This window comes from Clostridium formicaceticum (genome assembly GCF_001854185.1).
GTDB classification, from domain to species: domain Bacteria; phylum Bacillota; class Clostridia; order Peptostreptococcales; family Natronincolaceae; genus Andreesenella; species Andreesenella formicacetica.
On sequence record NZ_CP017603.1, the window covers coordinates 4,091,275 to 4,148,945 of the forward strand.

A 57,671-nucleotide genomic window follows, 5' to 3' on the forward strand; every position below is an offset into this window, starting at 1 on the left:
TGCAGAGGCTAAAGACAAACAGATAACAGCACAGGCCATAAATATCAATAGCTCCAAAGGCATCCCCTGCTCTAAAAGGTTGCCGAAAAAAACATAGATTTCATCCATATCTGTTACAATATTTCTATAAAACATAATACCGATGATTGCTATAACTAAGGGCATCTTTAGTCCTTTATACATAGTCTTTAAGGGGTTTTCTCCCATATCATATTTAGTATCGTACCTTTTGTCATAGGTGTTGATAGCCATACTAATCCCAATACCCAATAGAAGGGAAATATAAAACGGCATAGAAAAAATAAGAGCGCCTAATAAGCTAATGAGGATAGGTAAAGCATATAATAAAAACTGCATAATAGCTTTTAGATATTCCTGTGTATTTACTTTTTTTATCTCTGGATCCTTATAATTTCTAATAAAAAGTATGTAGCCTAATATATACATAAATACGCTTATAGGAAATTGAATTTTTATAAGATCCCAAGCAGCGATTTCCCCCAATTCTATCGCCAAAATCATCGCTGGAGATAAGGGAAAAATAAGAAAAAGAGTATGTCGAAAAAGTAAGTTGATGGTGGCTTTTTCATCTTTAGAAATGGACAATCTATCTCCTAGCCTTCCTACCACAGGACAAGACATTAGTGCACCACCATAGACCAAAAGCGTGCCCATAATCGAAGGAGCTAGTAGTATCGTGAGTTTCGCACTTCTTAAAATAGTTTCTAAGGAAACTACCATCCTATCTAAAATAAGGTATTGGTCCATCAAATAAGCTAAAACAGTAATCAGACCTACAGTTAAAGCCAGTGTAATCGTAGATTGGCTCACGATAGTATGAAGAAATGTATTCACAATGTATGGTATACTTCTACCATTTAATAAAGCTAATAAAGCAGCTGCTACGATCATAGAATAGCCCATATTAATTTTCCTATTTACCAAAAATAAGATAACCCCCAAAGAAACCCCTAATGAAAATACTAGCATGTCATCATTCCTTTTTTAAAAAATATACCTATATTATAATTTATCTCTCAGTAAAATAGCAACTTAATATTTATTAAAATATTCATGGAAATTTTAAGTCTAGGTTAAAGAATTTTATTGCTGCATTGTAATGCTCTCTATGCTGCAATGAAGGAGATTACTTAAGTCCTTAGGATCTATCTCAATCTGATGGCCTAGTTTTCCTGCACTTACAATGAAGGTGTCTAGAACTTTGCAGGAGCTATCTAATACAGTTTTGTACTCTTTTTTCATCCCTATAGGTGAGCACCCTCCACGAATATAACCTGTTACCTTATTCATATCAGTAACCTTAATCATCTCAACTGCCTTTTCACCAACTGCCTTTGCTGCAGCTTTTAAATCAAGTTCTTTAGCAACAGGAATGACAAAAACATAGTATTCTCTGCTGGTTCCTCGAGTCACTAAAGTTTTATAAACCTTTTCAATAGGCTGCCCTAGTTTTGTAGCAACCGAAATACCATCGATCAAACCGTTACTACAATCATAATTATATGTTTTGTATGGGATCCCAGCTTTTTCAAGAATCCGCATAGCATTTGTTTTTACATTTGCCATTGTTTCTCCCTCCCTTAATTGATTTTTACGCTTTATTTATATATCTGCTGGATATAAATCCGCTCTCTTCATACTACCTCCTATATATTCAAAGCTCCTTAAAACTTAATAGGATATCTATAATATAAGCCCTAATGAAATTCCTAAAGAAAATACTAGCATGTCAATCATTCCTTTTTGAAAAATTTGCATATACTATATATTTATATCATAATTACATAGCAATTTAAATATCTATTTTTAATGCCTCTACATTCTACCTAAAATAACACAGAAATACACTTAAGGAGAAATCTGAACAGCCTCATAGTGCTTCAATGATTGTGTATACTGCTGAAGAAAATGCAAATTATTTCTTAGGTGTTTTAAATCAACTTAAAAAAAAAGAAAAAAACTTCTCAAATAAGTATTAAAGATATCATCTACATCAGCTAGTTTTTTCTAAAAGTAAAAAGCAGGGTTTAAAAGTCCCTGCTTTTCAGTATTATGTTCAACAACTTGGTGAATGTTTTCTACATAGAATATTTTCGTGTCAACCCTAGATGGTATTTAAAATTCGATTTGAAGTTCTGTTGTTTCAGAGGATAGGATCGTTACATCTTTTACTTCGTGCTGATACTCAGCCTCAAATGGACTATAGTAAGAAAGCACTACTTTGTATTCTCCTGGCTTAAGGTAATGGAAGATATGACCTCCATTTTCCCCTGTGGTGCCATAGCTCATTAGATTTTCATCTTTATCAAATACACTAAGAACTCCGTGACCCACACCAGTAACCGATTCTGTTTCCTTAATATTGGTCTTTACCTTTAAAGTACCATCTTCAACCGACTGAATTTCCCCCAACATAGCCTCCATATCAATAACGCCATATCCCAGTTCTTCTGTAAAACCGTCACCTTGAGCGGTTTTTTCCAGCTGATTTTTCACCTGGGCAGGGGTCAATTCAGGATATTCTGATAACAGCAAGGCTGCTGCCCCTGCTACATATGGGGATGCCATAGAAGTACCCTCCTGGAACTGATAAGTGTGTCCATAGTATGTTGAGTAAATCATCATTCCCGGTGCTGCTACAGAAATCCATGGACCTGTGGAGGAAAAATCTGCCCGTGTATCCTTAGGTGTGGAGGCTGCCACAGCAATAACTCCGTTATAGGCGGCGGGATAACCAGGAACTCTTTTAGAAAAGTTTCCAGCAGAAGTTACAAACACCACGCCATTTTCTAAAGCCTGATCAATAGCATCTTTAAGAGCAAAGTTATAGCCTCTACCGGTGATGCTCATATTAATTACTACGCGTTTGTCAGGATTTTTTTCCACATACTCGGCAACATAGGAGATTGCTTCAACCACATAAGAGACCCAAATAGCACCAGCTTGATCCATTGTTTTTATCGGCATAATGGGAGAATCCCATGCCACCCCAGCAAGTTCTCCGTTTCTGCCATTATCTCCAGCAATACCTGCCACGTGGGTACCATGACCATTAAGATCGGTATAGGGCGTTTCTTCTCCTGTGGCATCATAGGGGTCAACAAAAACCTTATCGGCAAATTCAGGATGGTCCATTTGTACCCCAGTGTCTATGATAGCAAGGATTACATTTTCCGACCCAGTGGTTTTCTGCCAAGCTTCTTCTGCACGAATATTCTTTAATCCCCACAACCTATCTACATCAACTTCTGGTCCCATCACAGTATTGACAGAGCCGGATTCAGCTTGGGTCAATAGTTTTATACCACCATCTACTGTGACAGGCTGAGGACTATCCATCAGATAGTCCGGCTGAGCAATAACAACACTCGGGTCCTTAAGTAGCTGGTGAATAAAGTTTTTAACGTCCGTATCCTGAGGCACCTTCACCATACTCCAACCCGTTTCATCCCAGGTCTTAAGGCTCCCACTGCCTAAAAACTCAAGGTTTTTTACCAAGTCTGCCATGTCATTGGTTTTCACCAATACATGCCCTTTATTAAACTGACTGTTTTCAAAGTTCAAAAAATCTATTTGAGGTATATTGTCCTGTCCTTGACTATTAATGGAGGTAGTAAACATGTTTTCTCCGTTTGCAGAACCATCCTGTCCATTTCCAACATAAGAAATTGAAACAGAATTTCCGCTTTCCGTTTCTTCATGGTCTGCATAATAATAAGCACTACTGATATCCCACGAATAAATTCCCCCCGGCTCTAGATCAAAGGGTAATTGGTATTTGAATTGATTTTCATCTTTAGATAAATTATCTCTTTCATCTAAATAAGCTTCCCATATTAAGTAATCTGTTGCATCAAACAGCCGAAGTGTATAATTTTGATATAAGTCTATATTATTATATTTTAACTGGTAATCCTTAAAGCTGCCACCTATTGTTTGAACAGCCCATGAGAAAGTTGGCGAAAGCTCAACGCCGGTTTCTCCATGTTTAGGACTATCAAGTATTACATTAAATCCTGGCAGAGGAGCAGCATAACGAATCAAGGCATCCTCGCCGCTATCCCCTTGACTATTATAGGGTACAACTTTATAATAAGTTAATTTTCCAATGGTCAACTCGTAACTGACATCATGATAGTGATCACCTTTTACTGTACCAATCTGTTTATAATTCACTCCGTCAAAACTACGATACACCTTATAACCGTCAGCACCAGTTACAGGATCCCAACTTAGAGCATTACTAATGGTAACATTGTTTGTGATAAAGGCAGCATTTAGCATATCCTTCTGACTATCATTATCTGGAGTCTTATTCTGAGCTGCTGGTAAGGAATGTAAGCCCAAATTTGTACCATAGGTATCGCTCACTAAAGATAACCTTTTAATTTGTTCTGGGGGGTTCAGCTGCTCTAGATTAACATCATTTTGTACAATTACCGGTAAAACATATACAACCGAGTTTCCATTGTAATCATAGGCCAGTATTTTTATATAGGTTGGTCCGTTTGGATAACTACTGGAATCAATTGATACTTTTGCTGAATTTTCACCCCATCCTCCTAAGCCAAAATCTTCTACGGGGTATATCTGTTCTCCACCGAGATATATGAAATAAACTAATATACCTGATTCAGCTTGGAAGGATAAATCAAACTCAACCGTTCCCGATATCATATCTCCAGAAGTAATTCCTTCTAATTGTATACTTGGAGGTGTCTTGCCCCAAGAGGGGTTGAACAAATCTCTGACAGGAACTTCATAAATATAGTCCAGTTTGTTCCATCCGTAGACATAATCGGTAACACTGTTGCCGCCATATATCTTGCTGACAACACTTTCCCCTCCCTGGGCATAATCAGTGACGTTCTTCCAATATACATTCTGAATTCTCGCTGCTGCCAATTCACCAATAGAAACCAGTATATCTCCTGATGTTTCGAAAATATTATCTGGGTAGCTTACAATAGCTCCAGGAATTCCCGCACCTCCGCGGTTATGGGTAACATAACCCTCTATTAATTTGGTTTTATCTTGATTCTCTATCTTAAAATATCCATGGGCATCTGTAATAACTTCTGGTTCCTTGGTTGTAAATTTCCATAAAGGTCCCGCCGTCTGTCCACCTTTATTGTCTTTCGCTACGATTCTCCAATAATAGGTAGTTAGACTGTTTAGCTCCCCTGGTAGGTATGTGGTGCTATTATATCCTGTTTTCTTTTTAACTGATGGATCTAGACTTTCTACTAAAGTTTCATCCCTTCCTAAATAAACATCATAGGTTAATTCATCTCCGTCTGAATCACTACAAATCCAACTTAATATCGGCAGTAATTTTACTTTTTCCGCCCCATTAATCGGTGTGGGTTCTTCAGGTTGGTTTGGATCCTTATTGGTAATAATGGTAGTAAATTGCCATACATCACCAGTATATTCGGCACCTTTACTATCTCTAGCCACAATTCTCCAATAATAGGTAGTTATTTCTTGAAGTGTACCTGGAGAGTAGCTTGTACTACTCTGTCCAGCAGCTTTTTTCACTGATTGATCCTTGCTTTCTACCAGCATTTGATCGGTTCCTAGGTAAACATCATAGATTAATGCATCCCCATCAGGATCGCTACAGGTCCAGCTTAAGGTTGGAGATAAACTCACATCTATTGTCTGATTTGACGGATTAGGTTCCTTAGGAGCATTAGGTGCATTATTGAAGGAACCACCGCCACCGCCGCCACTAGTTGACTTAATGAAAGCTTCAATTTTATTTTGGATGATACCTGTACCTTTGACATCTACTTTCGAATATAATATTAAATCTTTAACGTTCGCACCTTGATTTATATTCAATAAGATACCAGAAATATCTTTAGCCACTGTCATGGTACCAATGTGGGTATCCCCCTGTGTGCTGATAATCACATTACTTCCTTCAATCTCTACGCTATTGAATTTACCCTTCAATATTACTTCATTTCCTGCAGCATCTTCTACAATAATTAGATCTACTGCTTTTCCGTCTAGGCCTTTAACTCCTTTTGCTACAACACGTACTTTTCCATTTGCATTTTGAATGATGATGTTTCTATACTGACCTTCATTGATAATAATGCTGTCGGGACCACCGCCTCTTATATAAGTATTTCCTTCTACAATGATATTGTTTAGGATAACAGTGCCTTTCCCCACTTCTTCCCCGATTACTAAATCACCGTAAATCTTTTGGTTTTGTAGTATTACCCCATCAGCTTTAATCAGGACATCTGTTTTTATCTCTTCTATCGTTGTTTCAGATCCGTAGGTACCAGCCTTATCAAATATCAAATGGCTAGTTCTTGCTTCTGTGGCTTCTGTGGCTTCTGTAACTTTGATAGTGGATGCAGCCTTATCCAGTGCCACTATAGCTTCTGCACGAGTAACATTATTTTGAGGTTTAAAGTAGCCGTTAGGATATCCCCTCATATAACCAGCTTTCACTACTGCACCAATGATACCTCTAGACCAATCGGGAATATCAGATGCATCAGCAAAAACAGAGCTGCCTGCTGGATCATTTTCTAATTTCTTAATTTTTACTATAACCGCTGCCATTTCCTGTCGAGTTATAGATGCTTCTGGTTTGATGGTACCATCAGGATAGCCTGAAATATACCCTGCCGTTAAAGCTTTTGTCACAACTTCTTCATACCAGACACCTTTAGGCACGTCTATGTAATTCATATCTTTGGTTTCTTTATACCCAAATACATTGTTTACCATAGTCATAAATTCTGCCCGTGATACTAGTTTATCAGGTTTAAAAGTACCATCGGGATAACCTCTGACTAAACCTTGATCAGTCCATTTTGAAATAACACTTTTAGCCCAATGACTATCAATATCTGAATGTGTTATCGAATAGCCAGTTAAAGGCATTGACGTTATGATAAGTATCACACAAAGCGTCATTAATAAGATATTTATACCTTTCCTTTGAAAAATCATCTTTGTCCTCCTTTAAGTAAGTTAAATTTTATAAGATCTTTATTTAAAGTATGTTTACAGCTCCTTCCTGTTTAATTTATTTGTTTATAGTAAATAGAGACTTTCTCTTTATTATATTAATTATTGACAATATTCCATAGATTGTCAATATATATATATTTATACATTTATGTTAATTACTGAAAATAATTATCTAAAGGTTTGCTAATACTTACTTGTTTTAAAGGCTTATTCAATTGATTTTATATCATAATACGCAAAAAAACCGCATAAACTGCGGCTTTCATTCATTGGTGAATTTTACTGGCGAACATACCATCTAGCAATCTTGAAGTATCCATCTAAGGGCATCTGAAAACCTTATTTAAACCTAATCTTTCGAATAATTCCTCTTTCTACAAAGACTCTACTATCTAGTGTAAATATTTGAGGTTCATACATCACCACACTCCTGCTATCGCCACTCCATGAAATGATAGGCATTCCAGGATACTCTGCAACATCCTCAGATATTAATATTCTATTCTCCAATGCATCTTCAACAATCTTTGCTGCATATATCTTCCAAAACCTTCTGCTATTTTCATTCCTAAAGTAAGTTGCATAGATGATTTTTTTATTATCTGGTGAAATTGAAAATGGTATTGAAGCGCCTCCTCCTTCAGCAATTTTCGTAAAAGATTTACGATCATCGTGATAAATGTATAGTCCATTTTTCCCTCTTATATTTCCTAAAAATACGATTCTATTTCCTCCATCTATGATCCTATAGGGATAGTTTCTTACAAAATTTTCTTCACCTTCATCTGGTAAAGCCATCGCAAGTTCCACATTACCACTATCCACGCCTAGCTTATATATACCTGGTGTTTCATTTTCCCATCCTACAAAAAATATCTCTTTCCCATCCTCAGAAAAAATATGCCCTAATGGATTGATTCTAAATACATCGCTATCCATTTTGAACTTCTGAAATTGATTGTTTTCTACTTCAAATGTGATGATGCTCTGTTCTTCATCCTCTATCCCAAATCCAACGATATATTTACTATCTTTGGACCAACCTCTATAGAATACATCTTCAGGTGCCATATCTGAATCAATATTTGCATCAATATTTGTGACAGATTGGTTACGCAAATCATAGACAATAGCTGGTTTAATGACCTCCACAGATTCATCCCACACATAAGGAATATGCATTAATTTTCTACCGTCGGGGGATAGAATAGGGGACATTTCTATAGGATCAAAGGCAACCTCATCCGTTTTTAGAGGTGTTTTTTCTAGTGTGGTAAGATTAATTTTAAACAATGGTCCCTTAGCTCTATTAATAAAATCAACCTCTTCCTTCTTTTCAAAAGGCTTCGAATATTGATTGTATAATTCTTCAATCCCAGCTCTACCTAAACCAATTCTCGCAATCACTTCATTGTTTCCCATTGCTCCCATAAACTCGCTGATTCCTTCTATCCCATCAATTTCTTCTTTTGCTACAATTTGTAATGGCTTATCCTCCTCATCATTCTCCAAGCTACGCATATCTGTAGATACAATGACAGGTTCTTTCGTTTCGATAACCTCTTTTGTAAAGGACTGATATGCAATGATTGCTACAAGTCCTAATAAACCTATCATCGCCACCTTTGTTAACCACTTCTCCGTTCTTATTCCCATTAAAACTCCTCCCAGCCTTCTATTTTACGTCTATTATATCTAAAGAAAGTTGCCATATTTTAAACAAATGTTTCCGTTTTGTAAACATTTTGAGGAATTTTAACCCAAACAGTGGTTCCAATTTGTTCTTTACTTACAATCTGAATCTCACCATGATGCTTGTCAATGATTTCTTTAACAATACCTAGACCCAAACCACAACCTTCCGTTTCAGCAAAATCAGGCTGCTCAATGCGATAAAATCGTTTAAAAATCCTATCTAGTTTGTCTGTAGGTATACCTTTACCCTTATCTTCAACAATAAGATGGCAGTCCTTTTCTTCTGCAAACAGTTTTACTGTAATATTAGCGTGCACATCTCCATATTTTATTGAATTGTCTAAAAGATTGATAACTACCCTTCTTAATTCATCTGAATTACCCATAATAACAATATCTTCTTCTATCTTCCTTTCAATAGCGATTTTATATTTATCTGCCTTTATCTTCATATCTCTACAAGCGCTATCAACAACTTGAGACAAATAAACTTCCTCAGTATTTTTAACGCTTTTACTGGATTTTTCTTTTGATACTTCAAGTAACTGCAGCACCATTTTGTTCATATTTTCACTTTCTTTTTTGATTTTTTTTATGCTTTTATGTAATAACTGAGAATCTTGAAAATTTTGATCAATCAATATTTGGCAATATCCTGAAATAATTGTTAAAGGTGTTTTCATCTCGTGAGTAACGTTATCAAAAAAAGCCTTTCTAAACCCCTCAAGTTTTTTTAAATTATCTCTATCAAAGGCTATCATATCTATTTGTTGTTTTATCTGCTTACTCATTTTGACGAAACTCTCTGCAAGCTCCCCTACTTCATCATGAGAATTCACATCAATTTTTACATCAAATTTCCCTTCAGCTATCTCTTTTGTTGCCTCTGTTAATTTTTCAATAGGTTCTGATACCCTTTTAGAAAGCAATAGCATAAATAAAAATATGGTTCCAAAGATGATAAGTATCAAAGTATTAATCATTTTTAGCAAATCTTTGCTGGAACTAAATACCTCTGAATAGTCCAAAACACATCTTATCATACCAATCCTTTCTCCAACCCCTAGTACTGGAGAAGAATAGACAACTAAGTATTTATTCTGCACAGGAACTACCACAAATGAAGATGTATTTTCAGCAGCCATTTTAAAATCATCATATCCTATATCGTTATTTTTATTGTCTAAGTCCTCGTAATTTAAAATGATTCCATTGGCATTGGCAGAATCAGCTAAAAAATCTTCCTCATTAGAATAAACAATGATTCTTGCTTCAATTTTTGAAGATATCTTCTCAGCGAAATTATTGGCATGATTCTCAAGGCTAATAGCATCCATGCTTATATCTTCCAACTCAAAATACTGATCTATATGTAACAACAATTCTTTTTGAAAGGACAATAGACTACGCTTAATCATATTATTATTGGTATTCACCACTGCCTTATTTAAATAAAAGCTCATTGCAGCATAACCAATACAAAAGATAAATAAAAATCCAATAATCAATTTATATCTCATGGATATTTTCATAAATACAAACCTTTCCTATTGAATTTTATAGCCAAACCCAAATACAGTCTGAATAAAAGAAGTACCCTTATCGCAGCCTAATTTCTTTCTTAATCTTTGAATATGTACATCCACGGTTCTGCTTCCGCCTTGAAAATCATAGCCCCATACAGCCTCCAAAAGTTTATCTCTTGAAAAGACTTTTCCTTTATTTTCTGCCAGCATAATCAATAATTCATATTCTTTGGGCTTCAAATGTGCCACTTTGTCTCCAATAAATACTTCATGTCTATCTTTGAAAATCATCACGTTATCTTTGAGCTTTATCCTATTGTGGTTTTCTTCACCTGCGCTTTTCAGTTTTTCAATCCTTCTTAAACAAACTTTAATTCTAGTGATGACTTCTCGAACATCAAAAGGCTTTGTAATATAATCATCCGCTCCAATCTCCAAGCCCAACAGTTTATCCAACATGTCATCCTTTGCTGTTAACATGATGATTGGCGTTTTATACTCTGTAGATATTTTCCTGCAAATATCAAATCCACTTATGTCTGGCAGCATAAGGTCTAGTAATATCAAGTCAATAGGATTGTTTTTTATGGTTTCATAGCCTTCCTGTCCTGTTGAAGCTTCATAGACGATGAAGCTTTCTTTCCTTAATGCAAAAGCTAATATTTCTCTTATTGACTCGTCATCCTCGATGATTAATATATTATTCATGCTGTCCCTCCTTGCATTACATATTTATATAAAGCTACCTGTAAATCCATAAATCATCCTAATTAAGCAAAATTATCCGTCAGTACACCCAATACTTCCTTTACCTGTTGATCAAATTTTTTAGTCAATCTAGACTTACCTAGATTAGACTTGATTATTTTCCTTATATCTGCATCCTTTTCCTGCGCCCACTTCTTCATAAATTCAAAGCCTTCATCAGGTAGTTTAGCAACGAATACACTTACAGCATACTCAAGTCCTTTTCTTAAAATACGAAACTCTTCGGTCTTACGAAATTTCTTGTCTATCTTAATGAGGTCTTTTAAAATTTTTTCTGTAATTTCAAAGCAGAATTCTGCATTATCCTTGTGATTTAAGACAGGAGGATGTGCTAAAGCCGCTATGATTGCCCTTCTTTCCAAAAGAGAAGCATCATCAATCCATTTGTTAAAAATGAATTCTGCTTGCCTAAAATCTTCTTCTTCAATCCATTGAAGACCTATAGCTACAGCTTCTCTAACCCGCCACCTTGAATCATTCGCTGCAACCCGAAATAGCTTAATAATTTTTTCTTTCTTTTCAGAATCAACAAATGTAAATATAGCCCCTAAGGCTTGCACAGCACAAAAAGGAATGAATTCTTTAGGACCATCCGATGGAGTTTCTTCGGCTGTTACTGTTGCCCACTGGTTTAAGATTTGCCATAAATCGTCATGAACACACGCCACAGCTTTTAGGCAATTGCCAAAAGCGTATGCTAGCTCCAAGTTGCCCCTCGGTCCTGGTAAGTTAGAATTAGAGATTAACATGTCCTCCAGTTCTTCAAAAGCATTTTTACTCACTAGCTGTTTCAAATGCATTTCATATTCATCACGCTTGCCCATGTTTATTCCCCCTATTATCTTAGAAATTTCATTTGGGTAGCTTTACTTAATTTCTATTCTCTACTTTTTTCCATCTCCTGCTAATTAAGTAAAAATGGTAGCATTTAGACCTTTTCTACCTTTTTTTCCAACCTTCTTCCAAAAACATGGACCACCAAACCTGTCATCACCATCATCGCTCCTACCATCTGCCACAAGGAGAATGTTTCCCCAAGAAACAAAGCAGCACTGCTGATACCTACTACAGGAACCAACAGAGCAAATGGAGAAACCATAGCGGCAGGATAACGAGAAAGTAATCTTCCCCATAGACCATACCCCCCTAGGGAAGAAAAATAGCCTAGGTAGATTACTGAAATTACAGTAACCCAGTTAACAGAGTGCCATGCAGTCTGCCATGCTGCGAAGCCTTCTATATATAAAGATAAAAGAGCTAAAGGTAGTATAGCTACTGCACCAGCCCAGACCACTAGAGATAACATAGAAAAAGAAGGAACCCCTTGAGTAGCTCGACGCATGATTACATTTCCCACGCCCCAGCTGGCAGCTGCAGCCAGGGTGAAGCAGAAACCAGCTGCTGTCATGCTGCTACCTTGCTGTAATCCTACTATAACCATACCACCAATAGCGATTATAAGCCCAACCAAATGATTCCAATGCCAGTCCTCCCCTATCAGTAGAATAGCAATCACCAATGTGAAAAAAGCCTGAGACTGATGCACAAGGGAAGATAATCCTGCAGGCATCCCTAGCTTCATTCCCATAAAGAGAAAAGCAAATTGTCCAACGTTGATGGTTAATCCCAGAGCAAGCAGCCAACGCCAGGCTACTGGAGGCGGCGGCAAGAAAAAAACCGCCGGCAGACACACAACAACAAAGCGAATCGTCGCCAGCAATAAAGGTGGCATATTCTCTAACCCCAGCTTAATGGCAATAAAATTAAGACCCCATAAAATCGCTATAATTACCCCTATACCTATATCACGTCTGTTCAAGAATATACCCTCCTAAATGTGTACTAGATTTCAAAATGAGCTGCTAACAAATCTCCCTCTCCTGTAAATAGGGAGATAAAATGAGACTTATTTCATAAGTAGATGGTCATAAGTAGATGACCAAAATCTATGATTTTGTGTTAGTCACTTATACAGAATGCAAGTTTGCACTTTAACTTTTGTGGCAGTCACTTAGTTTGTTCACTTAGAAGTGAGCATCTTAGCAATGCACCGAAGGATAAACGTGCAAAGTCTTGACTCTATGTTACACTTATGAAGACCGAAGATTGAAATTACATTTCATTTTTAATCACTTCTGCTAACCTTCTTATGCCTATTTGAATCTTATCTTCCTCCAATCCAGAAAAGTTTAACCTTAAGGTATTCTTTACTTCACTACTGGCATAAAAAGCCTCTCCCGGCACAAAGGCTACGCCTTGTGTAATTGCCTTTTCCAGTAGTTTTTTAGCCTCCATATCCTCTGGCAAAGTAACCCACACAAACATACCACCCATAGGTCTAGTGAATTCTACTTCCTTTGGAAATTCTTTTTCAATAGTCTCTATCATTACATCTCTTTTCTTTTTATAGATTTCTCGCACTTTATTTATACGCTGCTTTATATCATAGGTTTTAAAAAAGTACAGGATCTGAAGCTGAGAAAATATATTGGTGTGTAAATCTGTCCCCTGTTTTAACAAACCATATTTATTGATAATCTCCTTCTCTCCACAAACCCATCCAATTCTAAATCCCGGACATACAATTTTTGAAAAGGTACTAAGGTAAATTACTCTACCCTCTGTGTCGAAACTCTTAATAGGAGGTGAGGTTTCTCCACTAAACCTCAGTTCACTATAAGGATTATCTTCAATAATAAGTATATCGTATTTGTTCGCTATGTGTACAAGTTTTTTCCTTTTTCCTAAACTCATGCTTCGCCCCGTAGGATTTTGAAAATCAGGTATTGTATAGATAAACTTTGCATCGGGATTTTGTTGAAGCAATGCCTCAAGATCCTCCAAGGTGATACCGTCCTCCTCCATTTCTACCTCTAAAAATTGAGGAGAAAAAGGTTTAAATGCATTGATAGCTGCCATATAGGTAGGTTTCTCACAGATCACCTTATCCCCTTCTTCTATAAAGACCTTTGCAGTTAAATCCAGCCCCTGCTGTGAACCAGATGTCACCAGTATATTCTCTATTTCTGCAGTAATCCCTTTTTCCTTCATGATTTCTTGCATTAGCCCTCTAATCTCATTATTTCCTTCAGTAGTAGCATATTGCATAGCTTTTGTTCCATGGGCAACAAGTATATCTTTACATACTTCTATCATTTCTTCAACGGGAAAGGCTTCCTGTGCAGGTAATCCCCCACCAAAAGCAATGATATCATTATTGTCTGTTAGTTTAAGTAGTTCCCTCACTTCTGAAGCCTTTGCCTCTCTCGCTCTTTTTGAAAACATCCTCTTCATCTTCATCCCTCCATATCTTATTACCATCAAAATATAGGATTTCTATTACTATAGCTTACCTCTCCTTGCGGACACTTTCTTATCTGGGCTTTCCTAATAGCCTCCATCAAACGCTTTACCCCTTCTTTGATTTCCTCCTTTGATGGGTAAGTATAGTTCAGTCTAATGTAAGCATCCCCTATAGAACCGTTGCTATAAAATGGATCTGGAGGCATGAACATTACACCTTCCTTGATGGCGTGATCCATTAACACTGACAGTCTAATATTTTCTGGCAGCTTACACCAAAGAAAATAGCCGCCCTCTGGTATGCTTAATTCCAACCCATTTATTTTATATTTTGTTATCTCATTACACATCAAATCTCTTTTGCTCTTATATTCTCCAACCACCTTAGTTAGATGTTTGGCATAATATCCTTGTATTAAAAACTCGCTTAGTAAATACTGCGCCATGGTGTTGGAGTGTAAATCTGTTATCTGCTTAAGACTCCCGAACCTGCCAACGATGTATTCATTGGCAATAGCCCATCCAATCCTCATCCCCAGAAATAATGACTTTGAAAAACTTCCCAAGTGAACAACATAATCTTTTTTATCAAGAGCTTTTAGTGAAGGAAACCGCTTCCCACTAAAGTTGATTTCACTATAGCTGTCATCCTCTAATATGGGGACCTGATAAAAATACGCCAACTTTAATAATTCTTTTCTTCTCCTGATGCTTAAGGTAGCTCCTGAAGGATTTTGAAAACTAGGTTGCGTATAAATAAACTTAGGTCTATATCGAAGCAATAGGTTTTCTAAAACATCGGTTTTCATTCCTTCTTCATCCACCGGTACGCCGACGACTTTTCCCCTAGCTGACTTAAATATTTCTATAGCTCCCAGATAAGTGGGTTCTTCCACTAATATCATATCTCCCGCTTCAACAAACAGTTTTGCAAAATAATAGATTCCCTGCTGTGTTCCTGAAGTAATCATGATTTCCTTTACTGAGGCGTTTATCCCTCTACTTTCTGCATGTTTTTTTATAGCCTTTCTTAGCTCCATACATCCATAAATGCTTGTGGGCATAAAAAGCTTCTCTCGATATTTATCCATGCAGTAATTTTGAAGCGTTTTTATGATTTCTATAGGATAGGTATCAGAAGAAGGTATCCCCCCAGCAAAGGATATGACCTTTTCGTGTTGATGGGCCTCCATTATTTGAGCAATAAGGTTTTGACTGTTCATAAAAAAATCTTGGCTCACAAACTGACTCCAATTAATTTTAGGCACAGTTAACTTATCAAAAGTCATATTTTTAGAAATCTGAGGGAGCACAATAGTTCCCCTCCCAACAAAGGATTCTACGAGTCCTTCTGCCTTCAGTTCCATATAAGCCTTCACCACCGTACTCCTATCCACCTTTACCTGTTTAGCAAGACTTCTTTCAGAAGGTAAAACATAATCATCCGTTAGCTCACCAGATATGATTTTATGTTGAATTTGGTTTTTAATTTGTAAATACACTGGCGTATTACAGTTTCTATTAATCACTATTTCCATATTAACCATCCTTTTTTATAAATGGTGCCCTCCAATTTAACTATAGCATAGAAAATATTGGTATAAAACCTCCATTGCAATTATTTTCAAGCCATCCATTTTGAATTTTAAATTTTATATTTATTAGTAAACATCCAAAAACTAAGTAAAAATGAAAAACCGTATCAAGTTAATTAACTCAATACGGTGGTGAACTTATCTGGAAATGATGCATCATAATTATACCGTCAAAACAGAACAAGGAACTCGTCTCCTCACCCCAATTTTTTGTGCAATAAAATCTACTAGCTTGTCGGTCTCATGAAATCCAAAGGTAGGAATAGCTTTTTCATGTTCATCATCAGTAACAATTGCAAACATTTCATCATTAGCGCATAAAAATCCCTTAGTAATTTCTTTTCTGTAGACCTCAAGCTTTGGCTTATCAGAGTGTTTGTATCCTTCTATAATAATAATATCTACATTTTTAATACCCGTCAATATTTCGTCTAAAGTATATTCTCTTCCTACCTTTTCAATCTTTGCGAACTTTGTAGGAGAAGAAATTATCACAACATCCGAGCCTGCCTGAGCATGCTTCCATGTATCTTTTCCGGGATGGTCTATATCAAAACCATGAATATCATGTTTTATAGTAGCTACCCTATAACCTCTAGCTTTTAGCTCTTTAATCATATTGCATAAAACTGTGGTTTTACCGATATTAGAATATTTTCCTACGATAGAAAAAACTGGTATCATTTCAACACCTCCGGATGATTTAATAGTTGGACGGTTATCTCATCTCCCTTTTTATAGGGACCTGTTAATGCCTTAATATAAAAAAGAGAATTGGTTCCCATAAGACTTGTAAGAACACCAGAGCTATGTTTTTCTGGAAGCCTTGTATAATACTTACCGTCTCTATAATAAGTATTTCCCCTTACAAACCTGTTTTGATTACTTGCTTTTGTAAAATCACTTTCTAAAATAGATTTTACCTCCATCAACTTATAATTCCCTCTCCCCATTTTCTTCAAAATGATGGGCCTAACAAACTGTTCAAAGGTAATATAAGCAGCAGCTGGATTTCCAGAGAGGCCAAAAATTAACTTCTCCTCTTTCTTTGCAACAGCTATCGGTGTGCCAGGCTTCATCCTTACACGCCAAAACAATACTTCTGCCCCCACCTCCCGAAAAGCTTCCTTAGCTAAATCATGATCCCCCACCGAAACACCGCCAGTAGTAATAACAATGTCAGCCCAGTTTAAGGCGGAGTTTAGCTTTGCTTTAATGATTTCAATAGCATCACTGCATATTCCTAACATCAAAGGTTTTGCCCCTAGCTTTTTGATTTGAGCGGCAATGGTGTAGGAGTTGCTGTTTCGTATTTTTCCTTCAACTAGAGGCTGTTGCATATCTACCAATTCGTCTCCAGTGGATAAAATCGCTACCCGCGGTTTTCTAAAAACCTCTACATAAGCTTTTCCTAAAGTAGCTAATATACCTATTTCAGGAGCATCAATTACCTCACCTTTTTGTAAAACAAGATCTCCTTTTTCCATATCCTCACCAGCTTTTACGATATTTGTACCGACAGGATACTTTTTGTAGACTGTTACTGTTTCTTCTGTATACTTCGTATCTTCGAACTTTACTACAGCATCTGCCCCTTCGGGAATCTTTGCCCCTGTCATAATCCGCATTGCCTCTTTTTTACCTAGCCTCTTGTTGGATACATAGCCAGCAGGCACAAAATCCATCACCTTTAGGATAATAGGCGTGTCCTTAGATGCCCCTTCAGTATCTTCCCCTCTGACAGCATAGCCATCCAGCGGAGATTTCTTAAAAGGAGGCATATCCATATCTGACACAATATTTTCAGCCAATACACTTCCCAATGCATCTAATAGAGGAACATGAACAGCTTCTATTGTGCCACTTTCCTTTAACAACATTGCTAATGCTTCTTCTAAAGTAACATTGGTTCTCATAGCTTTCCTCCTTGACATTTGCTAAAGTGGCAGTTACAGCTATTTTGGTAGCAATCTCATTTTTTGTGCAATACCATGTTTTAGTTCTCCTTGATTAGGAAATTTATTCAGCATCATTGTGTCAATTCAGGCATAATGATGCCGAATAAATAGGATTCTCATTAAGCCCACTTCATTAGCTTGGTTATGTAAATAAAGGCATAATGAGATGACAACAATATTCATTCTATTTATCTAAACTTATTGATAAACCCATCAAAATATTTAGCGAATAATTTATTAACTGCTTCTTCGGATTCTTCTTTGAATTTTCCATAGGATTCAAGCAATTCTACTGCCTCAGGAGTTAATTCTGCACCACTTTTATGACCACCGGTATTTTTCTCCAATAATTTCATACCTAGCCGCTCCTCAGTGGCCTTGATTTTACCCCAGGCAGCCCGATAAGACATATTTAATTTTGTGGCAGCTTGTCTGATGGAACCTGTTTCACTTATTGCTTCAAATAAAAGTAATCTTCCACGACCAAATACCACCTCTCCTTGAGATTCGATCCAGATTTTCGAACGTGGTGATAGCTTTACTTGAAGATCAGAGATTTTATTATCTTTCAAATTTTATTCACCTCTATACGGTCAAATTATTGTAAATATAAAGTTATGTAGACTAGTACCATTATAACAATAATTAACCGCTTATGCTAGTTAAACTCAGTAGAGTAGATGAATGAAATTTTCCTTTACATCACCAGCCTAAGCCTGCAGCAAGTCTGTGATCAATGATCCATAAAAATCTGCATAAGATCTTTTACGCAAAGTGTCAATATTTCACTTAGTCTCCAATTAATCTTCTTTTTCTTTTTTAACTATTATATCGCTCAATTTTCACTGCAGAAACCTTATATTCAGCAGTCTTAGTAACAGGATCAAAAGCCGAATTCGTCAATTCATTTACCGGACTTTCTTTGTAGTGGAAGGTCATAAACAATAATCCTGGGGAAACCCGTTCGGTAACCTTTACTCTGGTAATGATTGAACCTCTACGGGAACTAACCCTTATTTGATCACCATCTATTATACCTATCTCTTTTGCATCAACAGGGTTGATTTCTGCCAGCTCAAAGGGTCGTAAAGTATCAAGGTTCTTAGAGTGTCTTGTCATAATATTATAGTGGTATAACATCCGCCCAGTGGTCAATAGCTTAGGAAAAGCTTTATTCGTTAACTCAGCAGGAGCTTCATATTCAACACCTATGAAGAGTCCTTTTCCCCTAGGGAAACGACCTTCATGTAAGAATTTAGTACCCTTATGTTCTTCATCAGGACAAGGCCACTGTAATCCAACCTTATCAATTCTTTGATAGGTGATGCCAGCGTAACTGGGAACTAATTTCCTTATTTCCTCAAAAATTTCTTCCGAAGAACTGTATTTCATCTTATAACCTATTCGGCGGGCTAAATCACAAATAATTTCCCAATCTAAACGGCATTGACCTGGGGCCTCCACGGCTTTACGAACCCTTTGTATCCTTCTTTCTGTATTGGTAAAAGTTCCGTCTTTTTCAGCATAGCAAGCTGCTGGAAGAAAAACATCAGCATAAGTAGCCGTCTCGGTCATAAATAAATCTTGAACAACTAAAAACTCAAGCGCTTCAAAAGCCTTCCGAACATGATTAGCATCAGGATCAGTCAAAACAGGATCTTCACCCATGACATACATTCCCTTCACGTTGCCAAGCAAAGCCTCATCTAGCATTTCCGGGATACGCAGACCTTTTTTATCAGATACATTTACACCCCAAGCCTGACTAAAGATAGCTACATTATTAGGATCTGTAACATCCTTATAACCTGGAAATACGTTAGGTAACGCCGCCAAGTCACAAGCACCCTGAACATTATTTTGTCCCCGCAGAGGATTTACTCCGGCATTCTCAACCCCAACATGTCCAGTTACCATTGCTAAGTTGGCTAAGCACATAACATTAGCCGTCCCTGTTGTATGTTCAGTAATCCCTAAAGTATAAAAAATACCTGCCTTTGGCGTAAGAGCATATAACTCAGCCGTTTTATAAAGGGTTTCCACCGGAATACCTGTAATTTCACTCACTCGTTCTGGTGTATAGGTTTGTGCTATCTTCCACATAGCATCAAAGCCTTCGCAGCGTTCTTCAATATATTGTCGATTTTCCCATCCCTTATTTACGATAATGTTGATTAAACCATTAATCAAGGCGGCATCTGTTCCAGGGATTAGTGGTAACCACAAGGTAGCATATTCCGCCAATTCAGTACGGCGAGGATCTACTACAATGAGTTTAGCACCTCGTTTAGCTGCTCGTTTCATCTTGTTGCCGATGATTGGATGCGCCTCAGTAGCATTAGAACCAATAATAAAGAGAACATCATTATACTCTACTTCACTAATAGAGTTTGTCATTGCTCCACTTCCAAATGTGATGGCCAGACCGGCCACAGTAGGAGCATGTCATGTTCTAGCACAGTGATCGACATTATTGGTGCCTATCACTGCCCGCATAAATTTTTGCATGACCCAGTTATCCTCATTGGTACAACGAGCAGAACTTAAAGCCGCAAGAGCATCACTACCATCTCTAGCTTTTATCTCTTTAAATTTAGTTGCTACTAAATTTAAAGCTTCATCCCATGTAGCTTTAACAAATTCCCCCTTCCTCTTAATTAGTGGGGTAGTTATCCGATTAGGGCTATATATTAAATCAGTATGATATCTCCCCTTAACACATAAAGAACGACCATTAACAACGGCATCAGGAGTAGAAGTAACGCCGATAACTTTTCCCTCTTTTACATTTAAATCGAAATTACATCCTGTACCACAGAAAGGACATGTTGTTCTGACCTTCTCAACCTCCCATGGCCGAGTTCCCGCTATTTGCTTATTGCTTAAAGCACCTGTTGGACAAATGTCAACGCACTGACCACAAAAACGGCACTGTTCAATGCTTAGCGGTGCGTTAAAAGCTGTTGTGACTGTTGTATCAAACCCTCTACCCGTAAAGTCCACGGCTGACGTTACCTGAATTTCTTTACATACCCTAACACACTTGCCACATAAAATGCATTTGTTTTGATCACGTTGAATCAGATGGTTTTCATCATCGATAGGTAGATTTTTTCGAGCTCCCTCAAAAGTAGTTTTTCTTACATCATAACGATAACAATAATCTTGAAGCTTACAAGAACCAGCTTTTTCACAAGTCAAACAGTCTTGTGGATGGTTAGCTAGCAAAAGGTCTAAAATCATTTTTCTAGTCTCTATTACCTTTTCAGATTCAGTGTACACTACCATTCCTTCACTAACTGGTGTAGTACAAGATGCTGGTAGGTTGCGAAAACCTTCGACTTCTACTACGCAAATCCGGCAAGCACCGTCAGCTGTAAGATCCTTGTCATAGCAGAATGTTGGTATATCAATACCTACGCTCTGAGCAGCCTCTAAAATGGATGTTCCAACTTTTACAGAAATGCTCACACCATTAATCTTTAGATTAACCATATTCTCCCTCCCTTTTAAATTTACAAAATTTTAAAATTTCTTCCAATTTAAGTTTATCTTCAAAATATCATTATGTCAATACTGGCATAATGATATTTATCTATAATTATTTTTGTTGAGATATCTCATATTGCCTCTTACTTGTAACTTATTCATCATTAAAATATAATAATAATTGAAAGACGTGTTTTAATTTTCTGTAAATATAGTACATAGAAATAATAGTATCAAGATTATCATGATTTTTTAGGGGGGTAAAGTAATGATTGTTGTTGATGAAACATGCTGCATTTGTGGTAATTTAAGTACTTTTGAGATTATGGAGGGGGCTGCTTGTTTTAGAGAGGCTAAGTGCAGTTCCTGTGGAGCGCGTCTAAGAAATTCTGACTTGGCAAGGGTGCTTATTGATGAAATTGCATATCCTTCTTCATCACTTAAGGATTGCTTTCATACTTTCAAAGAGATGCGTATTTTAGAGGCTCAGGCTTCAGGACCGATTCACGAAGCTTTCAAGCAATTACCCGGTTATGTTTGTTTTGAGTATTTTGATGGGGTTAAGCCTGGAGAATTTGTAGATGGTATTTTATGTAATGATCTTGAACACTTGACCTTTGATGATAATAGTTTTGATATGATTATCACACAAGATGTCATGGAGCATGTGATAAACCCTGACAAAGCCTTTGCTGAAATAAGTCGGGTGCTGAAGAAAAATGGTCGTCATATCTTTACAATCCCCTTCCACGAAGGGCGATCTACCATTTTCCGTTCCGAACTACCTCAAATCCACCATGGAGATCCCCTCCGTAGTAGCGGTGCACTGGTGAATATTGATTGGGGAGATGATATTGGAGCATTCATTGATAAGCACGGAATGAAAACAACTTCAGTAATAGCTCACCGATTTTATAGACCTGAGGAGATTACTAATGTGGATCAGAGCTATGAGGAATATTTAACGACAGAACGTATAAAATATTTTCGCTATAATTCTATCGTGTTTGTCTCTGAAAAAGTGGAACCTGAATAATAATAAGTTGGATGAAGCTATAGTCCTTTAAAATCAGTGCATGGATTTAAATAAAATTTAACATAGAAGAATCAGGTGGAGACGCTACTTCACCTGATTCAAAATCCATTTGCATCATGAAATTAGTTGTTTTATCTACAATAGCCTTAATCCAATAAAATAGTTTTATAAAGAATCTATTACCCTATTTATGATGAGACTTCGTCTTTACATAGCTTGACCATTGTGGATCCTTCCAGAAAAAATTGGTGTTGATTTCCTTCCTGAATTAAATTCCATACCTTATTTTTGTCAATCACTGTTGTTCCCGCCAGCATGTCAATTCCATGTTCAATGGATTAACGGAACACAAGTCTTAACAGTGTTTCCTTTTGTATCCAGCATACTTGTTATTTTGACATCTATTCCATAAGCCGACTTTAAATTTTCTTCCGTCACAACTTCATCAACGCTTCCCACCATAAAAACATGATTCTGCTGCATCAAAGCTACCTTGTTGGAACACAGAAACACATGATTAGGAAAGTGAGAAGTCATAATGACCCCCAACCCTTTTTGGGAAAGTCTGTTAATCTGCTGCAATACACGTATCTGATTGCCAAAGTCCAAATTAGAAGTAGGTTCATCCATAATCAAGATCTCTGGCTGTTGTGTCAAAGCACGGGCAATCAATACCATTTGTCTTTCTCCACCGCTGATTTCCGTATAAATTCGGTCTTTTAGAAAAGAAATTCCCAGTGTTTCCAATGCGTGTTCTGCAATTTCTTTGTCTGTTCTGGAAGGGGATGCAAACATCCCCAAATGAGCAGTCCTACCCATAATAACAACATCCAGAACAGTAAAGGGGAAAGGTGGCGTATGTGCTTGAGGGACATAGCCCACAGCCTTTGCCAGTTGTAGTTTTGAAGCGTTTTGAATATTTTTCCCATTTAATAATATCTCTCCTCCTAATAGTTTCAAAAAACCTAAAATACTTTTAAATAAAGTGGTCTTCCCCACACCATTAGGTCCTAATAAGCATAATATCTCTCCTGACTGGATACTGAGAGAAATATTTTTTACTACTTTTTTTGTTCCATAGCCACAAACAGCACCTCTGACTTCTAATCTCATATCCATCCCCTCTTTCCCTTCAACAAAAGATAAATAAAAAACGGTGCGCCTATTAACGAAGTAAGAATACCAAGTGGAATCTCCAAAGGAAATGCAGTCCTTGCCACATTATCCACGATTAGAAGAAATATACTCCCCACCAAAAATGAAGCCGGTAATAATACTTTATAATTGGGACCCACAAGCATCCTTACAAAATGAGGTATAACCAGACCAATCCATCCAATCATGCCACACACAGAAACAGAAGCAGCCGTCAAGAGTGTAGAACAAATAACAATCACCAGTCTGAGCTTAGATGTATCAATGCCTAAGGCTTTTGCTTCTTCTTCTCCAAAGGATAAAACATTTAATTTCCATCGGAGAAGCAAAAGAGGTACAGCCCCTAATACAACAGGAATAATCATCATCCTAACATCCTTCATCGTAATACTTGACAATCCTCCCATCAACCAAAAGGTAATTTCAGGAAGTTTACTGTAAGGATCCGCTAAATATTTTGTCATAGAAATGAAGGAGGAAAACAAAGTTGATACCACCATACCCGTCAGTACCAATACCAATACAGCATTATTTCCCCTTCCAATGATGCTGCTGACAACAAATGTCAGTGCTACCGCCCCCAGTCCCATCAGAAATGAAGACGCTTGTATTCCTACGATTCCCAAAGACATCAAAATGCCTAACGCTGCTCCAAAACCCGCTCCCGCTGAAGCCCCCAAAATATCAGGAGATACCATAGGGTTTTTGAATAACCCTTGGTAGGAAGCTCCTGACACAGATAGTGCAGCGCCAACAAGCATGGCAGCAAATATTCTCGGAATTCTTACTTTAAATATTACTGTCTCAACAGTATCCGGCCATGTGGCTTCTAGTCGGAATATTTTAGAAAAGAAAATATTCAATATCTCGGAGATAGAAATCGCGTATCGCCCCAAGGTAAAGGATATGAAAAAGACTGCAATAAGCAAGAAAACCAGAATAATCATCATGTAGTTTATACCACAAGTTAGTTGTTCATATTTACGAATACCATGGGTTTTTATACTCTCTTCTAATTCATTTACCTTTTGCACGAAAACACCTCCCTATCTATTCGCCTCCTGCATTTTGAAGTAATTGCTTCACTTCATCATCCGTCAGTTTTTTATTATAGAATTTTTCATAATATTCTTTAACCTCTGCCACTATGTCTATATCTACAAACTCAGGATATAAAAGATTTGCCAGCCATTTTACACCGATAATGCGATTTACGGAAGGTGGACGGTCAAACCAGTCAAAAGGATAAGAAGGAATTTGATAAACCCTTTTGTCTTTGACAGCCTTAAGTCCCTGCCAGTCGCTATTTTTAAACACATCAGCAAAGAATCCTTCTCCTCCTAAATCTTTATCATAACCTGTAATAATTATATCAGGGTCCCATTTGAGCACTTGTTCCAAAGATACTGCGGAACGCCCGTATCCTTGTTGCATAGGTACATCTGCAACATTGATACCACCTACAAAGTCAAGAACCTCCGTGTGAGAAGAACCCTTCGGATCTGTTTCAAGTCCTTTTGGTCCCTCTGCATAATACACGCTGACTCGGCTTTCCTCCGGCACGCTTTCTACTTGCATTTTTATAGTTGAAATGGTCTTAAAACAATAATCTGCCAAGTCTTTACATCGATCTTGTTCTCCCATTATGTCTCCTACAAATTCGTATGCTTTGTCCAGTTTATCAAGTGGTGCTTCTACCATCACTACCGGTATTCCGATTTGTTCCTGTAGATTATCCGCCAGTTCTTTCTGGGAATCCCCCAGCTCTCCAATGGCAAAAATAACATCAGGATGTACACGGATAATTTCTTCTATATTCCCTTTATTATTCTTTCCTGACCATGACCCGAGAACTGGCAAATCCCAATACTTTTCCGGAATATATTTTTTCTCCCCCTGTGCCAAAGGAAACCCCCATCCTGCAAGCTTGTCCGGATTAATGGTATAAAGCAGGACAATACCGATCTGACCCGTAGTATAAACCTTTTTAATTTCCGTAGGAACCTCCACAGTACGCCCTGCCATGTCTACAACCTTTCTAGTCTCATTGCCCTGAACATTACTTTTTTGTTCATCCATTCGCTGGGATTGTTCTGTAGAAACCTGTTCATTTTGTTTTTCAACAGCTTTACCACAGCCACCAAGCACTAGTGATACTATTAATAAAACTACTATCATCTTCATATACGCCTTAGCCTTCATAACCGTATCTTCCTTTCTTTTAAACCTCTCTTAAATTTCAAAAAAATCTCTTGCATCAAATTCAATTTTTTTTCCTCTTCGAAGCATGTTTCGAAGTTCTACCAGCCTAGCATCCAATCGCTGCAATAGTTTAAGATTTCCACGCTCTACTTGACTGGTTTCTATGATTTTACTAATTCCACCATTTTTAATCACAATTCTTTTATCCCCCAACAAAGCCAAAATAGGGTCATGGGTAGACATTAATACAATTTTTTCTTTCTTAACTAAAAGCTCTAGGGCTTTCTTGCGATCAACTCCAGCATTTTCAATCTCATCAATTAATACAATAGGAGATGTGCTGAGAAGAGCTGTATCCGCAATCATCAAAGCTCTGGATTGTCCGCCACTTAAAGCGGTAACTGGTGTATCCATGGTAAACTTTTCTCCTGCCAGTTCATTCGCACACTGAGCAATCATCTGTACTGCTTGGTCAATATGAGAGACCATGCGACTTTCAGCATGCATTGTCACAAATTCCTCCACCGTCAGGTCCATAATGAAGTTCATATTTTGAGATAATTGAGCCACCAGCTTATGTTCTATGGAAAAACGCTTATCTAGAGGTGGAATCTCTCCATTAAGTAGCACTCGTCTTCCTGTAGGGGTATCTTTTTGGGCTAGACATTCTATATCCGCCAGCAATCTGCTTTTCCCAGAACCCGTTGCTCCAACAATACATATAATTTCACCAGGTTTCATTGTCAAAGTAACATTTTCATGATTTCCTGATTTATCCTGTCCCCCTATCACTGTAATTTCCTCTATAGTCAAGCTTGATTGCCTCTTAAGTTCACTTATTTTTTCCATAAATCCAATAAAGTGATTGAGTATTTGTTCCCGTTCCATGCCACAATCTTCAAGAAAGTCATCGGCAAGATTATATAAAAGTTCCTCAATTGTCAGACTGGTATGAAAATTTCTTATTCCTATGGAGATGAAAAAATCCTCTACATAAGGATGCTCCTTTACGATTTGATCTAGTGTTGTTGATAATATGTATTCCTTCATTTAAATCACATTCTCCAAATCCATCTTTTTTATGTTGCCTGTCTGATAGTCCCCTCCGATTTTTGTTTCTCCCAAGCAATAGGAGCACAATGCAGCCGGCATGGAAAACCTTAAACGCTTTCCTTCAAGATCCAAAACATCCATGGCACTTTTAAGCTTTATACTGAGGTCAAAGGCTCCCTGTCCAGTAATGCCATTTACAAATGTTATAAATGCCCTGGGATTTGCCTGCTTTATTCTAAAGGAAAAAACTTCTCTTTCAGCCTGAGAAACAACATCACCCTTTGTGACAACTACGATATCTGCCAGCTTCAGCATAGGTCCTATCTTTTTTGGGGTATTCACGCCAGAAAGACAGTCAATAACGCATACAGCCAAAACCTCCTTGATATGAGGGGAACAGCGGTTGCATAATCCAGCACTTTCGCTGATTAAAAAATCATACTGCTGTGTAACTCCCCAAGCTACACAATCTTCTATATTACTAATAAAAAAGTGATCTGGGCAAAGATTTCCCGAAAGCCCTACCTTCACCGTTATACCTGCCTTTTCATACAGTTGGTCATCATAGGTGGACAGGCAGTCAAATTTCACAATACCAATTTTAAAATTCTCCCTCTTAAGGTATTCCATTGTCTTTAATATGACAGAGGTCTTTCCCGATGAAGGGGGTCCAGATACTGTAATTAGTCGCATTTATGCCATCTCCTTCATTTCAGTCTTTTTTTCCCAGTGTTGCTGAAAAATCCCTACAACATACTCCTTAAGCTCCTCCATTGAATGAGATTTAATATAATCCCAGCCCAGCCACTTAAAGCTCGCTTCCACTGGAAGCTTATTATCAACTTCAGCATTACTTACAGGGAAGTAATTATCTGCAGATCTTTGTCCGTAATCAAAACCAATTAAGAAATCAATAAAAGGCTTGTACTTCTCCATTGCAGATTCCTTTACCAGTGTATAAATAGGCGTTGTCAAAGCACCATCTATAGGCCAAATGATTTCAGTAGTCTCTGTTCTTGGACAAGATTTTGCAAACATCCAGGGTATGACATAAACTGCTGCTCCCTCACTGCTATTTGTACCAGCAGTCTTTGCCATCTGAGAAGCATGCCAGCCAGCCTTTATATTGGCTGCAAGCTTCACCAGACCCTCTTCACCATGATCCTTGTAAATATAAAGAAGAAGGTCTTCATGAATATCACCATGAGAAGCCCCTATAATGATATTATCAGCATAAATAGGATGCAACAGATCACTCCATTGTTTTGGCACTGGCAGCTTCCCAAGTTTTTTTTTGTCAATCAACATCACCAATGGAAATACAGAATATACAGTATACCATCCGTCGCGATCAATCAATCCAGCTGATACAAGTGCTTTGTGGACTTTAGGCTGCGGCACTGCTTTAAAATATCCCTTATTCACGAACTTCTCCACAAATTCCTTCCGAAAAAAGTCTCTAAAACCTACCGAAGCAATAACTTCTGGCAACTGGTTGATATGATCAGCCTTCCATAAATTCTCATAAGGATCTTCACTACTACAACCGGAAGGTACATAGTACTTAAAATCCTTATCTCCGGTATCTGATACATATTTCTTCAATACCTCTTCAAAGCACTCACGAAAGGTAAGTTTTAAAGGACAATAGGTATAGCCAACAAAATTTAACTTTTGCGCTACATCCTCATCTTGTTCCTGCGTTATGTTAGCTTTTTCTGCTATCTGCTCTTCCAGCATTTTTATAAAAAGCTCCTGATTTACCCCTTTTACCTTAAGGGCAGTTACTAACATCATGGACTCTCCCAGCATTTCAAGCAAACTCTCTTTTGTACTTGCATTGAATCCATTAGCCGCAAATACAGAAAGGGTTTCTGGATATTGCTCTATAATGTCTTTGATTTTACTATTGAGTCTTATATCATTGATCTTCATGCTAAAATCACCTCATTTCTAATTTTTTATTTTTTTAAATACAATCCATATACCTTTTTCGTCATCGGTTATTTCAAAGTTTGAGATGCCTATTTTCTCCAATATTTTTGTAAAGTGCTCAACAGTATTACCTGCAACAAATTTTTCTCTGCCTTTAGGCCATTCACTATCACGCTCTTTCATTTTTTTATCCACTTGTTCTTGCAATTCTTTGTTGCCAAAACCTCCACCGATATAAGCTATGCCTCCATTTGTAAGAACTCTGTAGATTTCCTCAAAGCCTTTTTTCTGATCCTCCCAGAACCATACCGATCCCCTGCTGATACATAGGTCAACCGTTTCATTCTCCATAGGTATTTGATGTACATCAGCAAGCAATGTACAAGTTCTTTTCTCTATACCCCAATCAACTGCCCGTTTTTTGGCTATCACTAAAGCATCTGCCAATTTATCAAGAAGAATAACCTCCATATCAGTAATCTGTGCCAAAGAAAGCCCTAAATGTCCTCCACCACTACCTATATCAAGACACCTGCCAAAATTTATTCCTGTCTTTTCCTTGATCTGTTGTGCGATTACAGGATAAATTGGAAAAAAAGGCCCATTTGCAATTTCATCAAATTCGTAAGCTTTACTGTGCATTCCTCCACCCCCGCCACAATTTTTATTATGCATTCACCAACACACTCCCATATGTAATGAATCACTGTTAAAATAAGCAACAGAACTTTTTTAGTTTTTCCTCACAATCCCCCCATCATTTTAGATTTATTAAAGTAAAAATAATAAAACTATCACAGTTACTACAAAGAAAGTGATCATCTCCTTTTTAAGGTTTTGTATGTATATTGTCTAAGTATAAATTTTCATAAATAGACATAACTTAATTAAAACTAGAAAATTTAATATTTTTGTCTATTTATGTAATGTTTTATTATGTTATATTATACATAGCTACTGATAAAAAAGCAATAAAAAATAAATAAAAATAGTGAATATTATGATAATATTGCTAAGTAATCGTTTGAAAATTATTTGCTATTTTATCTGAAAATCAGTGTTGCAGCTGTTTTGATAGCCTATTTTATAAACATTACGAAAATCTTTATTTAATTGTTACTTTTAAAAACATCACCTATGCATCTATATTTTACGCTAATTCACTTCGTTTTGTATTGTAATGATATTTTATGTATTGTTTCGTCATGTAACATTGTGTTGTTTTCATGGAAAATAAAATTCGAGGATGTAGTGCTTGACCTCCCACTTACATAAGTAGATAACCCGAATCTTTGATTTGGTGTTAGTCACTTAGTTTGTTCCCATAGAAGTGAGGGTCTTAGCAATACATCGAAGGATAAATAAAGCAAAAAACATCTAATTTTATCTACCCATAACATAAGTAGATAAAATTAAATGTTTTTTACTATAAAAAGTTAGTTTATGATGAATTATTAAGATTTCACTCAAGAGCTTTTTTACTACTGTATAGACATAACAGTAAAAAGCACTACTCAAACAAAAGTTGCAAAATTTCCCTTTTTGTTTTTGAAAACCCATTGGTACCTATGATGGAAATAGATCTTGGTCTTTTAAAAGGAACTTCTACTTGTCGAATAATCCGCCCCGGCAGTTTACTCATCACATATACCTTATCAGCCAAAATTAATGCTTCTTCCACATCGTGTGTAACGAACAATATCGTCGGTTTGATCTGTGCTGAAATTGATAACAAAAGCTGCTGCATTTTTATACGCGTCTGAGCATCTAATGCAGCAAATGGTTCATCCATCAGAAGCATCCTTGGTTCCAAAACCAACACTCTTGCAAGTGCTACCCGTTGTTGCATGCCACCAGAAAGTTGAGCGGGATAGTAATTTTCAAACCCTTGTAAACCCACTAACTCTATGTATTTCTTGCATTTTTCCTTGATCACTTCCTGTTTTTGTTTATGCAACTTAAGTCCATAGGCAATATTTTGTTTAGCGGTAAGCCAAGGAAAAAGTGTAGCCGATTGAAAAACTACAGCCCTTTCAGGAGACGGTGCTATAACGGTTTTGCCCATGAATACTACTTGTCCTTTATCCGGTTTTTCAAAGCCAGCAACAATATTTAAAAGCGTGGACTTACCGCAACCACTTGGTCCTAAAAGCGCAATGATTTCTCCTACCTCCATATACAGCGAAACATCTTCTAAAACCTTCAAGTTCCCTTGTTTTAAAGGATATGAAAAATTTTTTTCAATTTTGTCTATAATTAATTCTTTTTGATTATTCATTTTATAACACCTTCGTTATATGGATAAATCAAGTTACACACCTTCATCAGTAATCTATCCGTGAGTCTTCCTAAAATCCCTATGCAAATCATTGCAGCAGGGATCATTTCCATTTGTCCCAGCATCCGAGAGTCCATCATCACAGCGCCAAGGCCTCTTGATACCCCGGTTAGTTCTCCCAACACCAGATACGCCCATGAAACACCTAAACCAAGTCTTAACCCTACAACAACCGAAGGAAAGGCATAGGGCAGTATAACCGTTGTGAACAAAGTAAACTTGTTTGCCCCTAGCATCCTGCCTGTCCTCAAAAACACTAAAGGAACTTCAGAAGCCCCATGAGCCACATTTATATATATAGGAAAAAAAGAAGCCAAAGCGATAAGAAAGATGGTAGTCTTTTCTCCTATACCAAACCAAAGCATAGCCAATGGCAACCATCCAATTCCTGGTATAGTTCTGATTATATGCACCGTAGGATCAATCATTCGTTTTATCAGCTGAATTCTCCCTGTCAAAAAGCCTAATAAAAGTCCCCAAAAAACCGCCAGTCCAAAACCATGAATAACACGAATACTACTTGCAATTAGATTCTCCATCATCTTTCCAGAATAGGGAGTAAGCTTTGCTGTACCAAACACAAAGTCTACAATAACCTGAAAAAATCTTCTTGGACTTGGCAGTAAATAGTGTGGTATGCTGCCACTTGCAGTGACAAAATACCATGCGGCAAGAAGAAGCAAAGGCAAAACAAATCCAACAAGATCAAGCTTTTCCCAAAGATGTTTCATTATTGATTTCATTATTTTAGTTCCTTTTCAGCCTGTTTAATGAAACTTAAATCGAACATCCCATCTATATCAGGCATTTCACTAATCAGTCCCTGTTCCTTCATACGCTGTGCTAAATCCTTAACACGATCTATGTAGTTCTCATCAATATGCCAAAATAATTCTATATTATTTGCAGCAACATCCAATACTTTTCTATCTGTTCCAAATGTCACAGCCTGATCAAGCCAAACACTTTTATTGGTATTTAAGTATTCTGTTGCTTTTACGTGAGCTGTTACAAATTTTTGAACCATTTCTGGCTGATTTTTAATCTTATCTTTTGTTGTCATCATACCACTATTGATAACCCCAATACCCTCATTATGGTTGGGATATGCCAATACTCTTCCATAACCTTCAGCAACGGCTATAGAAGGATAGGGCTCACCGCTATAAAATGCATCTACAGTTCCTTGTGCTAAAGCTTGACCCATATCAAAAAAATCTATTCTTATAAGTTCCACATCCTTTTGTGGGTCTATTCCATTTCTTTCAAGCACTTCAAGCAAAAGCAAATGGTGCATCGTTCCCGGCACATAAGCAATTTTCTTTCCTATCAATTCTGCTTCTGTTTTGATATTTGAATCCTTTCCTACCACCAAAGCAGAGCATTTATTGGACAAACCAGAAATAACTACTACAGGTTCTCCTTTAGATGCAGCTGTGATAGCAGTAACCATAGTAGTACCACATAGATCAAGACTTCCAGCTAATAATGCAGTCTTCATATCCCCTGGATTTGTGAAGTCCATAATCTCTACTTGTTGCCCCGCTTCCAAATAATCTTGATAAAAAAAAGGTTGAATCGTTTGAGCAGTTTTCCATGTGCCCACCTTTGCATCAACAGAGACTTTGGCAGTTTTGCTACTGCAACCTGTAAAACTAAGCATAGATGTTATACATAAAGCCAATGCTATTAGTTTTCTCAATTTTATTCCCCCTTTGCAAATACTTGATAACCACTGGAACGAAACCACTGTTTTGCAGTATCAGGATCGAAGCCCCTCCATGCTTCCTTTGAGCTGCAACACATATCCCTCGGTATTGCACCAGTTTCAACAACCGCCACATTAGCGCCCCACTGAATTGCCAGCTCCGAAGCTTGATGTACACATATATCAGGTGCACTGAATCCAGCAGCCAATCGGGTTACAGCAACGATTTGAGCCAGCCTCTCTTTAGAAAGAGCAGGAAATTCACCTAGAGGCGTACCCTTTACAGGTACTCTTGCCATTCCTCCAGTAACAGCAGCTTTATATCTCATAGCAATCAGGAAAGCATCTGCAATTTCTTCATTGGTATGCTCTACACCTATAGGTTCTACAAGAGAAACCAATTTCAAAGACGAATTTTTAACGGTTTCCAGAGTCGCAAGCCTATCACTTGGATTAAACTTCGTATCTATGCCCTCTCTCAGTCTCAAAGTATGGTAGATAAATTCCAACCCACTATTCGCCATTTTCGCCGCTACTTTTTCATCAAATTCTCCGACATTTGCACCAAGTTCATATTCTCCAGGCACAACTTCTTTGATTTTTCCAGCTAAGTGAATGAGTTTGTCCAGATTATAAAATTGTGTTGTACGAAGTACGATCCATCTTACACCCTCATGAACATATTTTTTAACCATACGAATCGTTTCATCTTCACTAAATTCACTTTCTTCTTTCACAATCCCCCACTTTTCACCTAATGAGCAGTAATTACAGTTCATTGGACATGCTCTATAATCAAGTCCTATTGCTGCCCAAAGATACGCTTTGTTTTTACATACCACAGAGGCTACCTCTCTTGCCGCCTCACCTAGTTTTTCAGCTTCTTCAGAGTTTGGATGAATTTTAAGTAAAGAAGTTATACTTTCTCTATCTAATATTTTTCCTGATAACGCAGTTTTCTTTGCTCTCCTAATCAATTCCAGATTATTCAACATGAAACACCCCCTTCTCATATGCATATCTATACATCGGTATATTTTTTTCTTAACTCTATCAGATAAAAAGGCAGCTGCCTGGTTCAACACATCATTGCAATAAAAACACTTAACTATCACGCTGTAAATCATAGAGAACTATTTTGATTTAAAACCTCCTTTGCATCTTCAATAATTGCTTCAATCGTCTTCTTATAGTCTTCCAATGTTTGAATCCAGGTTTTTAGACATTCTTTTCCTGAAGCAGTTATTTTATATACCTTCTTTGCTGCTCCCACATCTTCAATATTCCATTCAGAAGACACCAGTCCTTGTGCCTCTAAGTTCTTCAGGGTACGATAAATACCTGCTTTATCAATTTTTTCACCCTTAAACACATTTTTCGCTTCAAGCTCTTGAATAAGAACATAACCATGTAAGTTTTTATTCACAAGAAGGGAAAGAATATTAGGTTGCAGCAATTTATCAAGATTGTTTCCTTTACAGGAACACTTGATATTGACATCCATTAGACTTCGTCTACTATTTGACATAATCAATCACCTCTTTTTTAGTTTATCATCGATGGAAGGTATTGGCAACGATTATTTGTATTCTTGTATAAGACAACCGCTTACTTCGATGGAACATGCCAATCTTGAAAATATGATTATTTTGGAGATCTTAGCCTGAACTAAAGAAAGGGCTACGTTAAAATATAACAATAGAAAAGGTATATTCTAATTTTCTGTAAATGTGCTAAATAGAAATACTATGCCGGAAATTATAATGATTTTTTTGACGAGATAAAGTAATGATTGTTATTAAAAAATTAAATGGAAACGCTACTTTATTTAACTGATTTATAGCATACAAGTTTTAATAGCGTTTCCTTTTCTTGCTATGATGGTCCCATCCCTTGAGATTTGTTTTAATTTTGCAACATCGATGGCACCAAGTTATTAATCGCAAATAAGCTATGCGTTGTTTCAATACTTATCTATCGTTACTTTAATATCTGCAGGCTTCCCAAAATAGACTGATGAAGTGGCAATAGCATCAACATCTGTGGAGGCATATCCCTCTATATTGCTCTCATTAATTCCACCGGCAGCAATCAATGTAAGTTGAGGATTTATATGGCGTACTTTTTCAACCAAGCTTCTTAAATCAGAAATCGGTACTTTGTCAAACTGGAGACCATCTATATCTGTACCTGCTATCAACATAGCCTCAGTCTCATTTTCAACTTCAACAATAATTTTCTTCTCACACGCATTGATTTTTATCTGTCCTATTATCTGAGAAAGCCCTTCAAAATCCCCAAGAAAATTCACATGCTGTTTGAAAATTAATATCGTTTCAGATAATCCAAGTCTGTGTGGAAAAGCACCCCCTGCAATGATGGATTTTATAACCAGCTCCTTTGTCCCCGGAAAAGATTTTCTTGTTGAAACAATGGATATTTTAGGATTTACTGATCTGGCTTTATCAACCAACCTTTTTGTCCTAGTTGCAATACCACAACAGTACTCCAAAATATTTAAAGAAACCTTCCACGCCATATGAAGGTTTGATGCCAAACCTTCCGCTATTATGAATGTTTCGCCACTTTTAATTATAGTACCCGAAGGCAAAGATTGAATTGTTTTTATTCCCAACTTCCCGAAAATTCTCAATACCTCTTCTACCCCTGACAAAACCATATCCTCTCTTGTTGTAAAACAAATTTGTCCCTTTTCATTTCCAATTCCCATAACAAGGGTTGTTAAATCAATATAAGATACATCCTCCTTAAGAAATCGTTCAATTGTTTCATCATTAATATACATTATAAAATTCACCTCTTATCAAAATTTTTTATTAGTCTTCTTTATTTACTTCAACCCTCTTAAAGCCGTTTTTTTCAAAAATATTCATAGCCTCTTCACTTTGAAGATAGTTTAAAAATTCATCAGCAGCACTAAGATTTTTCGACGAAGATATAACAGCAGCAGGAAGAAAAACAGGATTATGAGAATTTTCAGGGGCTATCGCTGCAATTCTTACCTTATTAGAAGTTTTTGCTATCGTATCCCAGACAAAACCGGCCTCAGCATTTTCTGTTTCAACATAAGACATTACTTGAAAAAGATCTTTTCCCATCACCAATTTAGTCTGAAGTTCATCCCACATTGCTAGGGTTTCCAAAGTTTCTTGAGCAGTTTTGGCTGCAGGTACCGAATTCGGAACACCGATACCGATTTTCTTAACTTCAGGTTTTAAAAGATCTTCAAAACAATTAATAGACATATTGTTTTTTCCTGTAATCAATACAAGCTCGTCGCTGACTAGATTTACCCTTGTTTCCTTTAATATCAAGTTTTGCATTTCAAGTTCATCCATCTGATTTTCACCCTGTGAAATAAAAATATCTGTCGCAGATCCCTGTTCAATTTGATTCTGCAACCAGCCCGAAGGCCCATAATTGAAGGTTATCTGTATATTTTTCTTATCATCACAATAAATATTTTTAATTTCCTCAAGTGAATCTTTAAGGCTCGGCGCAGAAGAAACAATCAATTCTACATTCTCTACCGCAGAGGTAGAACGATCTCTTGAACATCCAATCATCCCTACCAACAATAAAATGACTAATACAGTATACCTATGCAACGTAACTTAATAATAGTTTTTATTTTCAACCCAGAAACCATTTTGCACTTTCTCCCTTTTTCAATATTTCATATTCTTAATTTTAATCATTACTTACTGTTTCTAAATCTACTCATTGCTTCGTCTCTTTTCTCAATACTTTTCAAAACTCTGTAATATACACCTCCATTACAATTTTATTGTGTACTTAGCAACACACTTCCCTTATGTAATGAATCATCATTATAATAAGCAACAAATTTTTTGAAATTTTTCCCCTCACCCCCATCAATTTAAATTTATAAAGCAAAACAACATAGTTATTACAACTGCTACAGAGAAGGTTATCATCTCCTTATTAAGATTTTTATGCACATTGTCTAGGTGTGAATTATTATAAATAGACATAACATAACTCAACTTAAACAAGTAAAGGTTTTAATCTATTTATATAATGTTTTGTTATGTTATATTATATATATCCTCTAATGAAAAATCAATAAAATAAATAAAAAATAATGAATATTTAAACAATATTATTGGGTGACAACCTAAGATCTATTTAGCACTCTATTTAAAAACCATTCATGTTCTGGATTTCGATAGACTTAACTATAAAATTCGGCTACAATTCAGGGGGAGTTTTTACTCCCACTAAATTGTAGCCGAATTTATCCTTTACATCTTTATTTCATCTTTTCTTTTTGTTATCCTAAAAAAGATACAATCTATATATCTGCATCCTACAGTACTTCATTCTGTAATTGTTTACTATCCTGCTGAAAATCCAATATAGTTGATCATATTAGTAGACTATATGCAAAATTTAAAATATAATGTATTTATATGTCATATTCTGCATTACTTACTTCAAATAGCAAGACTACTTAACGTACTAAATTAAGAAAAGATCTAAAACTACTTTATTATTTTATTTATTCGAAATAATACTTACCGTTTTTATCTGCAAAATATAAACCTTAACATGCTAGGATAGTAGATCATTTCGTGCCCTTAAGTACAACAGTAGATATGATTTTGTACAGTATTAAAAAAATATTGCGTGTGGAGGGTGATAAAATATGCAAAATTTATACAAAGCATTGCTATCAAAAGTGAATGAAGGTAATTCATGTGTCATGTTAACTTATCTAGATGTACATAATGATCAAAAAGGTTCTATTGAAAAAAAGATTCTTTTAACCAGTGAAAATATTAAAAACAAATCTTTTCCTTTTTGTGATGATGTTTATGAAATAATATCTCTTTCTTTAGAGACTGGAAAGCTTGAAATGGTCAATGTCGAGGAAAATAAAGCTATTTTAATCGAACCATTTCTTCCAAACCCCCGTTTGATTGTCTTTGGTGGCGGACATATAGCCAAGCCTTTATCAGAATTTGCTTCAAGAATAGGCTTCTCTGTTACTGTTGTAGATGATAGACCCTCCTTCGCCAATGCAGATCGTTTTCCTGAAGCTGAAAACGTGATTTGCGAAAACTTTGAAAAGTCCTTTTCCTCTATAAATCTAAGACAATCTGATTATGTGGTCATTGTAACAAGGGGACATAGACATGATGGTGTGGTTTTACGAGAGGTTTTAAACTATGACCTTAGTTATATGGGAATGATCGGATCAAAGCGCAGAGTAGATGCTATGATGAAAGAATTACTGAGGGAAGGATTTGCTAAAGATAAACTGGATTTGGTTCATTCTCCTATAGGATTGGATATAGCTGCTATTACCCCCGATGAAATAGCGATTTCCATCGTATCTCAACTTATCAGTTGTAAAAACAAAGGTATTTTAAGGAAGTTCGGCAAAAACTTTGTCCTTCCCGAATTTGATGGAGAAGTGATGGAAAAGATATCTGAAAAATCATCCATCCCCAAAGCACTTATAACAATATTATCCTCTAAAGGATCTGTTCCAAGAAAAGCTGGTGCTAAAATGGTGGCGTACTTTGATGGAAGAACTATTGGAAGCATTGGTGGAGGCTGCAGCGAGGCAGGTGTCTTAGCTAAAGCAAGAGAAATAATGATGGACAGGGGATTTTTCATTGAACATGTTGATATGACCGGTGATGTGGCAGAATCTGAAGGCATGGTATGTGGTGGGGTGATGGAGGTACTTGTAGAAGTCTTTTAGAATATTATAAGGATATCCGTACTGTAGTTTTGATGCAGTACAGATTATCCTTCCTCTGCAACCACTTCTACATGGAGTGGTTGCTTTGCTACCAATTAAAAACTTCCGGAACTTTTCTTTCAGGCGAAGTCAGTTTTGATTTCATATAGCCTATTGTCATAGGACAGACAAGCTCGTACTCTGATGGTACACGGTATTTTTCCTTAAACTCTTTAGTATTAAGGGTATGTTCAGCAAAACCAATCCAGCAAGTCCCAATGCCCATACTATGTGCAGCCAGCATAATATTCCCTGCCGCCAAAGAACAGTCATAGAGATACCAATGGGATTTTGTATTTCCGTAAATTGCAATAAGTGTAGAAGCATGATTAAATACGCTATAGGTTGGATTAAGTAACCAGCTTTCGTATTGCTTTAAATAGGGGTAAGCATCAAGGTTTCTTAATAAATAAGTCTTGGTATCCTCTGAAAGCTTTTGAATCTCCTCTTTTCCTTGAATAACCACAAAACCCCATGGCTGCTCATTTGAACCTGTAGAGGCTTTCGTACCTAATGTCAGCAATTGATGAATTGTTTCGTTAGACACTTGTTGGTCGGTGTAGGCACGAACGCTGCGTTTTTCATTGATACAATCTAAAATATTCATAATTTCACTCCTTTAATTTTGAATTTTTTACCAATGTTTTCCTACCTTAGAATAACATATTCTATGCCAATAAGCAAAATAATACATCCCTCTTCCCTACTTACACGCATCATTACCGCCCCCAAAAAGGTAGTTTTGATTTCAAAAGTAAAAAAAGAATTCAAGCTAATTCTTGAATTCTTTTTCACTGATACTATAAGTTTTATTACTTAGCTTCTCTTAAACCAAGTGCTGCTTCAACAGCTTCTATCGTTCCTTTACTTGATCCAGTTGCTCCCGAGACTACGTCCACCTCTGTAGACTGAAGTTCAATAATCTTTTCAATCACTTCCTCTACAGCTACATCTCCAATACTACCTGTTTCATTCATTTCTACTATTTTAATCTCTGTAATCTTACCATCTTCTACTTTTACACTTAGTTTAATATCCTCCTTAAATCCTTTGCCAGTGCCTTCATATACACCATCCCTATATATTCCAACGGCGGATTCTTCATTAGCAGCTACGCCTTTTTCCCCACATCCTGATACTAGTACACTTATCAACATTGGAATTACTAATAAAACTAATTTCTTTTTCATCTCTAATCCCTCCTGATTCTTTTACCATGAAATATTTATAAGATTATTTATCTTCTAAGGAATAGCAATAAAGCTGTGGAATATCTCAGCCTTATTGCTATTCCTGAAGTTTTTTGATGATCTTTTCTGCTTTAAGTGCTTACAATGTTTCATTTAACATTTCAATCGTTTTCTTAACAATTCCTGCTGCAACACCGGCACAGCGCTCTTTACGTTCTGTATCGCCAAATCCACAGCCTTGAGCATCCATAAATTTCCCCACTGAATCAGCACATAATACCGACTCAGCAACAGTAGTAGCTAAACCTAACTCAGCTGGCTGTATTTGTGGGAATGGATATTCCTTGTACCAATTCCATAGATCTCCTACTAACTTTTTTTGAGTATCTGCATCGCATACTGTACCTATACATGCTGCAGCTACACCTAATGAACCACAAAGGCTTGCCTGCCCCGCATAACCTGCAGCTGCATTAATAAATGCTTCAGGTGGTATTTGGTTAAATGGATAGCCTACCTCGTCTGCCAATGAACCGAAGAACCCTTCGGATACACCAATACCTCAGCCACCTTTTGACAAGTAGGCATGGTACGCTCTTTCAGCCGCCTTATCAGCATCGAGTTTTGCATAAGGAAAAGGCCATTCGGGTTTTCCCTTTGCCTCTACAGTTGTTTGTACTTCAGCTGTCGTTTGATCTGAACAGGCAGTCAAAATACCTCCAACACCACCAAGAAGCGTTACGCCAGCAATGGATGCTCCTACACCCTTTAAAAAATCCTTCCTTGATATTTCTTTTTCCTTCTTTTCAATGGTCATTGATTCCTTCTCCTCCTTTATACCTTAAAATGATAATAAGTTAACACTACACCACCTGCGAATAATTACTTTCCTTATATAATAATTATAATATAGTTTAACTTATATCAATAATAAGAGTTGTTTATGATATATAATAATGATTTATATTCGTTTAATAATTAACAACAATTCACCTTCAAAACCAATTCGATTTACCACAAAAGATATTTCATGATATAATGATTATTAGAATTAATAACAAGTTTTATCATTGAACCTACTATTAAGTACTCATTAGTGATGTTTCCAATAAACATACAATTTCTCTGGGGGAGAAAAACTTATGAACCTTCAATATTTAAAGGCTTTCTATGTTACAGTACAGCTAAATAGCATTTCCAAGGCAGCAAAGGAACTCCACTTAACCCAGCCAGGTCTTAGTATGCAAATTCAATCTCTTGAAAAAGATCTTGGCGTTACTCTTCTTACTAGAAGTAACAAGGGGGTAGAACTTACAGAGGCAGGGACGGTGGTTTTCGACTATGCTAATACGATTCTTTCTATGCAAGACAATATTGAACGAGATTTAGCCAGTCTTAAAACCAATAGGAAGGATTTATTGGTCGGTTCCTGTAAAGCTGTGGGCGAGTATGCACTTCCCTGTAGTATTTATATCTATAAGCAAGATCACAGGGATATAAATATAAACTATAATATTATGAATTCAGAGGAAGTTATGAACAATCTTTCTGATAGAACAATCAATATAGGCATCCTTCACAGCTATATGGAAAGAAAAAATATAAAAACCGAAAAGATAACCACTGACAGGCTGATTCTTGTTACTTCTTTGCCTTTTTTAAAAAATAGAATTACAGCAAATGAACTCAAAATGCTTCCACTAATATTTAGGGAAGAAGGTTCTGGAACAAGGGCAACCGTACAACAACATTTAAAACCTCATCATATAAAAATTTCTGATTTAAATATTATTTATGAATTAAATTCTATGGAAGCTATAAAAACCTCTGTTCTATCAGGTAAAGGCATTTCCTTTATTCCTGAATTAACCATCAAAAGAGAGCTGAGGGATGGAATTTTGCGGGAAATAGAAATTGAAAATATTCCTATGAAAAGTGATTTTTATATAGCCTATCGACAAGATCACCAATTTGCCAGCTTCGAAAGTGAGTTTATTGATTTTATTAAGTCCTCTAAACGTGGATTTTGCTAAAAAAAGCAGCTTCTAAGATTATCTTAGAAGCTGCTTTTTTTAAAAGGACTTAAATAATATTTTACTGCCTAACCAAGCCCCAACAAACATGAAAACAGCAAAAACCCAGCCATGTAATGAGAAGGATGGAATTGCACTAAAGTAGGCGCCAATATTGCAACCAAAGCTTAGTCTTGTGCCATAACCCATCAGGATTCCTCCAGTTAGGGCGAAAAAAAATTGTTTCAGATTTTTAATTTTCTTCCACTTAAACTGATTTGCCCATAAAACTGCTAAAAAAGCACCTAGCACAACTGCAGTGTTTAGCACTGTATGAGGATTGACTAGAAAACTATACCTTTCCTTTAATCCATGATGATAAACATTAAAATAATACCAATTAGCAGGATCAAATCTCAGTTTCTCCAGTGTGAATCCTCCCCAGTATAATAATCCTCTAGTAACACCCCAAGCGGAGCCAGTGATAAACAACAGACAAGTATTTAACACTGCTAATAAAATCCCGCCTACCCAATAGGGCCAAGGTTCTTTTAATATTTTGTCATACAGCCTCATATTCTTCTCCTTCTCTTTCAGGATTATCTAGCTTTTTCAATATAAATCTCCCACTCACCTTCTGCAATCTCAATATAGTCAATATAATGTCCTTGTTTTTTCGTCCATTCAACGACATTAGCAATAGAGCAGTTATGGTCTGTATGCATAATTAAAATATCACCAATCTCCATTTTCCCTAACTGCTTTAACGCTTTTAGCAAGGGGATTGGACACGCTTCATATAAACAATCCAATTTGTACTCTGCCATGATCCTCCTCCTACCTATTTCTCATCATATTGTTCTTTTTGTCATACCAATCGGCAATATAATATAAAACACAAAGTAATATTAATTGTAAAATCAGTGAAGGGAATAATCCCAAATATTTAGGAAGGTATACGGTTGAAGCCTTAGCTATCAATACTTTATCCCAGAAAGAAAAATGGCTTGCACCAAGGATACTACCAATAATAAAGCCTATCAAAGCAACCAACTGCATCATATAGCCTTCTCCTAACCTCATAAGTGATCCTGAGACACAACCTCCCGCCATCACCATACCTACCCCAAACAAAATTGCTCCAATAGCAGTATGAATTCCCACAGGACTCAACTGTCCTGGAACTGCTGTAAGCAGATAATTAGGATTCGAACCCACCGTCTTATATTGTATAATGAAGAATCCCACAGTTGATACCATAAAAGCTAAAAGCACAGCCTTCAAAAGAGAAGTACTTCCCATCATAATAGGATCTCTAAAACTAGCAGCAAAACAAAATCTAGAACGCTGCATGGTCATTCCTAATAAAATACCAATCATCCAAAAACTGCTTAAAGAAAATTGATATCGGATAAGCATAAAATACATCATGATCGCCATAATCGTCCCCAAAACAGCAAAGGGTATTTGATTGTTCTTTTTCCTAGTCTCCATTTGCCTTTGTTTTTTTAAGGCCTCAATTCTACTAGATGTCATGCAATCCCCCTCCCTGAGTTAAGCTTCTGATAACACGAACAATAAAATCATTTAATATAATTAATATTAATTAATTATATCACACAAAAGCACCCATTTATGAAGGTGCTTTATGTATAAAACAAATCTATGCTTTCTTTTTTTTGTAGATAAGTGACGAAACAGTAATACTTAGCTCCAATAATACTAGCATGGGTGCTGCTAGTAAAACCTGTGAAACTATATCCGGTGGCGTAAGTATAGCCGCTATAATAAATATTAATAGTATAAAAACTTTTCTAGATTTTTTCAAAAATGTTGGTGTGATTAAATTGAATTGCGTTAAAAGCATAACTAATATAGGCAGTTGAAAGGTGACCCCAAAGGATAATAATATTGAACTCATAAAACCAACATAACTTGCAAAAGAAAACAGAGGTTTAATTTCTTGTCGAGACATTTTTGTAAAAAACTGAATCGTGAGAGGAAGGATTAAACAATAAGCAAAAGCAGCACCACCAATAAAGAAAATCATGGACATAAAATTTGCCAGTACAACATAAATCTTTTGCTTTAAAGTCACCCCAGGCAGTACGAATCGCCATATATGATAGAGTATTATTGGCAAGGTAAGGATTATTCCTGAAACCAGTGCTATTTTAACATAGGCTAAAAATAAATCTGCTGGACTCAAGTAAATAAAGTTTAAATCTTCAACCGGCTGTATGATAAAGTCAACAAGGATATCAATATAAAAATAGCTAGCAACTGCCCCTATAATTACAACCAGTAAAATAATGATTGTTCTTCTTCTTAACTCTTCTAAATGTCCTACTAGCGTAAGTCTCTTTTCATCCATCTCATCATCACCAGCTTAACTTATGCTTCATCTTGATTTTTTTTATCAGCTTCACTAGTAATCTCTGAAGTTATATTGCTGGTATGGACTTTAAATTCCTTGATACTTTTTCCTAAAGCTTTTCCTATTTCAGGAAGTTTATTCGGTCCAAAAACCACAAGCGCTATAGCTAATATCAATATTAATTCTGGTGCACCTAATTTACCAAACACTATACATTCCTCCTTAAATATTTCTTATAGGTTTGATAAAATTATATCATTTTTCTTAGAATTCGTCAGTAGATACTAGTCTGAATATTCTAACTATTTGTTAATTTTCGATCATGTGTTCTCTCTACTTTCTTCATAAATCTTCATGACATCCTCTATTTTTCGTGGTTTACAAGTTTCAGAACTTTTTTTCTTTTATCCTCGTATAAATGAACCTTTATAGAATATAAACAATATTTATAGCAAGGATAAAGATTTTCTCTTCCATTGAAGAAGAAGTATATACCTCATCATCTGTATTTCTAATAATTATCACTAACATCCATGATTACGAAGGTAATATCATCATCAATAAACTTTGTTTTAGCTATTGAGCGAATTTCCCGATTAATGTCTTTTCTCAACTCCACAGCACTGTTGCTATTATTTCTATGTAATATTTCCTCCAAGGTTTCCTCTCGAAAAAAGGTATTGCTACTAAAATTTCCGATGAGACCGTCTGTGTAAAAAATGATGCGATCTCCTGCTTTTAATTGAATTTGAGCTTCTAGATACTCTGGTACAAATACTCCTCCTAATTTACATATAGGAAAACCTTGACTTTTATCCAACATCTCCATCTTACCTGAGCTGCGAATCAAAATTGGCGCAGTATTCATTCCAGCAGAGCAGTAAGAGAAAACACCCGTGGTTTTATTATATATCCCATTTAAAATAGCTATGTGCATTTCAACAGGAAAGTTTGATTTATTAAATTCATTATAAAGATGTAATAGAGTCTTCTGACAACTTAGCATTTCATTTTTAACAAAATTATTGTTTTTGTGGGCAACTACCCGTTCTGTGAAGATGGTCATCATAGCGGCGGAAGGCCCATGTCCAGCGACATCTGCAATATAAATGCCTATATTTTCATCATCAATCTCATATATATCATAAAAATCCCCACTCACATTTTGGCAAGGAATAAATTCAGAGGCAAAAGTCACATTGCCTAAGTTTAATGTTTTGGGAGGGAGTAATGATTGTTGAATTCGTCTGGCATATTGTAAATCCTTTATAATCTTTTCATTAGCATCTTCAAGGGCTTTTGTCCTTTCCTGCACCAATTTTTCTAGATTCTCTGCATATTTTTTAATTTTCTCTGTAGCACAACTTAATTTTATATAAGGAGAATCCAAATTTTTAATAAATATAGCTCTAAAAACAAAATAAGAGCTAATCACCTTATAGATATGTCCCACCATATTGTAACTATCATGTACATTAGAGTATAAAGTAAAGGAAGCTTCAGAAAAAAACCCAAAAGACAAGCCAACTGCCATTTGTATAAAGATAACATTCTTAGTATTTCTATAGTCCTTTAAAAATACCAATATGGCTATCCCTAAAAGAGCCATAACAACATATTCCAATGCTATTTTTAATGCAGTTAATCCTTGCCCTTCGATAAACATCGCAGGGAAAATATTTATATGGTATGAAACAAGATAAAAGATAAAAAAGATTATCCCTATACTTCCTAATACATAATAAAGTCTATTATGAATGACCTCTTTATGAACAGGAACCAGAGCCGCGCCTAACAGTCCCATAGCAAAGATCAATCGGCCTATCATCCAATAGGTAGTTGCTATAGGAATAGAAGCTTCTGTAAAAAAACCAGGCATACCACTATAGGTCATGGTATGAAAAAAGTCTATAAAACCAACGATGAAAAAGGTGCAAAACATTATAATCAATCTAGCCCTTCTATTTTTAGAATAAGTATAATAGGTAATAATAAAAATGGCAAAATAAATCACAATGGTGAAAAATTCTAAAAAAGTATGATAGTATAAAAAAGATTGCGTTTCAAAAATAACGTACCATTTTTCTCCATATATTCCTACTAATTGAAATAAAATCAGCAATCCTAACCAAACTAAGGATAAGATTACATAGTTTTTATCTATATGGATCTTCCTGTCTTTTTTTAATGTTAGCATTTATTTTTCACCTTCATTTTTTATATTTTCTTATTCTATATATTTCGCCATAAATATTGTTAATCCTCTTTAGATTTCCATTTTCTTCTATACATCTTTGTTATGCAAATGAAACAAAGATCCTCTCTAGGATCTTTGTTTCATTGATGAGATATATCAAGAAAGTCCTCCATCATTGTTTTAATTCTCTCTATTTCTCCTTGAGGAATTTTTTCATACCAAGCTCCATTATGATAATAACCTTCCCCCTGTAAAGAAGTGGTTTGTAAATTTTCCGGGTCAAATGAAGCGAATATTTTAATGAGTGCTTCTAATTCCTTTGCTGTAAGGGAGGTTGTTACATTGTCCCCTAGTATATTCATCATATCGTTTAGTTTCGTTAATACCCTAAGTGGTGTTATTTTTCCCGCCAAAGACTGAAGCGCCTGTTGCTGTCGTTCCATGCGATCATAGTCACTTGCATGTCTTCCATCATTACTTTGGCGAAAACGCACAAAGTCTAAAGCGTTTTTTCCATCGAGAATCTGTTGTCCCGGCGTTAATCGAATATTTGTGCCATCAATTGGATCATCATATTCCATTCTTCTTTTTACTTCAACTTCTATGCCACCCATTAAATCTACCAATTCAATGAACCCTTCAAAGTCTAGTAAGCATAATTGGAAATTCATCATTGTACTTATCTCCATTTTTCTCTAATATATTTATAGTATTTAAAGCAACTTCATCTATTTTTTCATCAACAATTTCATTTTTCATCATTTGAACAGTAAAGCTTGGGCGATTGCCCGCCAGTAGTTTTCCATATCTATCCCGAATTTCTCCTCTAGGAGCAGGCAAATGTATAATCCCTTGGCCTATTGAATTAAAAAATAGCTTTTATAAATTTATCGTAAAGATTTTCTTGTCTTCTAATATTTTAAATGTTATATTCCTAGCACTGTAGCCATTGGCCTCATCCTCTCCTTCAATTCTTGTTGCAAAAATGTATACATCACTGCCTCTTTCCACATACCCTATAAACCATCCAAGAATGCTTTTATTATTTATCATTGAGGTGCCAGTTTTCCCATATAAAATACTACCTTCATTACTACCTAGCTGTATTGCCTTTTTTACACTATCAATATTTTCAGAAGAAAAAGGCATTGCATAGGTGTAAAAGTTCTTAAGAAACTCCACCTGCTGAAAAGCAGAAATTTCTAAACTTCCTCCAAACCAAAAGGTATTCACATCCCCCTCTACCTTTTTGTTGCCATAATTCAATGTATTTATATATTCCCGCATTTCCCTCAGTGTCACTTGTTGATTAGCCTTCTGAAAATACCAGTTTGTAGAGTGCTGGAAGGCTGATGCCAAGGTATGATCCCTATTCCAATCTTCGAAGGGATAATTTATTCCATCCCATTTTATAACTGTATTTTCATCCTCTATTTCCCCAGTTTCAAGACCTATTAAAGCACTAACAATTTTAAATGTTGAGAAGGGAGATGCTTTCTTATTGCTCATTTCTTCATTAAAAATATAATACTGCCCTTTCTTGATATCTAACATAACAAAGGTTCCTTCATATCCTTTAAAATATTTACTCAGATCCTCTTGTACTATTTCTTGTGTTAAATCCACCTCTTGTGAAAAAACAGTCATGTTAGAAGTGGTTTTGGGACTTGTTAGCAAAGCACATCCTATAAAGAAAGATACTACTAATTCTTTTAACTTTATCTTTCTATTATCTTTTTTAAAATCCACAATAGAGTAAATTCTTCTTCTGATACAGTCACCAGTACTACCAATACCCTTAATAAAAGAGGCAACAGCAGGAGAAGGAAATGTTTCCAGAACCCTTATAATTGTCCTACCATAATCACTATACTCATGGGCTTCTAAATAGGAAAGTACAGAATGATCACAAGCTATTTCACAATCCTGTTGCATATGATAAAACCCATACCATATAATAGGGTTAAACCAATGTAGTATTTTAAAAAAACATGTAATCCAATTAATATACACATCCCTGTTTTTATAGTGGGTTAACTCATGTAATAAAACATATTCTATTTCTTCTTCGCTAAGTTTTTCCATAATATTTGCAGGCAATAAAATATAAGGACGTATCATACAAACAAAAGCTGGAGAATAAATTTCATTGGTTTGTATAAGCTTTATATCTTTTTTTATACCAAAAAAAACTTTACACCTTTCAAACAGCTGTAATAAGCGGGGATTCTCTACATCGGTGTACTTTTTTAAACTTGCTGAAAATTTTATATTTCGTCTCATTATATAAACAAACGCAATGATTACACCAACTATCCAAATTACAAACAATATCCTATGCATAAAAAACGAAACCTGAAGGCTTCATAGTATCTACCCCTTTTTAACATGCTTTTTTTTATCTAAAATTTCTTTTAACTCTTGAATTTCTTCTTTTGTTAAATCATGGTTTTCTAAAAAATTAGCCAACATAACTTGAAGCCCACCGCCATATACCCTTTGGAGAAAAGATTGAGTTTCTGCCTTTATACATTCTTTCTCCATCACTAAAGGAAAATAAATATAGGTTCTGCCTTCTTTGTAAAAGGAAATAACTTTTTTCTTAACCAACCTGCCCAGAAGAGTTTTAACCGTCTTAGGCTTCCATGTTACAACGCCTTCTAGCTTTTCTATAACGTCATTTGCAGTAATAGGGGAATGTGCCCAAATTATTTTCATCACTTCCCATTCCGCTTCTGGTATTCGTGGTACTGTCTTCATAATAGCCTCCTCCTTAGATCATTATTGTATATTCTTTCTTTTCTAATGCTGCTATCAATATTTTACTTATAATTTGGTTAAAGGTTATAATAGATTACAATTGTAATCTAATTTTGTCAATATATTTTTTGTTTTTTCAAATTAATTTCATCCATCCTCCCATTTCTACTACGTAAAGCATCCTAAAAAATCAGGCTCTTTTTGATGATGAAGAACCTGACTTTTTTAGTCCTAATATTTTACTGAAAAATCATTAAACCCTCTTCTCTAAACGCTTCAAAGGGTATATAGAATTGCCACACATTTTGAACATCAGGGTTCAGTCCACCTGACCTTAAAAGGATATGCATATTATATTCATCAAAGAAAAAATCCGCATTGTCAATTGCGCTATCTAGATCTTGCAACTCTGAATCAAGCAGCTTTATATCGTCTATCTGGGTTAAAATACTTTCTTTTATTATTTTCTTGTAGTCAACTTCTTTCTTAAATAAATCTTTTAGACCCAGTTCCTGCCCCGTCTCTATGTCAAAGCAATAATATTTCCTTTCTTCTGATGTTCTACGGCCGTCAAAAAAAGTCACATCATAGCTTACAACACATAATAGACCCCCTACATTGGCAGCAATATTCAAATACCTGCTTCTTTCTGCTGACACTTGTTTCTTAGGAGAATCTTGATAGCGTTTCATGGCTTTTTCTTTGAAATCCGCCACATCCAATTCTCCAAATAAAGCATTTAATTTCTTTTCCACCATCTCGTTTGATAGACCTTCCAGCACCATTGTCTGAATCATAATTCTGTACTGAGGCTTTTCTTCCTGAATAAAACTGTTTTTTATTTCAATTGGATTGGGAAGCAACTTCTTACGCAGTTTTTCTTTTTCATAAACGCCACCTGCACCAACAAAATATTTATCATAAACAGCAATGGCACCATTAAAGTCTTTGAAAGGAATGGTAATATACTGTCTAGTATCAACAAATTCACTGTTTCTTTCGTCAAATACAATCATCAGCATACTGTCAGATATGTAGAAGGGTTGATTTTCATCAATGCCTTGGAAAGGTCTACTAAGAATTTCTTCCTCAAGATGATTCCTTAATATATACTGAACCACCCTTTCATTAATCATTTCAATTCCGTCGGCACCATCTACAAACAGATCTTTTATACCAAGCTTATTACCTGTTCTTAAATCATACAAATAAGTGAGGATTTTATCTTCATATTCCTCATCACTAAGGATTTCACTATAATGAATATTCATTGCCAAAACATTGTTATAGTTGGCAATTACAGAAAAACCCCACCATTTTTCAATTTTTTGTGTTGGTGTATTTAACTCTGAAGATTCTCTGTTTGTTATAGGAAGAGGTTTATCAATAAATTTTTGAGCCTCTCCCCATAACTCCTTATTGATTTTATCCTGAACACTTTTATCCAAGAGCCCTTTTATCTCAGGACAGCTCACCCATATATTGTAGCTTGGAAACTCTTTTGTATACTCCCTTGACGCAATTTCAATACCATTTACATAAAGGTATTTCCTTGGAAGAACAGGTTGAAAGGAGGAAGTTCTTTCCTCCTCCACAGCAACAGCTGTATTTTCACCTGCAGGATTCTCTGTCTTCACCATAGATCCTCGATGACATGACGTAAAGATAAAAGATAAAACCATCAGGATTACAAGCAGTTTAGTTTTAATCATATAAGCCACCTTATTTCACTGGAATATATCCGCTTTCTTGCGCTACTTCTTGTCCTTCATCGCTTAAAAGCCATTCAAGGAGAAGCCTTGCAGAAGAATCCGATGTTTCATCTTTTCTTAAAACTGCATAATAGGCACTGCTAAGGGGATAACTATTGTTTTTTATGGTTTCCTTATCGGGTTTTACCCCATCTACTCCAATTAGCTTTATAGTATCTTTGGTGTACATTGTACTAGCGTAGTAATATACTGAATAACCTAGTGCTTTTTCAGAATTGTCATAGCCTGCCACCCTTTCAATCAGTTCCCCCATGTCTTCTGGCTTAAACTCTGTGGGAGCATCCATTATCTCTAAATCCTTCATTACTACATTTTCCATAATGGTCTGACTACCGGAATTTTTGGGGCGTTGGTAAGGTATGATCTCTATATCCTCTCCCCCGACCTCTTTCCAATTGGTTATCTTGCCTTGATAAATTTCTTTGATTTCCTGCAGTTTAAGGGAATTTACAGGATTTTGTGTATTAACCAAGAATACAAAGGCATCCTTTACTACAGGGACAACTTCAAGCTCAATTCCTTTGTCCTCCGCCAGTTGAAGCTCTTCACTGGAAGGTTCAGTAACAAAAATAATATCTACATTGCCTTCTATTAAATTTACATAAGCAGAATGGGTTTTATTATGAACTATAAAACTTTTTGTTTCTTCTTCCGTCGTTTTAAGCAGACGCATTACAATTCCTTCTGACAAGGGTATGGTAGCCGTTGAACCATCGATTCGAGGAAAAATTTCCCGTGAGAAGCTAATTTTATCAGAATTACTTAAAGAACCTGTTTTTCCAGTGGAATCTTCAACAGGCTGTGTAAAACTACAGGCAGATAATACGAGCATCCCTATCAATAATAGTACAAATAACTTAGCTTTTCTTTTCAAATAAGATCGCTCCTTTTCCATATTATAATATTTTTTACTTTTTTTACTAATTTTATCATGTAAAAGTTCTATATTTCAATAGGCAGTTTGTTTGAACAAAAAAATGGCAAAAGCCGCATACTGTGCGGCTTACAAAAACTAAACATTCAATTGATAACAACAAAATACATAATAGACAAAGAAGCTGTCTGCCTAAAGATTAAAATACTTAAGTAAAAATCTCCTAAAAGTACATAGAATTAGCGACTATAAACGATTTTCCCATCAATCATAGTTAAGAAAACTTTTGTATTGATATCAAAAGGCCTTCCATCAAAAACCACTAAATCAGCATCATACCCTTCCTCCATCTTTCCTATTCTTTGGTGGCATTCCAATATTTCAGCAGGATAAGCTGTAATACATTTCATAGCATCTGCCTCACTTAATCCTTCAGAGATAGCTAATGCTGCAACAATCCTCAACTGGTCTATGAGATTATAAGGATGATCTGTTATCAGCGCTACCTTGACGCCTGCTTCAATTAAATCCAGTGCGCAGGTATAATCTCTTTTCTTTAGTTCAATCTTCAGTCTCGGTGTCAACATAGGACCAAAAGCTACAGGAACCTTTCTTTCTTTTAGATATTCCTTCACCAAGTTAGCCTCCGTACCGTGTTCAATTACCAGTTTGCTAATACCAAACTCCTCTGCAATTCGGCAAGCTGTCACAATATCATCTGCTCTGTGGGCATGTGCCCTGAGGGAAATCTCTCCTTTTAATAAAGGCATCACTGACTCTAGTTGAATATTTCGTTCTTTAAGCTTATTGTTTTCCTTCTGTACCATATAATCCTGTGTCCGCATAAATAGTTCTCTAATTAAAGCAGCAGTAGCCATCCGAGTAACAGGAGCTTTATTCATTTTCCCATAGGTACTCATTGGGTTTTCACCTAAAGCAATTTTTAATCCTACTGGATTTCTGATGATCATTTCATCAATAATCTTTCCATAAGTTTTAATAGCCGTACTCAACCCTCCTACAGCATTGTTACTGCCAGGACCCGTCATCACAGTGGTAATGCCTGATTTTATCGCATCCTGAAAGGCGAGATCAAAAGGATGGATCGCATCTATACCTCTCATATGGGGGGTCACGGGGTCAGAAGTTTCATTATTATCGACACCGATCTTCCCTGTTGCTTCTTCAATGATACCTACATGAGTATGACAATCAATTAAACCTGGTAGAACATATTTTTCCTGCACATCAATTACATCTGTACTGCTGACATCATAATCTATTTCTTCAGATACTTTTTTTATCTTTCCTTGGCTAATGAGTATGTTTTTCTTTGTGACGCCTTTGTCTTCCGTATTTATTAACAAAGCATTTTTTATCAAAATAAATTGCAAAGTGATCACCTCAACATAATTAGTTACCATTCCTTATTATGTGCATAAAAAATTCCTCCATACAGGAGGAAGTCAAATCTAAATTTTCATGTTTATTGTACAAACTATAGGATACTGCTTCCTATTTCATCCCTTAGAATTTAATAGAGTTTTTGCTCCATAAAAAAACCGCATTTTATGCGGCTTTTTTTATCACGTATTCCTAATGAAGCATATGGTTACCAATTCATATTTTTATATATAGCTTTTACTACTTCGGGTCTATCCAAAGAATAGATATGAAGTCCCTCAATGCCATATGTCACCAAGCCTTCGATTTGTTTACATGCATAATCGATTCCCGCCTCAAACATAGAATCTTCATCATTTTCATACTTGGCTAGGAGTTTTTCTAGATCTTGTGGTATCTTAGCTCCGCACATGCCTACAATTTTTCTAATAAGCTTGGTATTGATAGCTGGCATCAATCCTATGGAGATGGGGATATGTATTCCTTTATCCTTTATCTTTTGATGAAAATTGAAATAGTTGTTATTATCAAAGAATAGTTGCGTTACTAAGAAATCAACACCTTTTTCGACCTTATCTTTGAGATGTTCTATATCTTGTTCTTCACTTACGGTTTCAAAATGCCCTTCAGGATAACAAGCAGCAGCAATAGAAAATTCATTTTTTCTATTTTTTACAATAAAATTAACCAAGTCAGCTCCGTAGTAGAAATCTCGTTCTATTTCTTTCTCAAAATCCTTAGGCGTATCACCCCTTAAAGCAAGAACATTTTCAATATCGTTGGCCTTCATCGTATCAAGTGTATTTAAAATCTTCTCTTCGGAAGCTGCTATACTTGTAAGATGCACCATTACTTCTGTATTAAACTGGTTCTTTACCAAAGAAGCTACATCTAAGGTTTGTGTAGTTTGTTCAAAACCTGAAGCACCACATGTTACACTAATAAAAGCTGGGTTGTATTGCACCAATTCTTCTACTACTTTAATAATAGACTTAAAAGGCAACTTGTTATTATGGGGAAAAATTTCAAATGATTTTACTAATTCCTTTTCTTTAAAATACTCTTTAATTTTCATTACATCACCTCTATATCATTTTATATACTACTCCTTAGCATGAACTTCATTCATCCTTACCATTTAAAAATTTTTTACAACCTAGCTTAGGTGCAACAAGACGCTGCCCTATCCTTAGGATGACACCGTCTAATAGATTCATCCCCCCTCTATCAATCCATAATTTCCCAAAATTTCTATTGCTTTATATCTTGTTTTTATTTAGTATAGTATATATCTTTTAGTAATAATTCACTATGACAATGATCACGAATTAAAAATATTTTCGGTTTATTCAGATATTTTATTCTTTTATTTATCCCCCAGCATCCTTACTGAGCACTGAAGTTAGCCAACAGATTTCTTGTTAATTGTTTCTTGGTGAACTTTTATCAACTAGTCTGATTCAGTTTTCCTGAAGGTGTGTAAAAAAAGCCGTATCAAGCCCATCGACTCAATACGGTGATAAAAGAATAAATTTTATTTTGAAAACAGATTATATAGTACCTGTGCCGTCTCTGCCCGTGTAGTTGTCGTCCTAGGCATAAGATTGGTACCATCTCCTTGAACAATGCCAGCTTCTACAAACAGCTTCATCGCCTTTATTGCATAGTCGGCAATATCACCTGTATCATTAAATTCCTCAAGAGATTTATTAGCACTTCCTGTCGCTGGTAGCTGCCCTAGTTTGTCCAGCACACGATAGAGGATTACAAGCATATCTTGACGTGTTATTGCAGCTTCAGGTAGATAAAGATCATTACCCACGCCTGACACTAATCCCAGCCTTTTTGCTGTCCCAAGATACTCTGTATAGTACTTGTTATCTGCATCAGCGAAGTTGTCAGTTATATGAGGGTCCAGCGCTACGTCGTAGGATTTCATCACCATAATTAAAAAGTCAGCACGGGTCACGTTATTTTGTGGAGCAAATTTTCCGTCTCCTATACCCTTTACAATACCTCTTTCATAAAGATTGTCAATGGCCTTTATGGCCCATGCATATTGATCATGAACGTCTGTAAAATAAGTAGACTGATTTTTACTAATAATCAGTTCCCTGCTTTCATTATGAAGCCTATCAAGAGCAGTAACTGCATAGGCTACTTTGTCAGGATTCGTCACTTCCTTGTCTATAAATTCCTGGATAGCTTTATCACTTTTCCGCACTGTCCCTATAAGCTTTACAGCACTTTCATCAGAATGGATATCGATCTTGCTATCTTTATTTATTCGATAGATGGCATAATATGCTGTTTTTGCATCCTTATTCACCCATGACAGCTTGGTACCTTCAGAGAAAACTTCTATCCTTCCCTGTGTAGGTTTTTGGGGAGCTTGTCCTCCCTTCCACGGCATCACAGGAACTAGTGTCTTTGTTAACCACAAATCCTCCTTCATCCTATTTACAACATTTTGTTTATTGTCGTCACTAAAGTTTCGAAACCTAAACATAATGCTCCCCATAATTTCTGGCTTCACAACATTAAATTTCAACTGTCGAATAAACTCTTCTACAGCATTATTTCCCTGAAAATATTGGTCAGCATTATCATTTATCTTATAAAGTGCCTGTCCTACATAAAAATGTACATTTCTCCCTCTTATAACTTCTGACCACCAACTAGCAACTTCACCGTAGGGTGCGCTAGGATTTGCAAAGGTAAAATAAATCTGAGGTGCGATATAGTCTATAATTTCCTCTTCTACCCATTTCTTCGTATCTGCAAAACTTCTATCATAATTAGGTATCCCAGCACTTGTATTGGAACCACTGGGGTGTCCATCTTTTTTATTCCCCCAAACAGCAGCAGGACTGACACCAAACTTTACCCAAGGCTTTGTTGTTCTTATTTGATTTGAAAGCTCCTTCACTAGCAAATAGGTATTATTTCTTCGCCAATCGCCTATAGTAGAAAATTGACCTTCATTATATTTCATAAAGGTATCTTGATCTCCTAACTCTCCCATATAACTTTCATAGTAAAAGTAATCATCAAAATGTATGCCATCTACATCATAATTCTTCACTACTTCCATCACTCTTTTTGCTACCCATTCCCTCGCGTCAGGAATTCCTGGGTCTATGACAAACCTAGACATGGCAGTCCTTATCCAATCGGGATGCTCTTTGAAAACACTTTTGTTTATATTCAGGGACTGAATTGTAGCATCATTGGTATTCATCGATATCCTATAAGGGTTAAACCATGCATGAAGTTCAAGGTTACGTTTATGTGCTTCTTCTATAGCAAAAGCCAATGGATCAAAGCCTGGGTCCTTGCCAAAAGTTCCTGTAAGGTAACGGGACCAGTTTACAATCTCCGATTTATAAAAAGCATCTCCTTCAGGACTTACTTGAAAAAAGACAGCATTCATGTTCATTTCAACTGTTTTGTCTAGAATGCCAATAAGTTCTTGCTTCATTTTTTGTATCCGTTCTTTATCATTTTCTATGCTTCTAGCTTCTACAGATGGCCAGTCCAAATTGATAACCGTAGAAATCCAAGCACCTCTAAGATGCCTTTTTGTAACAGGTGTTTCACTTGGTATGTACTGTGTGTATTGATCCCACGGGTTTGATGCTGCAAAGCTCTGAATAGGCAAAGCAGCCAATATCAGCAGCATTGCAATACAAACACTGATAAACTTTCTCAAGTTAACTTTAGAAAACATTTAAATCCCCCTTTATATGTAGAACTTTCCAGATTGCACCAGTAAAACCTCTTCTTCTTCAGGTTTTCATTAACAAAACTAAATAATATAAAGTTTGTTTTAGTGATACATAAAAATTAGGAAGCAATTTTTCATTGTAATCACCCTGCCTAGTGATACAAAATTCTTGGTTCATCTGGTTAATGCAATTATATCAAAGCTTTAAGTTAATTTGTAGGCTTTATAGCTGCCAAATACTCAAAAAATTGGCACATAAGAAAAATATTTACAATATCACAAATTATAGATACTAAGCAGGTAATTTTCTTTACTTACCGCTGAAGCGATGCCATATTTATAGCAATAAAGCAATCAGACGACTGTTTCATCAAACTTAACAGACATTTTGCTCTGACATATATTAACGTGAGCTTAGTGATACTTTTCTACATTATATACGTCTTAACGCCTTGATTTCTATTTTAAAATAGTCTGTCTTGCGAAAACGTTTCAATTATTTTAAATGTATATCCTAAATAACTATTGTATGTTTATTCAACCTGTGTTAATATATATTCTGTTGCATAAATATAATCACAAAAGGAGCTTAAATATGATATCAACTAATCGTCGTGACAGTAGCAGATCTTTATTTCTTTTTTTAGTTCCATCCTTCGTGGGAATATTATTATTCATGACACCCATCTTTTATCAGGGAGAAATTACTATCCCAATTGCGATTTTATCAAACTTATTGCTTGATGCCTTAGCAAACCTTATTCCAGCTATAATCACAGG

General features: G+C 36.0%; 51 protein-coding genes (2 of these 51 only partly in view). 4 read left to right on the top strand and 47 right to left on the bottom strand.

Features of this window, described 5'->3' with window-relative positions; translation table 11 throughout:
• The 14 genes from BJL90_RS19075 to fdhF form a co-directional block, all read right to left on the bottom strand.
• Positions 1 to 945: the 5' portion of a DUF401 family protein gene (locus BJL90_RS19075; RefSeq protein ID WP_169824247.1), read on the bottom strand. 252 nt of this gene lie to the left of the window's left edge; the window shows 945 of its 1,197 coding nt (coding positions 1-945); it begins with the start codon at positions 943 to 945; the stop codon falls past the left edge of the window.
• Between the two features lie 159 nt (positions 946 to 1,104).
• Positions 1,105 to 1,587, bottom strand: a complete 483-nt coding sequence (gene ybaK / locus BJL90_RS19080; protein WP_070971905.1) for a Cys-tRNA(Pro) deacylase — start codon at positions 1,585 to 1,587, stop codon at positions 1,105 to 1,107.
• Between the two features lie 549 nt (positions 1,588 to 2,136).
• Positions 2,137 to 7,002, bottom strand: a complete 4,866-nt coding sequence (locus BJL90_RS19085) for a S8 family serine peptidase (RefSeq protein ID WP_070971908.1) — start codon at positions 7,000 to 7,002, stop codon at positions 2,137 to 2,139.
• Positions 7,003 to 7,362: 360 nt separating this feature from the next.
• Complete coding sequence (locus BJL90_RS19090; protein WP_070971911.1) at positions 7,363 to 8,679, bottom strand: TolB family protein; 1,317 nt, start codon at positions 8,677 to 8,679, stop codon at positions 7,363 to 7,365.
• 59 nt (positions 8,680 to 8,738) lie between these two features.
• Positions 8,739 to 10,238, bottom strand: a complete 1,500-nt coding sequence (locus BJL90_RS19095) for a sensor histidine kinase (RefSeq protein WP_205684250.1) — start codon at positions 10,236 to 10,238, stop codon at positions 8,739 to 8,741.
• 27 nt (positions 10,239 to 10,265) lie between these two features.
• Positions 10,266 to 10,952 (bottom strand): response regulator transcription factor, encoded by a 687-nt coding sequence (locus tag BJL90_RS19100; RefSeq protein WP_070971917.1) that lies wholly within the window; start codon positions 10,950 to 10,952, stop codon positions 10,266 to 10,268.
• A 62-nt stretch (positions 10,953 to 11,014) separates the two neighbouring features.
• A complete protein-coding gene (locus tag BJL90_RS19105) occupies positions 11,015 to 11,836 on the bottom strand; it encodes a HEAT repeat domain-containing protein (RefSeq protein WP_070971920.1) in 822 nt (273 codons plus the stop codon).
• A gap of 104 nt (positions 11,837 to 11,940) precedes the next feature.
• Positions 11,941 to 12,831 (bottom strand): EamA family transporter, encoded by an 891-nt coding sequence (locus BJL90_RS19110; protein ID WP_070971923.1) that lies wholly within the window; start codon positions 12,829 to 12,831, stop codon positions 11,941 to 11,943.
• A gap of 293 nt (positions 12,832 to 13,124) precedes the next feature.
• On the bottom strand, positions 13,125 to 14,306 hold the full coding sequence (locus BJL90_RS19115; RefSeq protein WP_070973417.1) for an aminotransferase-like domain-containing protein: 1,182 nt from the start codon (positions 14,304 to 14,306) through the stop codon (positions 13,125 to 13,127).
• A gap of 26 nt (positions 14,307 to 14,332) precedes the next feature.
• Positions 14,333 to 15,853 carry a MocR-like pyridoxine biosynthesis transcription factor PdxR gene (gene pdxR, locus BJL90_RS19120; protein WP_070971926.1) on the bottom strand — a complete coding sequence of 507 codons (1,521 nt, stop codon included), beginning with the start codon at positions 15,851 to 15,853 and terminating at the stop codon, positions 14,333 to 14,335.
• A 219-nt stretch (positions 15,854 to 16,072) separates the two neighbouring features.
• A complete protein-coding gene (mobB, locus tag BJL90_RS19125) occupies positions 16,073 to 16,594 on the bottom strand; it encodes a molybdopterin-guanine dinucleotide biosynthesis protein B (RefSeq protein WP_070971929.1) in 522 nt (173 codons plus the stop codon).
• Positions 16,591 to 17,826, bottom strand: coding sequence for a molybdopterin molybdotransferase MoeA (locus tag BJL90_RS19130; protein ID WP_070971932.1), 1,236 nt, complete (start codon positions 17,824 to 17,826; stop codon positions 16,591 to 16,593). The genes mobB and BJL90_RS19130 overlap by 4 nt, the downstream gene beginning before the upstream one ends.
• Before the next feature lie 230 nt (positions 17,827 to 18,056).
• Positions 18,057 to 18,440 carry a winged helix-turn-helix domain-containing protein gene (locus BJL90_RS19135; RefSeq protein WP_070971935.1) on the bottom strand — a complete coding sequence of 128 codons (384 nt, stop codon included), beginning with the start codon at positions 18,438 to 18,440 and terminating at the stop codon, positions 18,057 to 18,059.
• Positions 18,441 to 18,687: 247 nt separating this feature from the next.
• A complete protein-coding gene (fdhF, locus tag BJL90_RS21655; RefSeq protein ID WP_081562113.1) occupies positions 18,688 to 21,363 on the bottom strand; it encodes a formate dehydrogenase subunit alpha in 2,676 nt (891 codons plus the stop codon).
• Between the two features lie 262 nt (positions 21,364 to 21,625).
• Here fdhF and BJL90_RS19150 point away from each other — a divergent pair, with 262 nt between their 5' ends.
• Positions 21,626 to 22,393 (top strand): class I SAM-dependent methyltransferase, encoded by a 768-nt coding sequence (locus BJL90_RS19150; RefSeq protein ID WP_070971944.1) that lies wholly within the window; start codon positions 21,626 to 21,628, stop codon positions 22,391 to 22,393.
• A 330-nt stretch (positions 22,394 to 22,723) separates the two neighbouring features.
• Here the strand turns inward: BJL90_RS19150 and BJL90_RS19155 are convergent, their stop codons facing one another.
• The 14 genes from BJL90_RS19155 to modA all read right to left on the bottom strand — a co-directional run bounded on the left by BJL90_RS19155 (position 22,724) and on the right by modA (position 36,413).
• A complete protein-coding gene (locus tag BJL90_RS19155) occupies positions 22,724 to 23,506 on the bottom strand; it encodes an ABC transporter ATP-binding protein (RefSeq protein WP_070971946.1) in 783 nt (260 codons plus the stop codon).
• Positions 23,503 to 24,582 carry a FecCD family ABC transporter permease gene (locus tag BJL90_RS19160; RefSeq protein WP_070971949.1) on the bottom strand — a complete coding sequence of 360 codons (1,080 nt, stop codon included), beginning with the start codon at positions 24,580 to 24,582 and terminating at the stop codon, positions 23,503 to 23,505. Before BJL90_RS19160 ends, BJL90_RS19155 begins: the two co-directional genes overlap by 4 nt.
• Positions 24,583 to 24,598: 16 nt before the next feature.
• Positions 24,599 to 25,750 (bottom strand): ABC transporter substrate-binding protein, encoded by a 1,152-nt coding sequence (locus tag BJL90_RS19165; RefSeq protein ID WP_070971952.1) that lies wholly within the window; start codon positions 25,748 to 25,750, stop codon positions 24,599 to 24,601.
• Between the two features lie 30 nt (positions 25,751 to 25,780).
• A complete protein-coding gene (locus tag BJL90_RS19170; protein WP_070971955.1) occupies positions 25,781 to 26,800 on the bottom strand; it encodes an ATP-binding cassette domain-containing protein in 1,020 nt (339 codons plus the stop codon).
• A complete protein-coding gene (locus BJL90_RS19175) occupies positions 26,801 to 27,496 on the bottom strand; it encodes a GTP-binding protein (RefSeq protein WP_070971958.1) in 696 nt (231 codons plus the stop codon).
• Entirely contained in the window at positions 27,497 to 28,738 is a 1,242-nt protein-coding gene (locus tag BJL90_RS19180) for an ABC transporter substrate-binding protein (RefSeq protein ID WP_070971961.1), read from the bottom strand. It lies immediately after the preceding gene.
• 18 nt (positions 28,739 to 28,756) lie between these two features.
• Complete coding sequence (locus BJL90_RS19185; RefSeq protein ID WP_236904958.1) at positions 28,757 to 29,413, bottom strand: class I SAM-dependent methyltransferase; 657 nt, start codon at positions 29,411 to 29,413, stop codon at positions 28,757 to 28,759.
• A gap of 835 nt (positions 29,414 to 30,248) precedes the next feature.
• Positions 30,249 to 31,016, bottom strand: coding sequence for an ABC transporter ATP-binding protein (locus BJL90_RS19190; RefSeq protein WP_070971964.1), 768 nt, complete (start codon positions 31,014 to 31,016; stop codon positions 30,249 to 30,251).
• Positions 31,013 to 31,819 carry an ABC transporter permease gene (locus tag BJL90_RS19195; RefSeq protein WP_236904959.1) on the bottom strand — a complete coding sequence of 269 codons (807 nt, stop codon included), beginning with the start codon at positions 31,817 to 31,819 and terminating at the stop codon, positions 31,013 to 31,015. The genes BJL90_RS19190 and BJL90_RS19195 overlap by 4 nt, the downstream gene beginning before the upstream one ends.
• Positions 31,819 to 32,778: an ABC transporter substrate-binding protein gene (locus BJL90_RS19200; protein ID WP_236904960.1), complete on the bottom strand. Its 960-nt coding sequence runs from the start codon at positions 32,776 to 32,778 to the stop codon at positions 31,819 to 31,821. The genes BJL90_RS19195 and BJL90_RS19200 overlap by 1 nt, the downstream gene beginning before the upstream one ends.
• 2 nt (positions 32,779 to 32,780) lie before the next feature.
• Positions 32,781 to 33,779 (bottom strand): biotin synthase BioB, encoded by a 999-nt coding sequence (locus BJL90_RS19205; protein WP_070971967.1) that lies wholly within the window; start codon positions 33,777 to 33,779, stop codon positions 32,781 to 32,783.
• Between the two features lie 128 nt (positions 33,780 to 33,907).
• Positions 33,908 to 34,312, bottom strand: coding sequence for a PadR family transcriptional regulator (locus BJL90_RS19210; RefSeq protein WP_070971970.1), 405 nt, complete (start codon positions 34,310 to 34,312; stop codon positions 33,908 to 33,910).
• Positions 34,313 to 34,747: 435 nt separating this feature from the next.
• On the bottom strand, positions 34,748 to 35,590 hold the full coding sequence (modD, locus tag BJL90_RS19215; protein WP_472234860.1) for a ModD protein: 843 nt from the start codon (positions 35,588 to 35,590) through the stop codon (positions 34,748 to 34,750).
• Positions 35,591 to 35,621: 31 nt separating this feature from the next.
• Positions 35,622 to 36,413 carry a molybdate ABC transporter substrate-binding protein gene (modA, locus tag BJL90_RS19220; protein ID WP_070971973.1) on the bottom strand — a complete coding sequence of 264 codons (792 nt, stop codon included), beginning with the start codon at positions 36,411 to 36,413 and terminating at the stop codon, positions 35,622 to 35,624.
• Between the two features lie 1,061 nt (positions 36,414 to 37,474).
• Between modA and BJL90_RS19225 the strand changes: the two genes are divergently transcribed.
• Positions 37,475 to 38,539, top strand: a complete 1,065-nt coding sequence (locus BJL90_RS19225; RefSeq protein WP_070971976.1) for an XdhC family protein — start codon at positions 37,475 to 37,477, stop codon at positions 38,537 to 38,539.
• Between the two features lie 88 nt (positions 38,540 to 38,627).
• Here the strand turns inward: BJL90_RS19225 and BJL90_RS19230 are convergent, their stop codons facing one another.
• The 4 genes from BJL90_RS19230 to BJL90_RS22885 form a co-directional block, all read right to left on the bottom strand.
• Positions 38,628 to 39,185, bottom strand: a complete 558-nt coding sequence (locus BJL90_RS19230) for a nitroreductase family protein (protein ID WP_070971979.1) — start codon at positions 39,183 to 39,185, stop codon at positions 38,628 to 38,630.
• Between the two features lie 205 nt (positions 39,186 to 39,390).
• The gene (locus BJL90_RS19235) at positions 39,391 to 39,768 is read right to left on the bottom strand and encodes an FMN-binding protein (protein ID WP_070971982.1); all 378 of its coding nucleotides are present in this window, start codon (positions 39,766 to 39,768) and stop codon (positions 39,391 to 39,393) included.
• 139 nt (positions 39,769 to 39,907) lie between these two features.
• On the bottom strand, positions 39,908 to 40,327 hold the full coding sequence (locus tag BJL90_RS22880; RefSeq protein WP_257786417.1) for a C-GCAxxG-C-C family (seleno)protein: 420 nt from the start codon (positions 40,325 to 40,327) through the stop codon (positions 39,908 to 39,910).
• A gap of 3 nt (positions 40,328 to 40,330) precedes the next feature.
• Positions 40,331 to 40,585 carry a hypothetical protein gene (locus BJL90_RS22885; RefSeq protein WP_070971988.1) on the bottom strand — a complete coding sequence of 85 codons (255 nt, stop codon included), beginning with the start codon at positions 40,583 to 40,585 and terminating at the stop codon, positions 40,331 to 40,333.
• 325 nt (positions 40,586 to 40,910) lie between these two features.
• Here BJL90_RS22885 and BJL90_RS19250 point away from each other — a divergent pair, with 325 nt between their 5' ends.
• A complete protein-coding gene (locus BJL90_RS19250) occupies positions 40,911 to 41,801 on the top strand; it encodes a LysR family transcriptional regulator (RefSeq protein WP_070971991.1) in 891 nt (296 codons plus the stop codon).
• A gap of 39 nt (positions 41,802 to 41,840) precedes the next feature.
• Here BJL90_RS19250 and BJL90_RS19255 read toward each other — a convergent pair whose 3' ends face one another.
• The 15 genes from BJL90_RS19255 to BJL90_RS19325 all read right to left on the bottom strand — a co-directional run bounded on the left by BJL90_RS19255 (position 41,841) and on the right by BJL90_RS19325 (position 56,894).
• Positions 41,841 to 42,383, bottom strand: a complete 543-nt coding sequence (locus BJL90_RS19255; RefSeq protein WP_335617860.1) for a YeeE/YedE thiosulfate transporter family protein — start codon at positions 42,381 to 42,383, stop codon at positions 41,841 to 41,843.
• The gene (locus BJL90_RS19260; protein ID WP_070971997.1) at positions 42,380 to 42,607 is read right to left on the bottom strand and encodes a sulfurtransferase TusA family protein; all 228 of its coding nucleotides are present in this window, start codon (positions 42,605 to 42,607) and stop codon (positions 42,380 to 42,382) included. Before BJL90_RS19260 ends, BJL90_RS19255 begins: the two co-directional genes overlap by 4 nt.
• Positions 42,608 to 42,617: 10 nt before the next feature.
• Positions 42,618 to 43,316: a YeeE/YedE thiosulfate transporter family protein gene (locus tag BJL90_RS19265; protein WP_205684251.1), complete on the bottom strand. Its 699-nt coding sequence runs from the start codon at positions 43,314 to 43,316 to the stop codon at positions 42,618 to 42,620.
• A 127-nt stretch (positions 43,317 to 43,443) separates the two neighbouring features.
• Positions 43,444 to 44,154 carry a twin-arginine translocase subunit TatC gene (gene tatC / locus BJL90_RS19270; RefSeq protein WP_070972000.1) on the bottom strand — a complete coding sequence of 237 codons (711 nt, stop codon included), beginning with the start codon at positions 44,152 to 44,154 and terminating at the stop codon, positions 43,444 to 43,446.
• Between the two features lie 20 nt (positions 44,155 to 44,174).
• Positions 44,175 to 44,366 (bottom strand): twin-arginine translocase TatA/TatE family subunit, encoded by a 192-nt coding sequence (locus BJL90_RS19275; RefSeq protein WP_070972002.1) that lies wholly within the window; start codon positions 44,364 to 44,366, stop codon positions 44,175 to 44,177.
• Between the two features lie 302 nt (positions 44,367 to 44,668).
• Positions 44,669 to 46,354, bottom strand: a complete 1,686-nt coding sequence (locus BJL90_RS19280; RefSeq protein WP_070972004.1) for an MASE3 domain-containing protein — start codon at positions 46,352 to 46,354, stop codon at positions 44,669 to 44,671.
• Positions 46,355 to 46,494: 140 nt separating this feature from the next.
• Positions 46,495 to 47,028: an LCP family protein gene (locus BJL90_RS19285; RefSeq protein ID WP_070972009.1), complete on the bottom strand. Its 534-nt coding sequence runs from the start codon at positions 47,026 to 47,028 to the stop codon at positions 46,495 to 46,497.
• Entirely contained in the window at positions 46,994 to 47,194 is a 201-nt protein-coding gene (locus BJL90_RS19290) for a hypothetical protein (RefSeq protein WP_070972012.1), read from the bottom strand. Before BJL90_RS19290 ends, BJL90_RS19285 begins: the two co-directional genes overlap by 35 nt.
• A gap of 39 nt (positions 47,195 to 47,233) precedes the next feature.
• Positions 47,234 to 48,697, bottom strand: coding sequence for a BlaR1 family beta-lactam sensor/signal transducer (locus BJL90_RS19295; RefSeq protein ID WP_070972015.1), 1,464 nt, complete (start codon positions 48,695 to 48,697; stop codon positions 47,234 to 47,236).
• A gap of 30 nt (positions 48,698 to 48,727) precedes the next feature.
• Complete coding sequence (locus BJL90_RS19300) at positions 48,728 to 49,114, bottom strand: BlaI/MecI/CopY family transcriptional regulator (protein ID WP_070972018.1); 387 nt, start codon at positions 49,112 to 49,114, stop codon at positions 48,728 to 48,730.
• Positions 49,115 to 49,353: 239 nt separating this feature from the next.
• Entirely contained in the window at positions 49,354 to 50,826 is a 1,473-nt protein-coding gene (locus BJL90_RS19305; protein ID WP_070972021.1) for a polysaccharide deacetylase family protein, read from the bottom strand.
• Positions 50,827 to 50,836: 10 nt separating this feature from the next.
• Positions 50,837 to 51,760: a PstS family phosphate ABC transporter substrate-binding protein gene (locus BJL90_RS19310; protein ID WP_070972024.1), complete on the bottom strand. Its 924-nt coding sequence runs from the start codon at positions 51,758 to 51,760 to the stop codon at positions 50,837 to 50,839.
• A gap of 239 nt (positions 51,761 to 51,999) precedes the next feature.
• On the bottom strand, positions 52,000 to 53,184 hold the full coding sequence (locus BJL90_RS19315; protein WP_070972027.1) for an amidohydrolase: 1,185 nt from the start codon (positions 53,182 to 53,184) through the stop codon (positions 52,000 to 52,002).
• Between the two features lie 188 nt (positions 53,185 to 53,372).
• Positions 53,373 to 54,239, bottom strand: a complete 867-nt coding sequence (locus BJL90_RS19320) for a methylenetetrahydrofolate reductase (RefSeq protein WP_070972030.1) — start codon at positions 54,237 to 54,239, stop codon at positions 53,373 to 53,375.
• A 459-nt stretch (positions 54,240 to 54,698) separates the two neighbouring features.
• Positions 54,699 to 56,894, bottom strand: coding sequence for a family 10 glycosylhydrolase (locus BJL90_RS19325; protein WP_070972034.1), 2,196 nt, complete (start codon positions 56,892 to 56,894; stop codon positions 54,699 to 54,701).
• Positions 56,895 to 57,486: 592 nt separating this feature from the next.
• Here BJL90_RS19325 and BJL90_RS19330 point away from each other — a divergent pair.
• Positions 57,487 to 57,671, top strand: the 5' end (the start) of a protein-coding gene (locus BJL90_RS19330; RefSeq protein WP_070972038.1) for a YjiH family protein. 1,171 nt of this gene lie beyond the right edge of the window; 185 of the gene's 1,356 nt are visible here — the first part of the coding sequence; it begins with the start codon at positions 57,487 to 57,489; its stop codon lies beyond the right edge, outside the window.

Excerpts from the sequence above, each read along its gene's own strand:
- ybaK (WP_070971905.1), bottom strand. The coding sequence starts at position 1,587 with ATGGCAAATGTAAAAACAAATGCTATGCGGATTCTTGAAAAAGCTGGG.
- BJL90_RS19085 (WP_070971908.1), bottom strand. The coding sequence starts at position 7,002 with ATGATTTTTCAAAGGAAAGGTATAAATATCTTATTAATGACGCTTTGT.
- BJL90_RS19090 (WP_070971911.1), bottom strand. The coding sequence starts at position 8,679 with ATGGGAATAAGAACGGAGAAGTGGTTAACAAAGGTGGCGATGATAGGT.
- BJL90_RS19095 (WP_205684250.1), bottom strand. The coding sequence starts at position 10,238 with ATGAGATATAAATTGATTATTGGATTTTTATTTATCTTTTGTATTGGT.
- BJL90_RS19100 (WP_070971917.1), bottom strand. The coding sequence starts at position 10,952 with ATGAATAATATATTAATCATCGAGGATGACGAGTCAATAAGAGAAATA.
- BJL90_RS19105 (WP_070971920.1), bottom strand. The coding sequence starts at position 11,836 with ATGGGCAAGCGTGATGAATATGAAATGCATTTGAAACAGCTAGTGAGT.
- BJL90_RS19115 (WP_070973417.1), bottom strand. The coding sequence starts at position 14,306 with ATGAAGAGGATGTTTTCAAAAAGAGCGAGAGAGGCAAAGGCTTCAGAA.
- pdxR (WP_070971926.1), bottom strand. The coding sequence starts at position 15,853 with ATGGAAATAGTGATTAATAGAAACTGTAATACGCCAGTGTATTTACAA.
- mobB (WP_070971929.1), bottom strand. The coding sequence starts at position 16,594 with ATGATACCAGTTTTTTCTATCGTAGGAAAATATTCTAATATCGGTAAA.
- BJL90_RS19130 (WP_070971932.1), bottom strand. The coding sequence starts at position 17,826 with ATGAGAACCAATGTTACTTTAGAAGAAGCATTAGCAATGTTGTTAAAG.
- BJL90_RS19150 (WP_070971944.1), top strand. The coding sequence starts at position 21,626 with ATGATTGTTGTTGATGAAACATGCTGCATTTGTGGTAATTTAAGTACT.
- BJL90_RS19155 (WP_070971946.1), bottom strand. The coding sequence starts at position 23,506 with ATGAGATTAGAAGTCAGAGGTGCTGTTTGTGGCTATGGAACAAAAAAA.
- BJL90_RS19165 (WP_070971952.1), bottom strand. The coding sequence starts at position 25,750 with ATGAAGGCTAAGGCGTATATGAAGATGATAGTAGTTTTATTAATAGTA.
- BJL90_RS19170 (WP_070971955.1), bottom strand. The coding sequence starts at position 26,800 with ATGAAGGAATACATATTATCAACAACACTAGATCAAATCGTAAAGGAG.
- BJL90_RS19175 (WP_070971958.1), bottom strand. The coding sequence starts at position 27,496 with ATGCGACTAATTACAGTATCTGGACCCCCTTCATCGGGAAAGACCTCT.
- BJL90_RS19180 (WP_070971961.1), bottom strand. The coding sequence starts at position 28,738 with ATGAAGATCAATGATATAAGACTCAATAGTAAAATCAAAGACATTATA.
- BJL90_RS19185 (WP_236904958.1), bottom strand. The coding sequence starts at position 29,413 with ATGCATAATAAAAATTGTGGCGGGGGTGGAGGAATGCACAGTAAAGCT.
- BJL90_RS19190 (WP_070971964.1), bottom strand. The coding sequence starts at position 31,016 with ATGAATAATCAAAAAGAATTAATTATAGACAAAATTGAAAAAAATTTT.
- BJL90_RS19195 (WP_236904959.1), bottom strand. The coding sequence starts at position 31,819 with ATGAAATCAATAATGAAACATCTTTGGGAAAAGCTTGATCTTGTTGGA.
- BJL90_RS19205 (WP_070971967.1), bottom strand. The coding sequence starts at position 33,779 with ATGTTGAATAATCTGGAATTGATTAGGAGAGCAAAGAAAACTGCGTTA.
- BJL90_RS19210 (WP_070971970.1), bottom strand. The coding sequence starts at position 34,312 with ATGTCAAATAGTAGACGAAGTCTAATGGATGTCAATATCAAGTGTTCC.
- modD (WP_472234860.1), bottom strand. The coding sequence starts at position 35,590 with ATGTATATTAATGATGAAACAATTGAACGATTTCTTAAGGAGGATGTA.
- BJL90_RS19225 (WP_070971976.1), top strand. The coding sequence starts at position 37,475 with ATGCAAAATTTATACAAAGCATTGCTATCAAAAGTGAATGAAGGTAAT.
- BJL90_RS19230 (WP_070971979.1), bottom strand. The coding sequence starts at position 39,185 with ATGAATATTTTAGATTGTATCAATGAAAAACGCAGCGTTCGTGCCTAC.
- BJL90_RS19235 (WP_070971982.1), bottom strand. The coding sequence starts at position 39,768 with ATGAAAAAGAAATTAGTTTTATTAGTAATTCCAATGTTGATAAGTGTA.
- BJL90_RS22885 (WP_070971988.1), bottom strand. The coding sequence starts at position 40,585 with ATGACCATTGAAAAGAAGGAAAAAGAAATATCAAGGAAGGATTTTTTA.
- BJL90_RS19250 (WP_070971991.1), top strand. The coding sequence starts at position 40,911 with ATGAACCTTCAATATTTAAAGGCTTTCTATGTTACAGTACAGCTAAAT.
- BJL90_RS19260 (WP_070971997.1), bottom strand. The coding sequence starts at position 42,607 with ATGGCAGAGTACAAATTGGATTGTTTATATGAAGCGTGTCCAATCCCC.
- BJL90_RS19265 (WP_205684251.1), bottom strand. The coding sequence starts at position 43,316 with ATGACATCTAGTAGAATTGAGGCCTTAAAAAAACAAAGGCAAATGGAG.
- tatC (WP_070972000.1), bottom strand. The coding sequence starts at position 44,154 with ATGGATGAAAAGAGACTTACGCTAGTAGGACATTTAGAAGAGTTAAGA.
- BJL90_RS19280 (WP_070972004.1), bottom strand. The coding sequence starts at position 46,354 with ATGCTAACATTAAAAAAAGACAGGAAGATCCATATAGATAAAAACTAT.
- BJL90_RS19285 (WP_070972009.1), bottom strand. The coding sequence starts at position 47,028 with ATGATGAATTTCCAATTATGCTTACTAGACTTTGAAGGGTTCATTGAA.
- BJL90_RS19295 (WP_070972015.1), bottom strand. The coding sequence starts at position 48,697 with ATGCATAGGATATTGTTTGTAATTTGGATAGTTGGTGTAATCATTGCG.
- BJL90_RS19300 (WP_070972018.1), bottom strand. The coding sequence starts at position 49,114 with ATGAAGACAGTACCACGAATACCAGAAGCGGAATGGGAAGTGATGAAA.
- BJL90_RS19305 (WP_070972021.1), bottom strand. The coding sequence starts at position 50,826 with ATGATTAAAACTAAACTGCTTGTAATCCTGATGGTTTTATCTTTTATC.
- BJL90_RS19315 (WP_070972027.1), bottom strand. The coding sequence starts at position 53,184 with ATGGTAACTAATTATGTTGAGGTGATCACTTTGCAATTTATTTTGATA.
- BJL90_RS19320 (WP_070972030.1), bottom strand. The coding sequence starts at position 54,239 with ATGAAAATTAAAGAGTATTTTAAAGAAAAGGAATTAGTAAAATCATTT.
- BJL90_RS19325 (WP_070972034.1), bottom strand. The coding sequence starts at position 56,894 with ATGTTTTCTAAAGTTAACTTGAGAAAGTTTATCAGTGTTTGTATTGCA.